The sequence below is a fragment of the Paenibacillus sp. OAS669 genome, assembly GCF_014873645.1.
GTDB classification, from domain to species: domain Bacteria; phylum Bacillota; class Bacilli; order Paenibacillales; family NBRC-103111; genus Paenibacillus_S; species Paenibacillus_S vulneris.
On record NZ_JADBDR010000025.1, the window covers coordinates 1 to 57,671 of the forward strand.

The 57,671-nt window shown below is 50.2% G+C and carries 59 protein-coding genes, 1 tRNA gene, 1 rRNA gene and 1 riboswitch (1 of these 62 running past the window's edge); of the genes, 59 read left to right on the top strand and 2 right to left on the bottom strand.

Features of this window, described 5'->3' with window-relative positions:
• Positions 1-94 (top strand): 5S ribosomal RNA (gene rrf, locus GGC63_RS32315); the annotation flags it as partial.
• A gap of 164 nt (positions 95-258) precedes the next feature.
• Positions 259-744, top strand: coding sequence for a hypothetical protein (locus GGC63_RS32320; protein WP_192705786.1), 486 nt, complete (start codon positions 259-261; stop codon positions 742-744).
• A 14-nt stretch (positions 745-758) separates the two neighbouring features.
• Here the strand turns inward: GGC63_RS32320 and GGC63_RS32325 are convergent, their stop codons facing one another.
• Positions 759-1,127: a hypothetical protein gene (locus GGC63_RS32325; protein ID WP_192705787.1), complete on the bottom strand. Its 369-nt coding sequence runs from the start codon at positions 1,125-1,127 to the stop codon at positions 759-761.
• A gap of 328 nt (positions 1,128-1,455) precedes the next feature.
• Here GGC63_RS32325 and GGC63_RS32330 point away from each other — a divergent pair, with 328 nt between their 5' ends.
• From GGC63_RS32330 to rsmI, 10 genes are all read left to right on the top strand, one after another.
• Positions 1,456-1,656 (top strand): sigma factor G inhibitor Gin, encoded by a 201-nt coding sequence (locus GGC63_RS32330; protein ID WP_079914897.1) that lies wholly within the window; start codon positions 1,456-1,458, stop codon positions 1,654-1,656.
• A 127-nt stretch (positions 1,657-1,783) separates the two neighbouring features.
• Positions 1,784-3,241, top strand: coding sequence for an aminotransferase class I/II-fold pyridoxal phosphate-dependent enzyme (locus GGC63_RS32335; RefSeq protein ID WP_192705788.1), 1,458 nt, complete (start codon positions 1,784-1,786; stop codon positions 3,239-3,241).
• Positions 3,242-3,446: 205 nt separating this feature from the next.
• A complete protein-coding gene (tmk, locus tag GGC63_RS32340; RefSeq protein WP_192705789.1) occupies positions 3,447-4,094 on the top strand; it encodes a dTMP kinase in 648 nt (215 codons plus the stop codon).
• A gap of 275 nt (positions 4,095-4,369) precedes the next feature.
• Positions 4,370-4,699 (top strand): cyclic-di-AMP receptor, encoded by a 330-nt coding sequence (locus GGC63_RS32345; RefSeq protein WP_079914900.1) that lies wholly within the window; start codon positions 4,370-4,372, stop codon positions 4,697-4,699.
• 21 nt (positions 4,700-4,720) lie between these two features.
• Positions 4,721-5,167 carry a YaaR family protein gene (locus GGC63_RS32350; RefSeq protein ID WP_079914901.1) on the top strand — a complete coding sequence of 149 codons (447 nt, stop codon included), beginning with the start codon at positions 4,721-4,723 and terminating at the stop codon, positions 5,165-5,167.
• Between the two features lie 73 nt (positions 5,168-5,240).
• Positions 5,241-6,218, top strand: coding sequence for a DNA polymerase III subunit delta' (holB, locus tag GGC63_RS32355; protein WP_192705790.1), 978 nt, complete (start codon positions 5,241-5,243; stop codon positions 6,216-6,218).
• Positions 6,219-6,220: 2 nt separating this feature from the next.
• The gene (locus GGC63_RS32360; protein WP_079914903.1) at positions 6,221-7,027 is read left to right on the top strand and encodes a stage 0 sporulation family protein; all 807 of its coding nucleotides are present in this window, start codon (positions 6,221-6,223) and stop codon (positions 7,025-7,027) included.
• Positions 7,028-7,055: 28 nt separating this feature from the next.
• Positions 7,056-7,406, top strand: a complete 351-nt coding sequence (gene yabA / locus GGC63_RS32365) for a DNA replication initiation control protein YabA (protein ID WP_079914904.1) — start codon at positions 7,056-7,058, stop codon at positions 7,404-7,406.
• Positions 7,407-7,469: 63 nt separating this feature from the next.
• Complete coding sequence (locus tag GGC63_RS32370) at positions 7,470-8,240, top strand: tRNA1(Val) (adenine(37)-N6)-methyltransferase (RefSeq protein ID WP_079914905.1); 771 nt, start codon at positions 7,470-7,472, stop codon at positions 8,238-8,240.
• Between the two features lie 12 nt (positions 8,241-8,252).
• On the top strand, positions 8,253-9,128 hold the full coding sequence (gene rsmI / locus GGC63_RS32375) for a 16S rRNA (cytidine(1402)-2'-O)-methyltransferase (RefSeq protein ID WP_192705791.1): 876 nt from the start codon (positions 8,253-8,255) through the stop codon (positions 9,126-9,128).
• A 315-nt stretch (positions 9,129-9,443) separates the two neighbouring features.
• On the opposite strand, the gene GGC63_RS32380 is transcribed toward rsmI, so the two are convergent.
• On the bottom strand, positions 9,444-9,698 hold the full coding sequence (locus GGC63_RS32380; RefSeq protein WP_010501678.1) for an AbrB/MazE/SpoVT family DNA-binding domain-containing protein: 255 nt from the start codon (positions 9,696-9,698) through the stop codon (positions 9,444-9,446).
• Between the two features lie 360 nt (positions 9,699-10,058).
• Between GGC63_RS32380 and GGC63_RS32385 the strand changes: the two genes are divergently transcribed.
• The 47 genes from GGC63_RS32385 to folK all read left to right on the top strand — a co-directional run.
• On the top strand, positions 10,059-11,345 hold the full coding sequence (locus GGC63_RS32385; protein ID WP_192705792.1) for an HD domain-containing protein: 1,287 nt from the start codon (positions 10,059-10,061) through the stop codon (positions 11,343-11,345).
• A gap of 63 nt (positions 11,346-11,408) precedes the next feature.
• Positions 11,409-12,176: a TatD family hydrolase gene (locus GGC63_RS32390; protein ID WP_079914908.1), complete on the top strand. Its 768-nt coding sequence runs from the start codon at positions 11,409-11,411 to the stop codon at positions 12,174-12,176.
• 224 nt (positions 12,177-12,400) lie between these two features.
• A riboswitch (cyclic di-AMP (ydaO/yuaA leader) is annotated at positions 12,401-12,596 on the top strand.
• A 414-nt stretch (positions 12,597-13,010) separates the two neighbouring features.
• Positions 13,011-14,150 carry a ubiquitin-like domain-containing protein gene (locus GGC63_RS32395; RefSeq protein WP_318781157.1) on the top strand — a complete coding sequence of 380 codons (1,140 nt, stop codon included), beginning with the start codon at positions 13,011-13,013 and terminating at the stop codon, positions 14,148-14,150.
• A 192-nt stretch (positions 14,151-14,342) separates the two neighbouring features.
• Positions 14,343-14,894 carry a ribonuclease M5 gene (gene rnmV / locus GGC63_RS32400; protein ID WP_192705793.1) on the top strand — a complete coding sequence of 184 codons (552 nt, stop codon included), beginning with the start codon at positions 14,343-14,345 and terminating at the stop codon, positions 14,892-14,894.
• A complete protein-coding gene (gene rsmA / locus GGC63_RS32405) occupies positions 14,891-15,805 on the top strand; it encodes a 16S rRNA (adenine(1518)-N(6)/adenine(1519)-N(6))-dimethyltransferase RsmA (protein ID WP_192705794.1) in 915 nt (304 codons plus the stop codon). Before rnmV ends, rsmA begins: the two co-directional genes overlap by 4 nt.
• Positions 15,806-15,887: 82 nt before the next feature.
• Positions 15,888-16,763 (top strand): sporulation peptidase YabG, encoded by an 876-nt coding sequence (gene yabG, locus GGC63_RS32410; protein WP_192705795.1) that lies wholly within the window; start codon positions 15,888-15,890, stop codon positions 16,761-16,763.
• Between the two features lie 185 nt (positions 16,764-16,948).
• Positions 16,949-17,221 (top strand): biofilm formation stimulator Veg, encoded by a 273-nt coding sequence (veg, locus tag GGC63_RS32415; RefSeq protein WP_028551901.1) that lies wholly within the window; start codon positions 16,949-16,951, stop codon positions 17,219-17,221.
• 137 nt (positions 17,222-17,358) lie between these two features.
• Positions 17,359-17,547 carry a small, acid-soluble spore protein, alpha/beta type gene (locus tag GGC63_RS32420; protein WP_192705796.1) on the top strand — a complete coding sequence of 63 codons (189 nt, stop codon included), beginning with the start codon at positions 17,359-17,361 and terminating at the stop codon, positions 17,545-17,547.
• A 110-nt stretch (positions 17,548-17,657) separates the two neighbouring features.
• Positions 17,658-18,512 (top strand): 4-(cytidine 5'-diphospho)-2-C-methyl-D-erythritol kinase, encoded by an 855-nt coding sequence (gene ispE, locus GGC63_RS32425; RefSeq protein WP_192705797.1) that lies wholly within the window; start codon positions 17,658-17,660, stop codon positions 18,510-18,512.
• Positions 18,513-18,742: 230 nt separating this feature from the next.
• Positions 18,743-19,570, top strand: coding sequence for a pur operon repressor (gene purR, locus GGC63_RS32430; protein ID WP_079914915.1), 828 nt, complete (start codon positions 18,743-18,745; stop codon positions 19,568-19,570).
• 5 nt (positions 19,571-19,575) lie between these two features.
• Positions 19,576-19,965, top strand: coding sequence for a RidA family protein (locus GGC63_RS32435; RefSeq protein WP_079914916.1), 390 nt, complete (start codon positions 19,576-19,578; stop codon positions 19,963-19,965).
• A gap of 119 nt (positions 19,966-20,084) precedes the next feature.
• On the top strand, positions 20,085-20,369 hold the full coding sequence (spoVG, locus tag GGC63_RS32440) for a septation regulator SpoVG (RefSeq protein ID WP_028551906.1): 285 nt from the start codon (positions 20,085-20,087) through the stop codon (positions 20,367-20,369).
• 259 nt (positions 20,370-20,628) lie between these two features.
• Positions 20,629-22,032: a bifunctional UDP-N-acetylglucosamine diphosphorylase/glucosamine-1-phosphate N-acetyltransferase GlmU gene (gene glmU / locus GGC63_RS32445; RefSeq protein WP_318781158.1), complete on the top strand. Its 1,404-nt coding sequence runs from the start codon at positions 20,629-20,631 to the stop codon at positions 22,030-22,032.
• Between the two features lie 76 nt (positions 22,033-22,108).
• Positions 22,109-22,750, top strand: a complete 642-nt coding sequence (locus GGC63_RS32450; protein ID WP_192705798.1) for a 50S ribosomal protein L25 — start codon at positions 22,109-22,111, stop codon at positions 22,748-22,750.
• Positions 22,751-22,905: 155 nt separating this feature from the next.
• A complete protein-coding gene (gene pth, locus GGC63_RS32455; protein ID WP_192705817.1) occupies positions 22,906-23,466 on the top strand; it encodes an aminoacyl-tRNA hydrolase in 561 nt (186 codons plus the stop codon).
• 97 nt (positions 23,467-23,563) lie between these two features.
• Positions 23,564-23,794, top strand: coding sequence for an anti-sigma-F factor Fin family protein (locus GGC63_RS32460; protein ID WP_079914919.1), 231 nt, complete (start codon positions 23,564-23,566; stop codon positions 23,792-23,794).
• A gap of 337 nt (positions 23,795-24,131) precedes the next feature.
• A complete protein-coding gene (gene mfd, locus GGC63_RS32465) occupies positions 24,132-27,653 on the top strand; it encodes a transcription-repair coupling factor (protein ID WP_192705799.1) in 3,522 nt (1,173 codons plus the stop codon).
• A complete protein-coding gene (locus GGC63_RS32470; protein ID WP_192705800.1) occupies positions 27,640-28,722 on the top strand; it encodes a peptidylprolyl isomerase in 1,083 nt (360 codons plus the stop codon). Before mfd ends, GGC63_RS32470 begins: the two co-directional genes overlap by 14 nt.
• A 237-nt stretch (positions 28,723-28,959) precedes the next feature.
• Positions 28,960-29,502, top strand: a complete 543-nt coding sequence (gene spoVT, locus GGC63_RS32475; protein ID WP_079914922.1) for a stage V sporulation protein T — start codon at positions 28,960-28,962, stop codon at positions 29,500-29,502.
• A gap of 207 nt (positions 29,503-29,709) precedes the next feature.
• Positions 29,710-31,380: an oligosaccharide flippase family protein gene (locus tag GGC63_RS32480; RefSeq protein ID WP_192705801.1), complete on the top strand. Its 1,671-nt coding sequence runs from the start codon at positions 29,710-29,712 to the stop codon at positions 31,378-31,380.
• A 119-nt stretch (positions 31,381-31,499) separates the two neighbouring features.
• On the top strand, positions 31,500-32,978 hold the full coding sequence (mazG, locus tag GGC63_RS32485; protein WP_192705802.1) for a nucleoside triphosphate pyrophosphohydrolase: 1,479 nt from the start codon (positions 31,500-31,502) through the stop codon (positions 32,976-32,978).
• A 79-nt stretch (positions 32,979-33,057) separates the two neighbouring features.
• Positions 33,058-33,330: an HU family DNA-binding protein gene (locus GGC63_RS32490; RefSeq protein ID WP_028551916.1), complete on the top strand. Its 273-nt coding sequence runs from the start codon at positions 33,058-33,060 to the stop codon at positions 33,328-33,330.
• Positions 33,330-33,599: an RNA-binding S4 domain-containing protein gene (locus GGC63_RS32495; RefSeq protein WP_079914924.1), complete on the top strand. Its 270-nt coding sequence runs from the start codon at positions 33,330-33,332 to the stop codon at positions 33,597-33,599. The genes GGC63_RS32490 and GGC63_RS32495 overlap by 1 nt, the downstream gene beginning before the upstream one ends.
• A gap of 386 nt (positions 33,600-33,985) precedes the next feature.
• On the top strand, positions 33,986-34,270 hold the full coding sequence (gene yabP / locus GGC63_RS32500; RefSeq protein ID WP_079914925.1) for a sporulation protein YabP: 285 nt from the start codon (positions 33,986-33,988) through the stop codon (positions 34,268-34,270).
• Positions 34,267-34,836, top strand: a complete 570-nt coding sequence (gene yabQ, locus GGC63_RS32505; RefSeq protein ID WP_079914926.1) for a spore cortex biosynthesis protein YabQ — start codon at positions 34,267-34,269, stop codon at positions 34,834-34,836. Before yabP ends, yabQ begins: the two co-directional genes overlap by 4 nt.
• A gap of 22 nt (positions 34,837-34,858) precedes the next feature.
• A complete protein-coding gene (locus GGC63_RS32510; protein WP_079914927.1) occupies positions 34,859-35,197 on the top strand; it encodes an FtsB family cell division protein in 339 nt (112 codons plus the stop codon).
• Between the two features lie 214 nt (positions 35,198-35,411).
• Complete coding sequence (locus GGC63_RS32515; RefSeq protein WP_079914928.1) at positions 35,412-35,936, top strand: S1 domain-containing RNA-binding protein; 525 nt, start codon at positions 35,412-35,414, stop codon at positions 35,934-35,936.
• Between the two features lie 238 nt (positions 35,937-36,174).
• Positions 36,175-36,248 (top strand) — tRNA-Met (locus GGC63_RS32520).
• 644 nt (positions 36,249-36,892) lie between these two features.
• Complete coding sequence (gene spoIIE, locus GGC63_RS32525) at positions 36,893-39,337, top strand: stage II sporulation protein E (protein ID WP_225948656.1); 2,445 nt, start codon at positions 36,893-36,895, stop codon at positions 39,335-39,337.
• A 142-nt stretch (positions 39,338-39,479) separates the two neighbouring features.
• Positions 39,480-40,253, top strand: coding sequence for a vWA domain-containing protein (locus GGC63_RS32530; RefSeq protein WP_192705804.1), 774 nt, complete (start codon positions 39,480-39,482; stop codon positions 40,251-40,253).
• Positions 40,237-41,148 (top strand): protein kinase domain-containing protein, encoded by a 912-nt coding sequence (locus GGC63_RS32535; protein ID WP_192705805.1) that lies wholly within the window; start codon positions 40,237-40,239, stop codon positions 41,146-41,148. Before GGC63_RS32530 ends, GGC63_RS32535 begins: the two co-directional genes overlap by 17 nt.
• A gap of 35 nt (positions 41,149-41,183) precedes the next feature.
• A complete protein-coding gene (gene tilS / locus GGC63_RS32540) occupies positions 41,184-42,620 on the top strand; it encodes a tRNA lysidine(34) synthetase TilS (protein WP_225948663.1) in 1,437 nt (478 codons plus the stop codon).
• Positions 42,621-42,659: 39 nt separating this feature from the next.
• On the top strand, positions 42,660-43,199 hold the full coding sequence (hpt, locus tag GGC63_RS32545) for a hypoxanthine phosphoribosyltransferase (RefSeq protein WP_079914932.1): 540 nt from the start codon (positions 42,660-42,662) through the stop codon (positions 43,197-43,199).
• 70 nt (positions 43,200-43,269) lie between these two features.
• Complete coding sequence (gene ftsH, locus GGC63_RS32550) at positions 43,270-45,213, top strand: ATP-dependent zinc metalloprotease FtsH (RefSeq protein ID WP_079914933.1); 1,944 nt, start codon at positions 43,270-43,272, stop codon at positions 45,211-45,213.
• A 402-nt stretch (positions 45,214-45,615) separates the two neighbouring features.
• Positions 45,616-46,554, top strand: coding sequence for a quinolinate synthase NadA (nadA, locus tag GGC63_RS32555; RefSeq protein ID WP_079914934.1), 939 nt, complete (start codon positions 45,616-45,618; stop codon positions 46,552-46,554).
• 94 nt (positions 46,555-46,648) lie between these two features.
• Positions 46,649-48,262, top strand: a complete 1,614-nt coding sequence (gene nadB / locus GGC63_RS32560; protein WP_079914935.1) for an L-aspartate oxidase — start codon at positions 46,649-46,651, stop codon at positions 48,260-48,262.
• Positions 48,255-49,124, top strand: coding sequence for a carboxylating nicotinate-nucleotide diphosphorylase (nadC, locus tag GGC63_RS32565; RefSeq protein WP_192705819.1), 870 nt, complete (start codon positions 48,255-48,257; stop codon positions 49,122-49,124). The genes nadB and nadC overlap by 8 nt, the downstream gene beginning before the upstream one ends.
• Positions 49,121-49,885 carry a type III pantothenate kinase gene (locus GGC63_RS32570; protein ID WP_192705806.1) on the top strand — a complete coding sequence of 255 codons (765 nt, stop codon included), beginning with the start codon at positions 49,121-49,123 and terminating at the stop codon, positions 49,883-49,885. Before nadC ends, GGC63_RS32570 begins: the two co-directional genes overlap by 4 nt.
• Before the next feature lie 53 nt (positions 49,886-49,938).
• Positions 49,939-50,808 (top strand): Hsp33 family molecular chaperone HslO, encoded by an 870-nt coding sequence (gene hslO, locus GGC63_RS32575; RefSeq protein ID WP_192705807.1) that lies wholly within the window; start codon positions 49,939-49,941, stop codon positions 50,806-50,808.
• A 74-nt stretch (positions 50,809-50,882) separates the two neighbouring features.
• A complete protein-coding gene (locus tag GGC63_RS32580; RefSeq protein WP_192705808.1) occupies positions 50,883-51,815 on the top strand; it encodes a peptidyl-prolyl cis-trans isomerase in 933 nt (310 codons plus the stop codon).
• Between the two features lie 138 nt (positions 51,816-51,953).
• The gene (gene cysK / locus GGC63_RS32585) at positions 51,954-52,892 is read left to right on the top strand and encodes a cysteine synthase A (RefSeq protein WP_079914940.1); all 939 of its coding nucleotides are present in this window, start codon (positions 51,954-51,956) and stop codon (positions 52,890-52,892) included.
• 112 nt (positions 52,893-53,004) lie between these two features.
• Complete coding sequence (locus tag GGC63_RS32590) at positions 53,005-54,561, top strand: anthranilate synthase component I family protein (protein ID WP_225948657.1); 1,557 nt, start codon at positions 53,005-53,007, stop codon at positions 54,559-54,561.
• On the top strand, positions 54,558-55,139 hold the full coding sequence (gene pabA, locus GGC63_RS32595) for an aminodeoxychorismate/anthranilate synthase component II (protein ID WP_192705810.1): 582 nt from the start codon (positions 54,558-54,560) through the stop codon (positions 55,137-55,139). Before GGC63_RS32590 ends, pabA begins: the two co-directional genes overlap by 4 nt.
• Entirely contained in the window at positions 55,136-56,014 is an 879-nt protein-coding gene (pabC, locus tag GGC63_RS32600; RefSeq protein ID WP_192705811.1) for an aminodeoxychorismate lyase, read from the top strand. Before pabA ends, pabC begins: the two co-directional genes overlap by 4 nt.
• Positions 56,015-56,026: 12 nt before the next feature.
• The gene (folP, locus tag GGC63_RS32605; protein WP_192705812.1) at positions 56,027-56,896 is read left to right on the top strand and encodes a dihydropteroate synthase; all 870 of its coding nucleotides are present in this window, start codon (positions 56,027-56,029) and stop codon (positions 56,894-56,896) included.
• An 8-nt stretch (positions 56,897-56,904) separates the two neighbouring features.
• A complete protein-coding gene (gene folB / locus GGC63_RS32610; RefSeq protein ID WP_192705820.1) occupies positions 56,905-57,267 on the top strand; it encodes a dihydroneopterin aldolase in 363 nt (120 codons plus the stop codon).
• Positions 57,268-57,271: 4 nt separating this feature from the next.
• Positions 57,272-57,671, top strand: partial view of a 2-amino-4-hydroxy-6-hydroxymethyldihydropteridine diphosphokinase gene (gene folK / locus GGC63_RS32615; RefSeq protein WP_192705821.1) — the 5' portion only. The gene runs 107 nt beyond the window's last position; only the first 400 of its 507 coding nucleotides appear in the window; the start codon lies at positions 57,272-57,274; its stop codon lies off the right edge, out of view.

Here is a 57,671-nt window from a genome sequence, read left to right on the forward strand (position 1 = left end):
ACCACGCGTACCCATACCGAACACGAACGTTAAGCCTTCCAGCGTCGATGGTACTTGGACCGAAGGGTCCTGGGAGAGTAGAACGTCGCCAAGCACAAATTGAAACAGTCTTTCTGGATATAGGTCCGGAAAGACTGTTTTTTGCTTTTCCGTCCGAAAGCATGGTGGGTTATGGGGCGAATAGAACCGATGACGGGGACTGATAATAACTCGTGAAGCTGGTGCCGTCCTTCACTTTGAGCTTATCGGAGGAATACAATGAGACATTATGCGTTAGTACTGTGTATTGGTTTCCTTATTATGCTGATCGCTTTTCCGGCCGCAGCGGACGCTAATTCCGAAGTAATGCCGACGGAGTACAGACAGGATCTAAGACAAGCCCCCGCTATGGACGGGGAGGTTACTCCTCAAGGCTATCGCTCGGGCCGGGGGTCGTTTTCCAGGGTAAGAACTCCTGCAGGCAGGGGCACTACGACCACTCCGAACCGTAATCCTGCGAATGTTACTACCAATCCGCGGACTAACCCCCCGACTACAGGGACTCCTGCCCGAGGAGGATGGGGAAGTTTATTCGGCGGCTTCGCGGCAGGGGCCTTAATCGGGAGCTTATTTAATCCGTTTGGATTTATGGGCTTCGGTCCGGGAGCAGGAACACCGTTTTCCTTTATTGGGCTGATTTTTTGGGCTGTTGTGATTTATTTGGTTTATCGGTTGTTTACAAGATCCCGTAGGAACGAATCCTGATTTAGGGAACGATTTTATTGAGCGTAGCAGGATGTGTCCTGGTCGTTAATTTTCAAATATCCGTTCTCCATGTGGTGTCTCAATTGAAAGATGAGTACAAATCTGGGAAGAAGGATCCAGACGTGTACGAACATTGCATGGAGAATCAAATCCAAGGATACCCAAGGGAAAAAGCAACCGCAAATGACAACGGTAACCCATAGCAGGTGAGCGGTCAGATTACGCATGCGGTATAGAGCAAAGTAGCTTAATGGAACGTACCCCAGCCAGGGAATCCGATAAAGAAGTCCCCACTGATGCAGTGGGCGTTTTTCCTTAAAGGTAAAGTATACGTAAATGATGAACGTATGCAAAAGAGGAATCAGTACTGTGCTAATAATCATTGGAAGAGGATTCCATCGTATCAAATCCCAAAGCAATAAAAGACCGGGAATGCACCAGTAAGCTATAAGTAACCAAGGCTTATACCGAATTCGTTGAAGCAGCCGGTAATGATAAACGGTTGATTCCTTTGATAATCGTTGTTCCATCACTTGATCTCACTCGTCCATTTTCATAGATTCTTTTTTGCAAATACTATATCGGTTATTTTAGCTTGAAATATAAGCGTTTGGAACCATGTACTAGCTTTTTTCATAAAAATAGATCATCCGCGTTTACTTTAAGAGAAACAGGACATACTGGTAGAAAAGAAGAATAGAGGTGAGTTGTGTGGGAGACGCTTTACATGAACCTACGGTGGCCCATAACTGCATCATCTGCGGACAATTAAAGGAAGACGGCATTATGATTATATCCGAATTCATCTGCGAAGACTGCGAGCATGAAATGATCTCAACCGACGTCAGGGATGCCAAATATCCTTTTTTTATCCATCAAATGAGGCAAATCTTTTATAAGAAAAATGCATAGGTTGTCTATGAAACATGAATTCGGCTCTGATGAACGGAATTTTTCCCGTTGGTGAGAGTCTTTTTGTTTGTTACAATAAAGGGTATATCAACTTTAACTTTTATATGCAAACAGGGAGATTCACAACATGGATAAACAGAGCGCTCCTTTATTCGAGCGATTGGTACAGCATTCTCAAGGGAAGCATGTCAGCCTGCATGTTCCCGGTCATAAATCAGGACAAGGCTTGGATGAAGAAGCCAGAGCTTATTACGAATCTATTATGTGTCTGGACGTAACGGAAATTACCGGGCTGGACGATCTTCATCATCCGGAGGAAGCGATTCGGGAGGCGCAGCAGCTGGCTGCCGAGTGCTTTGGTGCGGAGGAAACTTTTTTTCTAGTAAACGGAAGCACGGTGGGCAATTTGGCCATGATCCTAAGCGTATGCCGCAGAGGAGATTTGCTGCTGGTTCAGCGTGATGCCCATAAATCGGTGATACACGGCCTTATGCTTGCGGGCGCAAGGGCTGTGTTCTTGAATCCTGAGATCGATCCGGCAACAGGGCTCACATTAGGGATTCGCCAGGAGGATGTCCGTCTAGCCTTGCAAAAATATCCCGAAGCGCGTGGGCTTCTTATTACTCGGCCAAGCTATTACGGCACGGCTATTCCTCTAGAAGGGATCGTACAGCTTCTGCATGAATACGACAAGCCTCTGCTCGTGGATGAGGCGCATGGAGCGCATTTCGGATTTCATCCGGCCCTTCCGAAGTCGGCTTTGTCCTGCGGGGCGGATGTTGTGGTACAGTCTACGCATAAGCTGCTGACCGCTATGACGATGGGAGCGATGCTTCACGTGCAGGGGGATCGGATCGACCGGAAGGAAGTAAAGCGCTACTTAACGATGCTTCAAAGCTCAAGCCCTTCCTATCCTCTCATGGCGAGCCTGGACCTAAGCCGCAGACAAATGCATGTACAAGGCATGGAGCTGCTGGAGCAGGGGATTCGTATTGTCGATCAGGTGATGGAGCTGATGAAGGATAATGAACGGTTTGTGCTGCTTCAGCCGGAGCACGATAACGAGATCGTCCGCGATCCGTTCAAACTGATCGTCAAGGACGCGACGGGCTCTTTAAGCGGCTTTGAACTGAAGGATGCCCTGGAAGAGCGCGGATGTTTTGTCGAGCTGGCAGACCCGCAGGCGGTTTTGCTTGTCCTGAGCCTGGCGTCCACGCAAGAGGGTGCGCATAGGCTGGCGCAGTCTTTTGAAGAAATTGCCGAATCCAGTCCGCCTGTTAACCAACAAGGGAACGCCAGGCTTACCGCAACCTATTCTGCGATGTCCGGCTTATCGGAGCCGGTATCCTTCGATGAATCGGTGTATCGCCAAAAAGGGACGGCGCAAGTGCCTTTGGAGGATGCCATAGGCTTGAGATCTGCAGAGATGATGGTTCCCTATCCTCCTGGAATTCCGGTTCTATGCCCCGGCGAAATGATTTCTTCCGAAGTGGTTCGCTATTTGAAGCAATTGGTTCAGATGGGGGCCCGTATTCATGGATTAATCGACGGCGAAGAGCCGATGTTGTCCGTATTGATATCTTAACTAAATAACCCCACTCGGGAACTTGTCTTCCATGCTGAATCAAGTGTTTTGCTGGGAGTCCCCGCTATGTTATGTCTTTCATCCGGAAGTTAGGAAAACAAGCTAGGTATTGCAAGCCAAACAGTATATAATCATAATATCCTTAAGGGTATGCTGAGCCTGCAATCGGGCAATAGTGACCTATTATATGATTGGAGATAACCGAATGCAAAAAGGGTATTTTATAACTGTGGAAGGCGGCGAAGGGGCAGGCAAAACCTCCGTTATCGAACTCATGACTCAATATTTATCCACGCTGGGCCTGGAGAGCGTCTCTTCACGGGAACCTGGCGGGATCGACATAGCGGAGCAGATAAGAGCGATTATATTAGATAAAAGCAATACGAAGATGGAAGGGAGAACGGAAGCCCTCCTCTATGCAGCCGCGAGAAGACAGCATTTTGTTGAGAAAATTCAACCGTCCCTGGCTCAGGGGAAGGTTTTCATATGCGATCGGTTTATTGACAGCAGCTTGGCATATCAAGGCCATGCCAGAGGTTTGGGAATGGATGAGGTGCTTACGATCAATCAGTTTGCGATTGAGAATGTATTCCCCGACCTGACGATCTATCTGGATGTAAACCCTGAGGAAGGGTTACGGCGCATTCATGCCCGGAGCGACCGGGAAATCAATCGGCTTGATCTGGAATCATTAGCGTTTCACCAGAAGGTTCGCGAAGGATATTTGATCTTGGCAGACCGATTCCCCGACCGTATCGTACGCATTGACGCTAACGGCGGCATAGACGAGGTTTATGAAAGCGTGAAGGGCTGTCTGGACAGCCGCTTCAAGAAAAACAGCGGAGCCGGTTAATTCCGGCATGACGCAATCTTGCAGTCGATTTCGCACACCGCCCGTTATCGTGACATATACTGCCATAGATCGGGTAGAAGGCTGCTTTGGGAATGGCGATGAGAAGTCTAATTACGGTTCCCAAAACAGCTTTCCGAAGAGAAAAGCAGGAATCGAATGAACCGGTGTCAAATTAATAAGATATGAACTAATGTATCATTCGACATCATTCTAAGTCATCCATTGCTGCAAGGGTCAACCGAGTCATTTGTAAAAATGTAAAGGAGGGCAATGCCATGAAATTAGTTGTTGCCGTAGTACAGGATAAGGATAGCAATCGGCTTTCGAATGCTCTGATCAAGGAAGGCTTCCGGGCTACCAAGCTGGCAAGTACGGGCGGGTTTCTACGGGCCGGGAATACGACCTTTATGATCGGTATCGAAGACGATCGTGTGAATGAAGTGATGCAGGTCATCAAATCGAACTGCAAAATTCGTGAACAGATCGTTACTCCTGTATCTCCTATGGGAGGAACGACCGACTCCTACATTCCGTTCCCGGTCGAGGTTCAGGTTGGCGGAGCTGCGGTATTCGTGCTTCCAGTTGAACGGTTTGAGCATTTCTAAATCGGAGAGGCAGGTTGCACTGTGAAAATAAATCCGGGCTGGCGCCCTTTCGGTAAAGAAATTCAACGAAACGAGACCTCAACGCCCCAACAGCTGCAGCAGAAATCGTTCTCAGATATGATGCACCAGCACGACGAAAGGGCATCGCAGGAGCAGCTTCAGCGTATTTTGCAGCAGATTCATCTGCAAGGGGAACGCTTATCGAGATCGATGACGGTCCGGGAATTGCGTCAGTATAAGCTTCTCGTGAAGCAGTATTTGGAGGAGACGGCACGCCGCGGGGTACAGCTGCGCGATACGCGCGGCTGGGACCGGCGGGGGCGCTCCAAGCGGTACAAGCTTTTGGAGGAGATAGACGAAAAGCTTCTGGCCCTGGCGGACGAGCTGTTAGAAAGTGAGCAGGGAAGAATTGATCTGCTGCATCAAATAGGCGAAATTCGCGGCATGCTAATCAATCTTGCTTTTTAGGCTTTGTAAGAATCAGACAATGCAAGGTCAACACTGACCTCTATATAATAGGAAAGGATAGTACAGGAGCACAATGTCTTTCCAATCCATACCCGGGCAAGAACGTGTCAAACGGATATTGCAGAACAGTTTACGTACGGATAAAGTATCCCATGCTTATATATTTACTGGTCCTTCCGGAACCGGCCGCAAGCAGATGGCGCTTGCTTTTGCACAAGCTCTGTACTGCCAGGTGCTGCCGGACGATGCCTGCGGAGAATGTCTCGACTGCCGTAAGGTGGAGCATGGCAACCATCCGGACCTGCATTGGGTCCGCCCAGATGGGGCTTCTATCAAGATTGAGCAAATTCGGGAGCTTCAGAAGCAGTTCTCCTATCGTGCATCCGCTTCCGGGCTAAAGATGTACATTCTGGAAGACGCCGATAAGATGACGGTTCAGGCTGCCAACAGTCTGCTGAAGTTCCTAGAAGAGCCGACCTCCCGTGTCGTCGCCATTCTGATTACAGATAATGGACAAGCCCTGCTTCCGACGATCCGGTCCCGGGCGCAGTGGGTTCCCTTTGCTCCTATGAGCCGCGATCGTATGATAGCCGTGCTTCAAGAGGAGGGGCATCCCTCGGTTCTGATTCAAGCGGCGGTTCGGCTGGCTGCAGGTCCCGATGCGGCGAGAGAGCTAATTCAAGGAAATGGGTTTGCAGAAATAAGAAATCTAGTGATACAATTAACAAAGGAAAGTATGTCCCGACTGCCTACGGCGCTTTTGACGGCTCAGCAAAAGCTGGCTAAGTCCGAGCTGACGGAGCAGCTTCCTGTATTCATGGATCTGCTGATTTTATGGCTGAAAGATATGGTGCAGTTAAACATCGGCAATCGGTCCGGGCTCGTATATGCCGATCAAACCGATTGGATGGCAGGATTGGCCTTATCTTACGATATGAAGCATTGGGTGCGGTGTTTGGAGCAAGCAGTCGAGCAGCAGAAAAGACTCCGCTTTCATGCAAACCCGCAGCTGGTGTTGGAAAAAATGTTAATGCAGCTGAAGGGGGTGTAAATTTGTACTCGGTTGTTGGTGTCCGCTTCAAGAAAGCGGGAAAAATCTATTATTTCGACCCGATCGATTTACCGGTGGATAAAGAGAGTGCGGTTATTGTTGAAACGGCTCGAGGGATTGAGTACGGAAAAGTAGTTATCGGGAGACGGACGGTTCAGGAATCCGATGTCGTTCTTCCATTAAAGAAAGTCATTCGCATAGCGGATCAAACTGACGCACAGCTTGTGGAGGACAATAAGAACGCGGCGAAAAACGCATTTGCGCTTTGTCAGGATAAAATAAGGGATCATCAGCTCAAAATGAAGCTGGTTGACGTTGAATATACATTTGATCGCAACAAAATCATTTTTTATTTTACAGCCGAAGGAAGAGTCGATTTCCGGGAGCTGGTGAAAGATTTGGCCGGAGTCTTCCGGACCCGCATCGAGCTTAGGCAAATCGGCGTTCGAGACGAAGCCAAAATGCTGGGCGGTATCGGTCCTTGCGGGCGCATTCTTTGCTGCTCATCCTTCCTGGGGGACTTTGAGCCGGTATCCATCAAGATGGCAAAAGACCAAAATTTATCGTTAAATCCGACAAAAATTTCCGGGCTTTGCGGCCGGTTAATGTGTTGTTTGAAATATGAGCACGATAACTATGAAAGTGGTAAAGAGGATATGCCGCGCGTAGGAAGCGAAGTCATTTCCTCCCTGGGCAACGGCCGTGTCGTATCGCTAAATATTAACGAGCGTACCGTAAAAGTGCAGATTTATGAGCTCGGTAAAGTCATGGAGCTATCCTTTGACGATGTAGTGGAGCAGCAGCTTTAACGGTTGTTAGCTTTCTTGAGGTGAATGTGTGGATAAAAGAGACGTTTTTGTTCAAATTGAGCAAATCGAAGAACAGATGGGTGCTATCTACTCCGAGCTGGGGCTGATGAAAAAGCAAATTATCGAGCTCCTCGAGGAAAACAAACGCTTGAGCATAGAAAATCAGCAGCTGCGCAAGCTGCTAAAGAAGGATGCGGAGCCGCCTGTTGAAGTACCCCATATTCATGTCACCGCCGCACAGGCCAAGGAGCTTACAGGTGAGGGGTACGACAATCTGGCCCGCCTGTACCACGAAGGCTTCCACATCTGTAATGTCTACTACGGTCATTTGCGTACGGAAGGCGATTGTTTGTTTTGCTTATCGTTTTTAAATAAATAAAAAAACCGCCGTAGGGAGCAAGCTTCTCTACGGTTTTTTTCAAGAAAGAGGAAGCGTGCGCTGATGGAAAAGGTACCTTTGCAGCCTAGTGAAAGACTAGACGATTTATTAACGAATGATCTGAAAATCATTCAAAGCGATGAAGTGTTCAGCTTCTCGATGGATGCGGTGTTGTTAGGCAGATTTAGCTATGTTCCGCCGAGGGGAAGGATGGTCGACCTCTGTACGGGGAACGGAGTCATTCCCTTGCTGCTGTCGACGCGCACGAAGGCTTCGATCGTTGGCGTAGAGATTCAGGAGCGGCTCGCGAATATGGCGGAGCGCAACGTCCAGCTGAATGATTTGGATCACCAGATTCAGATTATTCACGGGGATTTGCGCACGATTCATCAGCAGCTGGGGAACGGGACCTTCGATGTAGTGACCGTGAACCCTCCATATCTTCCCGTTCCGAATGGGGAACAAAATGGGAATGAGCATGTGGCGGCTGCACGGCATGAGGTGTTCTGTACGCTTGAGGATGTCGTCAGAACCAGCAGCAGGCTGGTACGGAGCGGAGGCCGCGTAGCGATGGTGCACAGGCCCAGCCGGTTAGTTGAAATTTTTTGCACGATGCGTCAGTATAAATTGGAGCCCAAAAGAATCCGGTATGTACACCCGCGTGCAGGCGAAGAAGCGAATATGGTGTTGATTGAGGCGCTCAGAGACGGGAAGCCGGAGCTTAGGACGCTGCCGCCGCTGATCGTATATAAAAATAAAACGGACTATTGTGACGAGCTGATGGAGATATATTACGGCAAGCGTGACGAGCTCATCCAGCCGACCGTTACATAGCGAGGGACTAACGTGGACATTCAGAAAAGCTATCAGCAGGATAATGGAGCAGGGAAGCTGTATCTGGTCGGAACACCGATCGGCAACCTGGAGGATATGACGTTTCGTGCGGTGCGCATTTTAAAGGAAGTGCAGTGGATCGCCGCAGAGGATACGAGACAGACACGCAAGCTGCTAACCCATTTTGATATCGCAACACGGCTTGTAAGCTACCACGAGCATAATAAGCATGCAAGCGGGCCCGAGCTGATTCGTCTTTTGCAAACAGGCGAAGACATTGCGCTTGTCAGTGATGCAGGGCTGCCTGCCATTTGCGATCCGGGAGCGGATCTGGTTCGACAAGCTATCGACGCAGGAATAGCGGTTATACCCATTCCAGGCGCCAACGCGGCCTTATCGGCCTTGATCGTATCGGGGCTATCGACGGAACGTTTCACCTTTCTGGGCTTTTTACCGAGAGACAGAAAGCCGCTGCAGCAGGAGCTTGAATCGCTTAAGCAAAGGAACGAAACGATGCTGTTCTATGAATCCCCTCATCGCATAATGAAGACGCTGGAAGCGATGCTGGAGGTATGGGATCCGGAACGGCAAATGTGCCTGATGCGGGAGCTGACCAAGAAATACGAGGAAGCGGCAAGAGGGACGATCCGAGAATGCTATGAGCTGCTGCAAGAGCATCCTCCTCAAGGAGAATACTGCATCGTCGTACAGGGCAGCACCGATGCGGAGAATGAAGCTTCGGACGCCTGGTGGGAAGGCTTCAGCCCGGAAGAGCACGTCGAGCATTATACGACTCAAGGGCTTGACCGCAAGGAAGCGATAAAACGCGCGGCTGCGGACAGACAGATGCCGAAGCGGGAGCTGTACAATTATTTGCACCAAAAGTAGATCGCGAATGCGGAAGCGGCGAAATCAGCCGGTCGGCTCATTGCCGGATCGGCTGATTTTTTATTGCCTTACGCAGGCCGTACAAGCCCGTCGATGATGTGCCGGTGCTTTCCCGCCGCCAAACTGCAGAAATGGAGGCTTGGCGGAACTTTTGTGACATGTTCTTTCTATTATAATAGGTGACGCTAGCACAAATAAAAACGGAAAAAAAATCCCCAATCTCATGAAATTTCATGGATTGGGGAATAGAGGAGATATGAAAAAGGTTAGAATTACCTTAGTAAGAAGTGCTATCCTTATTATAACCTATTTTTCTTATTTTGTCACAGGTATTGGCATTTCCGATAAACATTCGTGACAAACAATTTTACCTTTGAAATAAGAGACGTTTTCTGCATTGCCACAGAAAATACAGGCCGGCTCATATTTCTTCAGCATGATGCGCTCACCGTCGACATAGATTTCCAAAGCGTCTTTTTCGCCGATGCCCAATGTTCTGCGAAGCTCGATAGGGATAACAACACGTCCCAGCTCGTCAACCTTTCTAACAATACCAGTAGATTTCATCATATATAAAAGTCCCCTCTCGAATTAGATAAATCGTCATTATTCGACAATATTCTTAAGATTTATGATACCAACCATTCCCAAAATAGTCAACTAGAAAATTGCATTTTTTGCCGTTAAAATATGGTAGTATATCCTTCTACTTCAATATAAAACAGAGTGGCTGCTGAAAAACCTTGCAAATATGCACCTTTTCTATAGACACCAAACATAGTATTATGAATATATTCCATACTAAAGAAAAATTTAGAAGACATATTCTGTTCACATTTGGAAGTTTCATACGACAAAGTTCGACAAAATCATCATTTTCCTGCTCATTCCGTGTCGAAAATACAAGAAGCTTTAGGGAGGTTACGCATCATGTCGAGTCCTTTACAGGAAGAAAAGGTATTCAAAGACCCGGTACATAAATACATCTACGTGCAGGACCAAACGATTTGGGATCTGATTAACACCAAAGAATTTCAACGCCTCCGTCGTATACGACAGCTCGGCACTTGCTTCCTGACGTTTCACGGTGCCGAGCACAGCCGATTTTCCCATTCCCTCGGGGTTTACGAAATCACGCGCAAAATCATATCGCAATTCGAACGAAACGGCTATGAGGATTGGCCGCGGGAGGAGCGGCTGCTCTCCTTGTGCGCTGCCCTTCTGCACGATGTCGGACACGGCCCCTTTTCCCACTCGATTGAAAAAACGTTCGGGACCCATCACGAGGAATGGTCCTGCCGGATCGTTCTTGGAGATACCGAAGTGAACAAAGTGCTTAAGCGCGTATCCCCCACTTTTCCACAAAGGGTGGCCGGGGTTATCGCCAAAACGTACAAGCAGGAAATCGTCGTCAGCCTCGTCTCGAGCCAACTGGATGCAGATCGGATGGACTACTTGCTCCGCGACGCTTATTATACCGGTGTCAATTACGGGACGTTCGACCTGGAACGCATTCTGCGGGTGATGAGACCGTTTCAAGGCCACATTGTCGTGAAAGAGAGCGGCATGCATGCTGTCGAGGATTACTTGATGTCCCGGTACCAGATGTATTGGCAGGTATACTTTCATCCTGTTACACGCAGCGCGGAGGTTATTCTGCATAAAATTTTTGAAAGAGCGAAACAGTTATATGAAGAAAACTATTCCTTCTCATTTATGCTGCCGCCGCTCTTAAGCCTGTTCCGGGGGACATTGTCCATACAAGAGTTCCATTTGCTCGATGAAGCCTTTATGCAGACGGTGCTGATGCAGTGGACCAACGAGCAGGATGCCATTCTGGTTGACTTGTGCTCTCGCTTCCTTAACCGCAAGCTGTTTAAGTATGTCATGCTGGAGAGGATCGACGCGCTTCAAATAGAGCGGCTGCGCGATACGATGCGGGCTCTGAATCTGGATCCGTCCTTCTACCTCGAAATTGATTTCCCGTCGGATCTTTCGTATGATGTGTATCGGCCGGGAGTCCATGACGAAAAATTGCCGATTTTGCTGCTGGACCAAAAGCATACGTTGAAGGAAATTTCGCGCAAGTCGGAAATTGTCCGGTCCATCAGCGGCATTCATATGGGGAAATATCATCTGTATTTCCCGGAGGAGCTCTTATCCGCTGATCCGGGCTCCATTCATCCGGAGCACCGCAAGCTGCTTGGCATGGAATAAAAGCTCGTCTATCGAATCGCAAGGACCAAATTGAACTTACATATGAAGGAGTTAATTGCCGCTATGCTGATAGACACGCACACCCATTTGAACGCCCCTCAATTCGATGACGATCGACATGAGGTTATCCAACGGGCATTAGAAAGCGGAATCAGTCGAATCATCAATGTCGGATTTAATCGCGAAACGATCCCTACCTCGATTGCGCTTGCCGAGCAATATGACTTTATTTATTCAACCGTCGGATGGCATCCCCAAGATGCCAAAGATATGATGCCGGGCGATCTGGAATGGATCGAAGAGCTGTGCAAGCACGAGAAGGTGGTCGCCATCGGAGAGATAGGCTTGGATTATTATTGGGATACCTCTCCCAAGGATGTACAGGATCGAGTATTTCGGGAACAAATCCGTCTGGCCCGCAAGCTGGGTATGCCTATCGTGATCCATAACCGGGACGCACACCAAGACATTATCCGGGTTCTTCGAGAAGAGAAGGCTTCGGAGGTCGGCGGCGTCATGCATTGCTTCTCCGGCAGCTGGGAGACGGCCAAGATGTGCCTCGATATGAACTTTTACATCTCCTTCGGCGGCCCTGTCACATTCAAAAACGCCAAGCAGCCCAAAGAGGTGCTGGAGAAAGTTCCGCTGGACCGTTTATTGGTTGAAACCGACGCGCCCTATTTGACTCCGCACCCCTATCGAGGGAAAAGAAATGAAACCGCATATGTGAAATTAGTCGCAGAAACCGCTGCACAAATCAAGGGGTTAACCCTGGAGGAGCTGGCTCACGCGACTACGAAAAATGCAGTTACATTGTTCGGATTACGGTGAAATAAAAGGGGGGTTGGGACAGCCCTATTTTCGTCGAAAACGTGAAAACGAGAGAAAAACATTCAAAAAAATAAGTCAAGTCGAGAAATACATGGGTTATGTTCGTGAAATCAATTAAAAAAATCGGAATTGAACAAAAACGGACCTTTTTTGCCGAGTTTGTATACTTTACAACTTTATATCCGACAGCGTAAACTCAATATTAACTTAATACGATTACCAATTTTCCATTATCGCTGAGTTTCCGTAAGGGAAACGGGGGAACCGCAAAAGGCCAGTCTTGATTTGAAAATAAGGCTAAGGTCACATTTTCTGGGGTGAGTCTTGGATGGGTAGATGTTTGTTTACCCGGATCCAAGTAGGGCGACTCTCAAGTCCGAATCCGTCAGCTAACCTCGTAAGCGTTAAGAGAGAGGTATGATTGTCGTGTGCTTTATTTCATTACTGATGAAATAACCTAAAGTCACGGGAAGAGTCCTCTTTCCGTGACTTTTTTTGTTCTCCCGTCATTGTGATAACTATCCGACAACATAATCATTACCTACAGCCAAGAGGAGGTGCTGGCCGCACGCAGGAGAAACGATATGGATTGCTAGTTGCAGCCCTTAGTTGACCGCACAGGAGAAGCTTAATCGGGCAGAACAAGTGTTCGATGAAGTCTTCCGTGCTTCCAGGATGCGTTGGACTCAACGGTCATGGAGGCTGTTCCTGGGGGAAAGAACGTCGTTAGGCGTTGTTCTTTATTAACCAACAGATTGCAAAACTTAACCATAGTCGCGTCAGATCAATCATGCGTAACACTCGACGGCGGGGCTTTGAAGGAGGACCGAACTAGTGGGAGCTATTCAACACGAGCAAACCCATGTAAGACGATCATCCAGCATGTCCTTCGCATTGCGATGGAGGCATGAAAACTTGCGTTTGATATCGATCATAGCACTTATTTCATTCGCGTTGACTTTCATGTTTTTATTAATGTTATACGGTACGGCTACCAAGAAGGTGACCGTAGTCGTGAACGGAGAAGAAACCGTTGTTTACACCAAGCAATGGGATTTGAAGCATTTACTGGATGAGCAAGGCGTCACTGTAGGAGAGCATGATCGTCTCTCTGCAGCGCTGGATTCGAAAGTAAAATCCGGGGACCGGATTACGATCGAGCATGCAAGGCCGATTCAGCTGACGGCTGACGGAGAAACGAAGACGCTGTACACGGTGCAAAAGACGGTGGGCGGCGCATTGAATGATTTACAGGTTCAGGTAGGAGAGCTTGACAAGGTAACCCCTGTCGTGGATGCCGATCTGCCTGACAGCGGTGAGATTCAAATCGTACGGGTAACCAAAGAGGTTGAAGAGGTTCAAGAAAAGATAGCCTATGACGTTGTGAAAAAGAACGACCCTCAATTGGTAAAAGGCAAGGAGCAAGTGGTGCAGGAAGGCCAGGAAGGCCTGGTTGTGAAGAAAAAGGAAAAGATGTACGAAGACGGTAAGCTTGTATCCGAAGAAGTAGTGGACCAAAAGGTTCAATCAGAGAGCGTCAATAAAATTGTCGCGGTAGGCACCAAAAATCCGGTTGTTGTATTATCGGCATCATCGCCAAATCTACAGGAAGTAACAAAAGGCGGAGTTTCCTTCGGCGTCAAGCAGGTCATTAACAATGTGACATTGACCGCTTATTCAGCGGGCGTTGCTTCGACAGGAAAGAGTACAGAGCATCCGCAGTACGGACTTACGTCTACAGGCACGAGAGTAACGGAAGGTCGCACAATTGCAGTGGATCCCAAGGTGGTTCCGCTGGGCTGGTGGGTTTATATTGACGGGCTTGGATTCCGCAGAGCAGAGGATACCGGAAGTGCAGTCAAAGGAAACATTATCGATGTGTATTTTGACAGCAACGATTATGCCAACCGATTTGGCTTGAAGCGCGGGTATACCGTTTATGTGATTGGACCCAAGAAACCAACCGCGGACTAAGGACCTGCAATTGGGGAAGACTCATTATATATATGCTAAAGGAAGAGAAGAGGGCTACCTCTTCTTTTTTATGTGATCAGGGCAAGTTCACGCGGACAGGCTTCGTCATCACTTGAAAGTGGCGGGAACAAAGGCTAGTATAAAGAAAGCTGTATGGATGATCCTGGTATGGGGTGAAGGAAGGTAAGCAAGGTGATCAAAGAAATTATAGTGGTAGAGGGCAAAGACGATACAACTGCCATCAAAAGAGCCGTAGAAGCCGAGACCATAGAAACGGGCGGCTCTGCGATTAATAAAGACGTTATCCGGCGCATCAAGCTGGCTCAGCAGCGCCGCGGCGTCATCATATTGACGGACCCCGACCATGCGGGCGAGCGCATCCGTAAAATCATTACGGCGCAGGTGAAGGGCTGTAAGCATGCTTTTATCACACAGGAAGAAGCGACGGCCAAAGGGGACATCGGGGTAGAGAATGCTTCGGCTGAGGTCATCCGCAAGGCTCTTGCGAACGTGCGAACCGATTATGAGGCTGAAGAGTCGGATATTACTTGGGAGGACTTGATTGACGCCGGCTTGATCGTCCATCCGCAAGCTGCTGCCCGTCGTATGGAAATGGGCAAGCATTTGGGTATCGGGTACTGCAACGGAAAGCAATTTTATAACCGCTGCCGAATGTTTCGAATTTCCCGCGAGGAGTTCGCGGAGGCATGGAAGCAGCTTGAGAAAAAAGAGGGCGAATCATGACAAATATCCATTTCAATATTCAGGAGGACATTGCCTCCCCAAAAAAAACGAAAGAGCTTCTTCAAAGGCATGGCTTTACGCTGAAAAAAAGCTTGGGTCAAAACTTTTTGATCGATCCGAATATATTAAATAAAATCGTTACCGCCGCAGATCTGGATGCTTCCAAAGGAGCGCTGGAGATTGGCCCCGGGATCGGGGCTTTAACCCAGCAGCTGGCCAAAATCGCAGGCGGCGTCGTTGCCGTAGAGATCGATCAGCGACTGCTCCCGCTATTGGAGGAGACCCTGTCGGCCTATCCGCATGCGAGTGTCGTCCATGGCGACGTACTGAAGGTCAATTTGAAGGAATTGTTTGAACAGCATTTCGCGGCATTCTCCAAAGTGAGCGTAGTCGCCAATTTGCCGTACTACATCACGACGCCGATTATTATGAAGCTGCTTGAGGAAAAGCTGCCGCTGGAGAACATTGTTGTTATGATCCAGAAGGAAGTGGCGGAGCGAATGTCGGCCAAGCCGGGAGGCAAGGATTACGGCAGCTTGAGCATTGCGGTGCAGTACTATTGCGAGCCTGAGATTGTTACGATCGTTCCTCATACGGTATTCATTCCTCAACCGAATGTCGATTCGGCCGTCATCAAGCTGAAGGTTCGGAGCGCGCCTCCTGTGACGGTGACGGACGAGTCCTTCTTCTTCGAGGTCGTTCAGGCTTCTTTCGTGCAGCGCCGTAAAACGATCTATAACAACCTGGCTTCGCGGTTCTTTACCAAAGAGACGAAGAGCCAGCTGGAGGCTATTTTGCACGAGGCGGGCATCGAGCCTTCCCGACGGGGAGAAACCTTGTCGATCGAGGAATACGCTCGTCTGAGCGACTGCTTGCTTCGTGCACGCGGGAGCGAAGCATCGGCAACGTGACTGCGGATTTCATGAAAGGATAGGCTTGCTAATCACCAAATGCCTATTGACGCCATAGGATACACGAGGAGGCGATTTGGCCATGAAACAGGGAGACCTCGTTATTCGTAGATCCTATGGCGGTGATATCATATTTAAAATTCAGGATATTATGCAGAATCAGGCTATTCTGCGTGGTGTGGATTACAGGCTGCTGGCCGATGCGCCGCTTTTTGACCTGATCAAGGCGCCGCTGGATCCGTACCAGTACACGATCAATACCACCCGGCCGTCATGGATGGAATCCATGCGTCGGGCAAGAGAGAATCAAACGGAAGGCCCCCAGGCATACGGGGCGGTAGGAGCTGCCGGTAATCCGGCTCCGGTATATTTTGAAATGCCGGGGAAGGTGCTGCATTTGGACGGCGATCCGATGTATTTGCGCAAATGTATGAACCTGTACGGTGAATTAAGAGTCCCCGCAGAGGGATACTATGTACCGGAGCCTCAGATGGCGGATGCCATGTACCGTTTACTGCCCCAGGTAAAGCCGGATATTGTGGTTGTGACCGGCCATGACGGCATTCTGAAGCATCGCAGAAACGGCGACGTGACGCATCTGAACAACTATAAGAACTCCTACCATTTTGTGAATGCAGTCAAAATAGCAAGGCAGTATGAGAAAAATAAGGATACCTTAACGGTCATCGCAGGCGCTTGCCAATCCCATTTTGAGGCGATCATGCAGGCCGGAGCTAATTATGCCAGCTCACCGGCCCGGGTGCTGATTCATGCATTAGATCCGCTCTGTGTGGCGGTTAAGGTAGCCTATACGCCAATAAGGGACACGGTCAATATAGTGGATGTCATAGGACTGACTCACAGCGGACTGGAAGGGCTTGGCGGTGTGGAGTCTCGGGGCAGCTACCGTAGAGGCGTTCCCACTATGCAAAAAATGACTCCTAAAGAAGCGCCATAAGGCGCTTTTTTGTTTTTATATGACAATTTTGTGAACGGTAATGAGGGGGATTCCTCCAAAAAGTCGCTGGAATAAGGAAAATCCCCGTTGACAACCGCTCGACATGGCTGATATAATATTTGTTCTAATTTGACATACTACCTCTATTGGGTTATAATTAACAAGGAAAGAGGTGGTAGTGGTCAATGGCAAAAAACGCGCTATTGGAGATCAAACGCAGTTTGGAACCTCATGTCGGACAGAAAATCATGTTAAGAGCAAACGGCGGTCGCCGTAAAACGATCGAACGCTCCGGTGTATTGGAGGAAACCTACCCTTCCGTTTTTATTGTGAAGCTTGATCAGGAACAGAACGCTTTTAAGCGCGTTTCCTATAGCTACGCAGATATACTGACTGAGTCAGTTGAGGTCATGGTTTGTAACGATGATGGACAAGTACGTATCACTATACAGCAATAAAGGGGTTACTTGAACGGCATGCTCTAACAAACAGAGTGTGCCGTTTTTGGTAAGTGAGCCTTCGTCTATCCGGACTGCATGAATAAGCGGCGGCCGGGCATACTACGGTTATCTTACCTGAAAAGGAGTGTTCGCGTATGGCACGCAGAAGAAATGGAGTCATGTCGGAACAATTCAAATACGAGCTCGCCAAAGACCTGGGATTTCACGACACGATACAACGTGAGGGCTGGGGAGGTATACGTACCAAAGATGCGGGCAACATGGTAAAGAGAGCGATTCAGATTGCCGAGCAATCGATTTCGAAGCAGCCGCCGAGAGGTTAAATAACGGTTCTAACGGAAGCTGGAGCACGCGAAGCGCTGCTTTAGCTTTTTTTTGTTTCTTTTTTGTTATAGTATTAGGGAATAGACTAGAGCTGCAAAGAAGGTGTCCTATGAAAGTATTTGAAAAAGCGCCGGCCAAAATCAATTTGTCGTTGGACGTCCTGCGGAAGCGGGAAGACGGTTACCACGAGGTAGAGATGGTGATGACGATGGTGGACCTTGCAGACCGGATTGAAATGCAGGAGCTTCCACGTGATACGATTATCATCTCCAGTCAAGCGGGGTATATCCCTCTGGATGAAAAGAACTTGGCCTTTCAGGCAGCCAAGCTCATCAAGGACCGTTATGATGTGAAGCAGGGTGTTTACATACATTTGGATAAAAAAATACCGGTAGCTGCAGGCCTTGCGGGCGGTAGCAGCGACGCGGCGGCTACGCTGCGGGGACTCAACCGGTTATGGAAGCTTAACATTCCTTCGGAGGAGCTTCAGCGCTTGGGAGCGGAGCTGGGCTCCGATGTGCCCTTCTGCGTTACAGGGGGTACAGCGATTGCGCGAGGACGCGGCGAGAAGCTGGAACCGATCGAGTCTCCTCCCCAGTGCTGGGTTGTTTTGGCCAAGCCCCCTATCAATGTATCCACTTCGGAGATTTATGGCAAATTGAAAGCCAATGCAATTCAATCGCATCCTTCCACGGAACGGATTGTCCAAGCGATTCGGAATAAAAGGTTCGATCTGTTATGCGAAAGCCTCGGCAATGTGCTGGAGGAAGTGACACTGGATTTATACCCGGAGGTTCGCCAGCTGAAGGATTGCATGATGCGGCTTGGGGCGGACGGAGTCCTGATGTCGGGCAGCGGGCCGACTGTATTCGGATTAGTATCCAAAGAAGCCAAAGTCCCAAGGATTTATAACGGCCTTCGCGGCTTTTGCAAGGATGTTTATGCCGTCCGTATTTTAACATGATCGGTTTGTGTTAGTTATATGTAAGAATAATTTGCATCGATCTCTTGAATAAATACGGATAAAAATGATATATTCACTATATATTATTCGGATTTTTGTGTATTTTCATGAAAGATCTTACAGTGCTGGCGGTTCATCGTACATAAGCACGAAGAAGAACGTATGTTACCTCTGGCCGGGGTCTCTTCATAGGGGGGCTGGCAGAGGGCTATCTCAAAGGGGGCATTCAGATGAAAAAGTTAAAAAGAAGCGCAAGGTTGGTCGAGATGACCCAATACTTGCTTTTCCGCCCCCATACCCTGATTCCTTTAACGACATTCGCGGACAGATATAATTCGGCTAAATCTTCGATAAGCGAAGACTTGGCAATCATTAAAGAGGTGTTTGAGGAAGAAGGGCTTGGCGAGCTGATGACGCTGGCCGGAGCAGCCGGTGGCGTCAAGTTTATTCCGAAGGTGACCAAGGCGGCCTCGTTGCAGTTTATTCAAGGCATCTGCCGTCAGCTGGAGCAGCCGGAGCGAATATTGCCGGGCGGTTATATGTATATGTCCGATATTATGGGACAGCCGATGATATTGAACGAAGTAGGGAAAATGTTTGCGACGGCCTTTGCCGGGAATGAAATCGATGTCGTCATGACGGTAGAAACCAAGGGGATTCCGCTGGCTTATGCTACGGCATCGTTCTTGAATTTGCCTGTTGTCATCGTGCGCCGCGATAACAAGGTGACGGAGGGCTCCGCCGTCAGCATCAATTATGTTTCGGGCTCGAACAAGCGGATTCAGACGATGTCGCTTTCCCGCAGAGCCTTGAAGGAAGAATCCAAGGTGCTCATCATCGATGACTTCATGAGAGTGGGCGGAACAGTGCACGGGATGATGGACCTGTTGAAGGAATTTAATGCTACGGTCAAAGGTGTAGGCGTTTTCGTGGAATCCGGAGAAGTGGAGGAGCATTTGGTGGAGGATTACATTTCTCTCGCCAAGCTGTCTGCCGTTGATCCGAAGACAAGACAAATCACCGTAGAACCGGGAAACTATTTCAGTGACGGAGAGTGAATACAATGACATTAAAAACCATTGCAACGACAGAGGCCCCAGCGGCCATCGGACCTTATTCGCAAGCCATTCAATTCGGCAGCCTGCTGTTTACTTCCGGACAGATTCCGTTGAATACGGACGGGCAAGTGGTGAGCCAGGATATTGAAGAGCAAACGCACCAGGTATTCCGGAATTTGCAGGCGGTGTTATCCGCAGGCGGCTCCTCCTTCAGCCAGGTGATTAAAGCAACGGTGTTCATCAAGGACATGAACCAGTTTGCCAAGGTCAACGAGATCTACGCATCGTACTTCGGTGACCATAAACCGGCCCGCTCTACGGTCGAAGTAGCCCGTTTGCCAAAGGATGTCCTTGTCGAAATTGAACTGATAGCGACGACCAGTGTCGAAATTTAATAAATTAATCAAATATTTATAAAATTATACATTTTTGATTAAAAAAAAGAAGGATTTTGCCCTAAAATGTGGAATTTTATATCCCAAGTCTCCTAGATGGAAAAAGGTGGTGAACACTAATGCAGATTACAGACGTTAGACTCCGTCGGGTTAATTCCGAGGGAAGAATGAAAGCCATTGCTTCCATTACCATCGACAACGAATTTGTGGTTCACGACATTCGTGTGATTGACGGTAACAACGGCATGTTCGTCGCAATGCCAAGTAAGCGCACACCAGACGGGGAGTTCAGGGATATTGCACATCCGATCTCTTCCACAACTCGTGAGAAAATTCAAGCCGCTGTTTTGGCTGAATACGATCGAGCAGCAACGGAGGAAGAAGTAATCGTTGAAGGGGCATAATTCAGCTGAGAGAGGGCCGAGAGAGGCTCTCTTTTCTTTTTGCATGAATTCAGATATATTGAGTTGAGGGGCCACGTTCATGAATATGTTTGGCCGGGATGGTCCCAAGCGGGAACGTCCTTTCGAAGGTTTTTTTAGTGAGAAATCGCAGTCTCCTCTTGAAGGAGCCTCTCTTTGACTTGTTTTCATAAGTATAGTTGGTTAGCATGGAAGTAGAAGTTTCATAGACATAATAGGGATAACAAAGGAGTGGACTGGATTGAACGTGATGGGGATTGTCCTGGCGGCAGGACAAGGCAAACGTATGAAATCGAAGCTGTACAAAGTGCTTCACCCGGTATGCGGGAAGCCGATGGTAGGCCATGTTGTTACCGTGCTGGAGCAGCTGCAAACACAAAGAACGGTTGTCGTGGTAGGCCATGGAGCTGAATCCGTTAAGGCATACCTTGGAGACCGCGCCGAATATGCGCTGCAGGAGAAGCAGCTGGGTACGGGACATGCCGTGCTGCAGGCTAAGGAATTGCTAGGAAACGAGGACGGGTTAACCGTCGTGCTATATGGCGATACGCCGCTTGTAACCACAGAGTCCGTACAGGAAATGATCCGTGTCCACCAAGAGAAGGGCGCTGCCGCAACGGTGATGACGGCTATCTTTGACAATCCGTTCGGACTGGGGCGCATTATCCGCGACGCTCAGGGGCGTGTTTCCCGAATCGTGGAGCAGAAGGACTGCAATGCGGAGGAACGGGAAATTAAGGAGATTAACTCCGGAATGTACTGCTTCACTAACCGAAAGCTGTTTGATGCTCTTTCCAAGGTGAAGAATGATAATGCGCAGCAGGAGTATTACTTGACGGACGTCATCGGGATTCTGGTGAATGAAGGAGATATCGTAGAGGCTTACTGTACGCCGGATGCAATGGAGACGCTCGGCGTAAATGACCGGGTGGCGCTGTCGGAGGCGGAACAGCTGATGAAGGCAAGGATCAACCGCGGTCATATGCTCAATGGGGTTACGCTTATCGATCCGGCGAATACGTATATTGAAGCTGATGTGCAAATCGGTTCGGATACGGTCATTTTGCCCGGAAGCGTGCTGAAAGGGAACACCGTGATCGGTGAGGATTGCGTCATCGGCCCTCAAGCGGATATTACGGATTGCAAGCTCGGCAATCAGATCCAAGTGAAGCATTCGGTTCTTTCCGAAGCTGAGGTCGGCGACGGCACGGCCATCGGTCCGTTCGCTTATTTGCGTCCGGGCTCCAAGCTGGGCTCCAACGTGAAGATCGGAGATTTCGTGGAAATCAAAAACGCGAAGCTGGACGATGATGTGAAAGTATCCCACTTGAGCTATATCGGCGATGCGGTCGTCGGCAAGAACGTCAACTTTGGCTGCGGAGCGATTACGGTCAACTACGACGGCTTCAATAAACAGCTTACCGAAGTAGAGGAAGATGCGTTTATCGGCAGCAACGTCAATTTGATCGCCCCGGTCAAAATTGGAAAGGGTGCCTATGTCGTGGCCGGATCGACCATTACGCATAATGTCGAAGCGAATGATTTGGCGATTGCCAGAGAACGTCAGGTGAATAAATCCGGCTATGCCGAGAAGCTGCGCAATAAATTTCGCGCGAAGAAACAGCAATTGAAGAACGACAAGTGATTGGTTTTTTCCTTATTTGGGTAAAGTAAGAATAGGCAGGCTATTTCCTGGACCCAAATGAAGGAGGATTCACCCAATGGAAGCTACATTGAAAGCGGAAGTCCGCGGTACCAATACCAAATCAGAACGTAAAGGTCTGCGGGCAAAAGGAAAAATTCCGGCGGTTGTGTACGGAAGCAAGGTGACCAATACGCCTATCGCTGTAGATGAAAAAGAGCTGCTGGCACTGCTGCGCTCCAATCCTCACGCCATCATTCAGATGGAGCTGCCGGATTCGGGCAAGCAGCCCGTGATGATCAACGAGGTTCAGCGAGATGCCATTTTGAAAAATGTGCTTCACGTTGATTTTCACCAAATTAACATGGACGAACCGGTTACGACAACCGTGCGGCTCGACTTTACCGGAGAGCCTGTCGGCGTAAACATGGGCGGTATTCTGCAAATTCAGCATCATGAGATTGAAATTCGCTGCTTGCCAACTCATATCCCTGCTTCGATTGAAGTCGATATTAGCGGGCTGGAGATCGGCGGCAGCATGCTGATATCGGATCTGAAGGTGGACCCGTCGATTGAGATCAAGTCCATCGCCAACGATGTATTGGTTACCGTGCTGGCTCCTCAGAAGGAGGATCTTCCTGCCGATACGGAGGAAGAAGCAGAGCAAAAGGCGGAGGCCAAGGCCGAGGCGGCTCAGAACCATGCGCAGGAAACGGTGTAACGTTAGTTTGGTGGGGAGTTCTCCCTTGTTTGCGGAGCGTGTCGAACGCGTGTTCGATGCGCTCCTTTGTCACGTTTGGCGTCTTCCTGCTAAGCAGACAGCTTCTACAACATCACTTGGTTACATCAGCTGGAGTGGGAAGGGGAGCAATGAAAATGAAATGGTTTGTCGGATTGGGCAACCCGGGCAAGCAGTATGAAACGACCCGGCATAATATCGGTTTTATGGCATTGGACCGTTTTGCAGACAAGCATGGGATTACAATAACCCAAAATAAATGCAAAGGGCTGCTGGGAGAAGGTCATGTCAACGGAACGAAGGTGTATTTGCTGAAACCGATGACGTATATGAATTTATCGGGGGAATCGATAAGAGCATTCCTTGATTTCTATAAGGCATCTATAGACGATTTGGTCGTTATTTACGATGACCTGGACACGAGCTATGGACAAATCCGGCTTCGCTACCAAGGAAGCGCTGGAGGCCATAACGGCATCAAATCCACCATTCAGCATCTCGGCACTCAATCGTTTAACCGGATCCGGATGGGGATCAGCCGCCCGGCCCCGGGGTACAACATTGCAGACTATGTGCTGTCGGCATTTTCCAAGGAGGAATTCAAGACCATGCCGCAGGTGCTGGATACGACGTGCGAGGCCATGGAATATGCGCTGGACAATCCGTTCGAGAAAACCATGGCAAAGTTCAACGGCTAATCTATGCCAGAGCGAGGTCTAATTTATTGATCGGGTGAGTGTCGGCTAAAATCCCCCTTTTTGGGTCATAATGTAATCAAAAAGGAGGGATTGCGTCATGGCTATCCGATACGTCTGCCGGCACTGCCGGACAATGATAGGAGAACTGGAGCAGCGTCAGGTAAGTGAAGAGCTGCTGGGCTTCCATTTCTTGACCCCCGAAGAGCGTCAGAGTATAATATCGTATAACCCGAACGGAGATATGACCGTCAACGTGGTTTGCGATTATTGCAAGGAAGCGCTGGACAACAATCCGGAGCTGTCGCTTGTGGCAAGTCCGCTTCAATGACAAGGGCGGCTGCGGCATTCGAGTATACGTGCCTGGGCTAGTTGAAGTCTGGGTTCTTTTTCGAGTACTTGAGTTACGGGCTTCTTAAGCGGGCCTCCCCGCCATATGATTTAGATGGAAGCCTTGCGTGACATCCATCCCTATTGGAGCTTTATTAGGTATGTGAACATGGATAGTGAATAATAAAAAGGGGCGTCACCCTGATATGGTGTCGCTCCTTGTACCCGTTGGCGGGAAACAGGAGAGCCACTCGGCCGTTGGCGAAGCAGCCGCGGCTGACTTCTAGAGGGCGATAGATGAAAGAGGTTTTGTTGATGGGTGAGAGGGGGTACGTTTTTTGCAAGCTTTAATCCAGGCGTTCTCTGCGGACCCGGATTTGCAGAGTATTGTTTCGGGCATTCAATCGGGGATGAGAGAGCAATTAATATCCGGGTTGTCCGGATCTTCCAGACAGGTTATGCTGGCTGCGTTATACCAGGAGCTTCAGCAGCCGTTGTTTATCGTAACGCACAACATGTTTTCGGCACAGAAAATATTCGAGGATTTGGTGGAATGCCTGCCGAGCGATAAGGTGCTGCTGTTCCCGGCTCAAGAGCTGCTGGCCGCAGAAATGGCAGTTGCCAGTCCTGAAATGCTGGCTCAGCGGATCGATGCGCTGACCCGGCTATCCGAAGGTTTCCGAGGCGCCGTCGTTGTGCCGTATGCAGGTATGAGGCGGATTCTTCCGCATAAGGAGATGTTTGCCGAAGCCAGGATTCCCGTTCAGGTGGGCCAGACTTTGGATTTGGATGCGTTTGTAGCAGAGATGGTGCATCTCGGGTATGAACGCGTAGAGCGTGTGGAAAGCAAAGGCGAGATGAGCGTTCGAGGCGGGATCATTGACTTTTATCCGCTGTCGGCCGTGAATCCGTACCGAATTGAGCTGTTCGATGTGGAAGTGGATTCGATCCGCACCTTCGACATAGCCGATCAGCGCTCTATGGATAAAATAAATGACTTGGTGATAACCCCCTGCCGCGAAATTATCGCCGAAGGAAAACGGTTACAAAGCGCGGCGCAGCAAGCCTATGAGCTGCTTCAGGCACAGATGGAGAAAATGGCCGACCGCAACGCCAAGGACCGCCTGCTTGAGGGCGTAGGGCATGATATTGAACAAATGCGGGAAGGGCAATATTTTCCTGGCCTTTTCAAATACATTTCTCTGCTGTTCCCGGAACGTCAAACGCTGCTCGATTATATGCCGAAGGATTCGGTGCTCTTGATCGACGAGCCGGCAAGGCTTCTGGAGACAGCCAAGCAGCTGGAGCGGGATGAAGCCGAGTGGATGACAATGTCTCTGCAGGACGGCAAAAGCATCCCGGCGCTAACGCTGTCCAAACCTTATGAAACGTTGCTGCAGCGCAAGCCTTATCCGATGCTGTACATGTCTTTGTTCCTGAGGCAGGTTCCGCAAACCCAACCGCAAAACATCGTAAACTTCATGTGCCGCGTCATGCAAAATTTTCATGGGCAGATGAATGTGCTCAAATCCGAAATGGAGCGCTGGAAAAAGTCGGGCGCGAAGGTGCTGATTCTGGCTAACGGAGAAGAGCGGGTAGAACGCGTGCGCCGTGTCCTGGCAGATTACCACATTGAAGAACCCGCGATTTTGAACGGCAACCTGCAGACCGGCTTCGAGCTGCCGAATATTCATCTGGTGGTCATTACCGAAGGGGAAATGTTCACTCAGAAGCAGCGCAAGGCGAGAAAAGTAGAGAAGAAAATGGCGAATGCCGAGCGGATCAAGAGCTATCAGGAGCTCAAGGTAGGCGATTATGTCGTTCACGTCAACCATGGGATCGGGAAGTTCGTAGGCATCGGCACGCTGGAAGTCGGCGGCATTCATAAGGATTATTTGCATATTTTATATGCCGGGGGAGATAAGCTTTCTGTCCCTATCGATCAGATCGATCATATTCAGAAATATGTAGGGTCCGAGGAAAAGGAGCCTAAGGTTTACAAGCTGGGCGGAGCGGATTGGAACCGTGTGAAAAGCAAGGTGCGTTCCTCTGTTCAAGATATTGCCGATGACCTGATTAAGCTGTATGCGGACCGCCAGGCGACGACAGGGTACGGCTTTAACCCGGACACGACGTACCAGCAGGAATTCGAAGGCATGTTTCCTTACGAGGAAACGAGCGATCAGCTGCGGGCTATCAGCGAAATCAAGGCGGATATGGAGAAGCCCCGTCCGATGGACCGGCTGCTGTGCGGCGATGTGGGTTACGGCAAGACCGAGGTTGCAATCCGGGCCGCGTTTAAAGCGGCGATTGACGGTAAGCAGGTAGCTGTTCTTGTGCCGACCACGATTTTGGCCCAGCAGCATTATGAAACGTTCCGTGAGAGATTCTCCGGATATCCGTTCAACATTCAGGTGCTGAGCCGCTTCCGGTCGAAGAAGGAGCAATCCGATACGATGAAGGGCGTGAAGGCCGGTACGGTGGATGTCGTTATCGGAACCCACCGGCTGCTGTCCGCGGATGTGAAGTTCAAGGACTTGGGTCTTCTCATCGTTGACGAGGAGCAGCGGTTCGGCGTATCCCATAAGGAGAAGCTGAAAAAACTAAAAACCAATGTGGATGTTCTGACGCTCACGGCGACGCCGATCCCGCGCACGCTGCACATGTCCATGCTGGGAGTACGGGATTTGTCGGTTATCGAAACGCCGCCTGAAAACCGCTTCCCTGTGCAGACTTATGTCGTCGAGCACAGCAATGCACTCGTGAGGGAAGCCGTGGAGCGGGAGCTTGCCCGGGAAGGTCAAGTCTACTATTTATACAATCGGGTTCAAGGCATCAATCAAATGGCCGAACAGATTTCCATGCTCGTTCCCGACGCGAGAGTAACGGTAGCACACGGTCAGATGTCGGAGCAGGAGCTGGAGAAGACGATCCTCGACTTTTTGGACGGGGAGTACGACGTTCTGGTTAGCACAAGCATTATCGAGACCGGGGTGGACATCCCTAACGTGAATACGCTGATCGTTCATGACGCTGATAAAATGGGCTTATCCCAGCTGTATCAGCTCCGTGGGCGCGTCGGCCGTTCGAATCGGATCGCTTATGCGTATTTCACCTATCAAAGGGATAAGTTGCTGACCGAAGTAGCCGAGAAAAGGCTGCAGGCGATAAAAGAGTTTACAGAACTTGGATCAGGGTTTAAAATTGCGATGAGGGATTTGGCCATTCGCGGTGCAGGTAACCTGTTGGGCGCCGAGCAGCATGGATTCATTGCTTCGGTCGGCTTTGACTTGTACTCGCAAATGCTCGCCGAAGAAATTGCCAAGAGAAAGCACGAGATTACTGGGGAAGAGCCAGAGGTTCAAAAGCCTTGGACAACCCAGCTCGATATTCAGCTCGACGCTTACATTCCCGGAGATTACATTTACGACAGCGTACAAAAAATCGAAATCTATAAAAAAGTGGCTGCCATTAAGACGTTGGAGGAAGCTGCAGAGCTGCACGACGAACTTGTAGACCGATTCGGCGATCTGCCTCAGGCGGTTCTCAATCTGCTGGCTGTTGCGAGATTGAAGGTATATGGTTCGATGTATGCGATCGAAACGATTTCGCAAAAGGGAGTGGATTACGACATCAAAATTCATGCCGACCAAACCGGCAATTTGGATGGTCAAAAGCTGCTTGCGGTAACAAGTGAGTTTGAAGGCAGGATCAAGCCCGTTTCCGGTCCGCAAATTCATTTCCAACTGAAAGGCAAGGGATTAAAGCCAGAAGAATCCATCGATTTGCTGGAAAGGTTTCTGGTACAATATAAGCGTGCGCTGAAATCGAAGGGAGAACTACAGGATGTTGCAAAATAAATGGAAGACGGCCAAGAAAGGGCTTATCGCTCTGCTGGCTGTTACGACAATCATTGCGGCCGCAGGCTGCGGTAAGAAGACCGATACAGAAAATGCAGGAAATGCAGGCACTGCAAGCAAAGACGCTAATGAGGTTATCGTAACGTATAAAGATGGCGGTAAAGTGACACGCGGTGAATTTGATACGTTCATCGACACGAACCTGTTGTTCTATAAAGAGTACGCGCAATTTAAAGAAGAGCCTGCGTTCCAGCAGGACATGATGAAGCAGCTGGTTACATTCAAGGTATTGTCCGCGCGTGCGGATGATAAAGCCAAGGCTGAAGCGGCTACGAAGTCGAAGCAGCAGCTGGACCAGATCAAAACCTTCTTGGGTATGCAGGAAGGCGGCATGGAGAAACAGCTGAAGGATAACAATATTACGGAGAAGGATCTGGAATCGTTTGTTGACCGCAGCTTCCAAGCCATTGCCGCTATGGAAAGCAAAGTGACGGATGATGAAGTCAAGGCGGAATATGACAAACGGATTGCCGCGGATAAAAATGTGTATGATGTGGCGACGGTAAGACATATTCTAATCGGGCTTACAGATCCGGCTACGGGCAAGGAAACCCGTTCGAAGGAAGATGCATTGAAACGTGCGAAGGAAGTTGAGGACAAGCTGAAAAACGGCGGCGATTTCGATGCGCTGGCCAAAGAATATTCAGATGATCCGGGCTCCAAGGATAACGGAGGCAAATACGAAGATGCTCCGATCTCCCAATGGGTCCCTGAATTTAAAAAAGCAGCTGCCGAGCTTCCGCTGAACCAAATCAGTGATCCAGTGGAAAGCAGCTTTGGTTATCACGTGATGAAGGTGGAATCGCGCAAAACCAAGACGTTCGATGATGTGAAGGGCGATTTGCGCTCTGAGCTTGCCGAGCCTCATATTTATGATTTTGTGGAGAAAGAGCTGCCTGCTATGATAGAGACGAACAAGCTTCCGACTCCAACGCCTGCTCCGACTCCGACACCACAGCCTTCTGGGGCGCCGCAGCCATCTGCGACTCCGGCAGCACCGGCCAAGTAAGATATTACCAGGGTACCCGCAAGGGTGCCCTGTTTTTATTTCTCAAATATGGACATAATGAAAACAACGGCGTCACGGATATGGGGTTCGCGAACGGGCGCTAACTACTTAGCAACAGATGTATAAGCTTCTGGGAATCGAAGAATACTATGGTTACTAATTGAATTCCCTCCATTTGTATACACCGTGCTATCCAGTCGAATCTAACTCTTCAAGGAAAGCGAGGCATCTAGAAATATGAAAGCAACTGGAATCGTTCGTCGTATTGACGATTTAGGAAGAGTGGTTATCCCTAAAGAAATTCGCCGCACACTAAGGATTCGCGAGGGAGACCCGTTGGAGATTTTCGTGGATCGCGACGGGGAAGTTATCTTAAAAAAGTATTCTCCTATCGGAGAATTGGGCGATTTCGCCAAGGAATATGCGGAGTCTTTATTTGAGAGCACGAATCATATTACGATGATATCCGACCGGGACACCATTATCGCAGTGGCCGGAGGATCGAAGAAGGACTACTTGGAGAAGCAAATCGGTCCCTTGGTGGAAACGTGCATGGAAAACCGCAAGTCGTCGATGGAGAGCGGAACGGGTCAATACGAGATATGCAAGGATATAACGGAAACGTACTCCTCCTATGTCATCGCCCCGATTGTGGCCGGCGGAGACCCTATCGGCTCCGTTATCCTTGTAAGCAAGGACGAGAATGTGAAGATGGGGCAAATGGAAACGAAAATGGCGGAGACCGCCGCCGGATTTTTGGCTAAACAGATGGAGCAATAGGTGATTCACGCATGCGCAGTTCATAAGCTTCCTGACAAGCGGATCCTTTATGGGAGACGAAAGTTGGGAAGCTTTTCGCTGTTAGAGCGGAGGTACGGAGCCCGTAATGCGAATGGACAGCCCTTTCGTTACAACAGACGATATTATATAATGATGAAATTAACAGGGCTGTACATAAGGAGCCGGGATGGGGAATGAACGAACCGGATGAAAGAAGAACCGAATAACGCAGGCGGCCTGAAGGCAACCGCCGGACCTTCCTTACTGCGGGGGGCAGCTGTGCTGGGCATCGCCGCTATCGTGTCGAAGCTGATCGGGACGATGCAGAAAATTCCGCTGCAAAATATAGCGGGCGACGGCGTATTCGGCATTTATAACGCTGTGTATCCGCTCTATATATTAATATTGTTTTTGGCTACGGCCGGATTTCCGCTGGTCGTATCCAAATTTGTGTCCGAACAGGCCGTTGCCGGGCGGCATCGGGAGGCGCGCCGCGTACTCAAGGTAGCGTCTTCGGTGCTGGCCGTCACGGGCATGCTGTTCTTCGCATTATTGTACTGGGGAGCCGATTGGATTGCTGCCCTGATGGGAGCGGAACAGACGAGCCCGGCGATCCGCAGCGTCTCGTTTGCCCTTTTGTTTGTGCCGGTGATGTCGGCCTTGCGCGGCTATTATCAGGGCTACCAAAATATGATGCCGACGGCGGTTTCCCAAGTCGCTGAGCAGACGGCACGGGTAGCTGTGATGTTCCTGCTGCTGCTCCTGTTCGTCCATTGGCAGTATGGGCCGGAGCTGATTGCTGCGGGGGCCACCTTCGGTTCCGTCGCCGGCGCGGTAGCCGGGCTCATCGTCATGCTGTGGTTTTGGAGGAAGGCCGATCCCTCTTGCGAGCGGCAGGAATCGCTGCCAGGCGCAGACGACGGCTATGCGCCGGAGAGCAATGGGAGATTGGTTCGGCGTCTGCTTGCCTACGCGATTCCGATTTGCCTCGGTACCATCGCCATGCCGATATTGACGCTGGTCGATTCTTTTACGGTTCCGCGGCTACTGAAGCTAGGCGGAGTGGATGAGTCGGAGGCGCTGCTCCGCTTCGGGCTGTACAATCACGGGCTTCCGCTAGTACAGCTTGTCGCCATGATTGCTTCCTCGATGTCGGCGGCGCTCGTCCCGTCCATCGCCGAAGCCCGGTGGCGGGGCGACAAGGAGGCGCTGCAAAGCCGCACGCGGATGTCGATCCGGCTGACGTGGCTGATCGGGATGGCTTCGTCCTTCGGCTTGGCCGTCCTGGCGGAGCCGATCAACGTCATGCTGTTTAAGAGCCCCGAAGGCTCGTGGACGATGTTGATCCTCGCCTTCACGGCCTTATTCAGCACGCTGAACATCGTGGCGTCCAGCGTGCTGCAGGGCTTCGGCGCCGTCGCCGCTCCGGCGCTGTATCTGCTCGCCGCGGCGGCGGTCAAGACCGCGGGCAACATCGCCCTCGTGCCCCTCTGGGGCATCGATGGCGCTGCCGCCGCGGCTGTGGCCGCCTACGCGCTCGCAGGCTTGCTCGCGCTGGCGCACGCGCTCTCCGCCGCCGGCGTCAAGCCGGCCCTAGGCCGCGCGGTCATCAAACCGGTGCTGTGCACCGGCTTGATGATTGCGGCCGTGCTGGCCGTGACGCACGGGCTGCCCGCGCTGCTGGGCGCGCTCCGCCTGAGCCTGCCCCCGCGGGGCATGGCTACGGCGGTCGCGCTCGCAGGCGTCGCGGCCGGAGCGCTCGTCTACGCGCTCGCGCTTCTGCGCCTCGGCGTCATTACCGCCGCCGAGCTGGAATCGGTTCCGAAGCTGGGCGGCAAGGCGCTCAAGCTTCTGCGCAAATGCAGGCTGCTGCGATAAATAAGCCGGCCGTCCTCGTTGCACGGACCGCGGAAGAGTCCCGGCAGCGCATGATTCACAAGGCATATCCGGCTCACGCCGATAACAGATATGAACAATTGAAGGAGGCGAATGCCGACATGAAACCGCACATTACGGTAGTCGGACTAGGGTCGGGCGACGAAGATCAATTGACGCTCGGCGTTTGGAAGAAGCTGAAGCAGGCCGATCGGATCTACCTTCGCACCGATCAGCACCCGATGGTGAAGCTGCTGAGGGAGAACGACATCGCATTCGAGTCGTTCGACAAGCTCTATGAAAGCCGGGATACGTTCGAGCAAGTCTATGAGGCCATTGCGGACGAGCTGCTGCGCAAGGTGAAGGAGGCCGGCGAGCTCCTGTATGCCGTTCCCGGGCATCCGATGGTAGCGGAGATGACCGTCCAGCTGCTGAAGGCACGCTGTCCGGAAGCCGGTATCGAGCTTACGCTTCTTGGGGGAGAGAGCTTCCTGGATCAGGCTTTTATCCGTCTCGGCTTCGATCCGATCGAAGGCTTTCAGCTGCTTAATGGAACCGAGCTGTCGGTTCATGCCCTCAATCCGCAGCTCCACACGATAATCGGCCAGGTCTACGATACGTACTCTGCCTCCGATGTGAAGCTGACCCTGATGGAGCTGTACCCGGATGATTGGGAGGTTGTCGTCGGCCATGCCCTGGGCGTACCGGGAGAAGAGGCCATTCACCGCATTCCTCTTTACGAGCTGGACCATTTGCAGGATTACGGCAACTTGTCGCTGATCTGGATCCCGCGTTCGGATGAGGACCGGCTGCGCAACCGTACCTTTGCCCGCCTGCACGAGATTGTCGAAATATTGAGAAGCCCCGAAGGGTGTCCATGGGACCGTGAGCAGACGCACCAGTCGCTGCGCAAAAACCTGATCGAAGAAGCGTACGAGGTGCTCGAGACGTTCGATGAGGACGATCCGGACCATATGGCGGAAGAGCTTGGCGACCTGATGCTGCAAATTATGCTTCATTCCCAGATCGAAGCGGAGGAAGGCGGGTTTACCGTATGGGATGTCATTGCGGGGCTCAATGAGAAGCTGATTCGACGGCATCCTCATGTATTCGGAGAAATGAAGGCCGAGGATGCAGACGAGGCGTTAAGCAACTGGCAGCAGATCAAGCAGGAGGAGAAGCGCCGTAAGGGCATAGATCCGGATGAGCTTCCTATTCTATCCGGCGTTCCTCGCGAATTGCCGGGACTCATGAAAGCCTACAAGCTGCAGAAGAAGGCGGCGGCCGTCGGCTTTGACTGGCCGGAGCTGGGCGATGTGTTGAAAGTTGTCGAATCTGAGCTGGTCGAATTGCAGGAAGCTATCAGCTCCTTGTCGAAGAAAGAACAGCAGGAAGAACTCGGCGATCTGCTGTTCTCGATTGTAAATTTGGCCCGTTTCCTGAAGATCGAGCCCGAAGAAGCCATGTCTGACGCCAATCGCAAATTTTTTGACCGTTTTGGCTATATCGAGCGGCAGCTGCGTTTAAAGGGTAAATCTTTTGACCAAACTGATTTACAAGAGATGGAATCTTTGTGGCAGGAAGCAAAAAAAGTTTTATAAATCGACAACGGCTAGCAGGAATTTCCTGATGAACAAAGAATACATAGCATTAGTGTTATTTTGAGGAGGAAATGTATCCATGAACAAAACAGACTTGATTAACAACATCGCTGAGAAAAGCGGCATGACCAAGAAGGACGTTGAAACCGTTCTGAACAACTTCCTGGGCGAAGTAACCGAAGCTCTTTCCACCGGCGACAAAGTACAACTTATCGGCTTTGGCACCTTCGAAACTCGCAAGCGTTCCGGACGTACGGGCCGCAACCCGCAAACCGGTAAAGAAATCAACATTCCTGAATCCGTAGTTCCGGCTTTCAAAGCAGGTAACAAGCTTAAAGAAGCGGTAAAATAATGCGCCTTGATAAATTTCTCAAGGTGTCCAGGCTGATCAAGCGTCGTACGGTCGCCAAGGACGTGTCCGATCAAGGACGTGTTTGGATCAATGGAAAGGACGCCAAGCCAAGCAGTGCGGTTAAGGTCGGCGACGAGCTGAAAATTCAGTTCGGCCAGAAAATCGTAACCGTGCGTGTAGAACAGCTATCCGAATCGACCCGTAAGGAAGATGCGGCTGCTATGTACACGCTGCTTAGCGAGGAAGCTCGTAAAACCGAATTATGGTAACGCTAAAGAGACTGAATCCTTCAGTCTCTTTTTTGACCCCCTAATAGAGTTAGATGATGTCTATTTGGCGGTGAATCAGCTTCCAATTCCGGGCCTCACTTTGTGGGGTTATTTTGGTTCTATTTCGGGACATCCCTCCATATTTTTAAGTAAACAAGCTTTGCTCGTGAATGCTTGATGATTCCATGTTTCATAAGGCGGAGGGCAGTGTAACGAACCGGAGAGTTTACGTGTCGCCTTTGAAAACGGGTTGTACCAGAAAAAATCTTATGATCAAGGAACCCGTTTTCAACAGCGACCGGAGGTCGTTACACTGGCCCGCAGCCTGGCCGAAACATGTAATCCTTTGTTCATTCACGAGCAAAGCTGCCAGGAGGGATCGTATCATGGCAATCGAGCCGGGAAAAGTAAAACGCCAAGAAATCAAGATGCTCAACCGTAAGCTGCTTGAAGTATCCGGCGTCATGAATGTAGAGAGCTTTGATAGTGAGGAATTTTTGCTGGAAACCGAGTTTGGCTATCTTATGATTAAGGGGCAGAACCTGCATATCAAAAACTTGAGTTTGGAGCAGGGATTGGTTGCGATTGAAGGTTTGGTGAACGAGCTGGCCTATTTGGACACAAACTCCCAAGGTAAGCCCAAGGGATTTTTCGGTAAGCTGTTTAAGTGACCCTTCAGGTTCAATTCGTCACGATGGGTATGATGCTTCTTGGGGGACTTTCGCTAGGCGGACTTTTCGATCTGTATCGGGTGCTGGCCGGCCAGCTTCGAGCGCCCCGGTATGCCTATTACCTCCTTGACATCTTCTTTTGGTGCATCGGGACGCTCCTTATTTTCAAGCTGCTCTACATGAGCAATTTGGGACAAGTGCGGATGTTTATTTTTATCGGCTTGCTTGTTGGGGTGGGGATTTACTTTCTGCTGTTTAGCCGAACGGTGATTCGTGTCATTATGTGGATGATCCGATTGGTTCAGGCAACGATCCGTTTGGGAATACGGCTGTTCCGGGTATTTATTATCATTCCGTCGATTTGGCTATATAGGGCTACTGTCGTGTTTTTAGGATTTTTACTGGCCATAGCTATTTTCCTGTATAAAGTTATGCTACAATTACTCTATCCTATGTGGAAATTGCTGCTATGGCTCGTGAGGCCGCTCGGCAAGTGGTTCCGTATGCCTACATGGGTAAACCAAGCAGGTCGAAGCATTGCGTCATTCTTTCGTCGCTTTTTTTGACCGGATAAGGAGGATTGCACAGTTGACGCGAGCAGTTCCGGCAGTAAGCAAAGAGACAAAACCGAAACCGAATAACAAAGGCTCTTTTCGGAGACGCCGGTTAGTCCTCATTATTTTTGCATGCTTTATGAGCTGGGCTGGTGTAACTCTGTGGAATCAGATCGATAAGCTAAAGGACCGCAGCGAGAAAGTGATTGCTCTGGAGCAGAAGAAGAAGGAAACCGAGCAGGTGAACCAGGACAGCAAGCGGGAGATAGCAAGATTGAACGATCCTGAATATTTGGAACAAAAAATTAGAAAAGAGCTGCACTACGTGAAGCAGGGAGAAACTCTCTTTTATGTCCCGAAGGAACAAAAGTAAACAAGTGTCATAATCCTTCTGTTGACCGTATTGCGGCCAGTACGTTATAATCTGCATTGTCAGGGTTTTTGTTACCATCGTAAGAATGGTCTCGTTATCTTTTTACGGGCTGTATCTTATTGGCAATAAGGCCTACCTCTAAGCGCGGTCGCTCATCTTCGAAAGGCCTCGATAGAGGTTTTCTCAATTATTTAAGGGAGGAACATTTTACTTTATGGCAATTGAAGTGGGCAGCAAGCTGGAAGGAAAAGTAACGGGCATTACTCACTTTGGGGCGTTTGTAGAGCTGCCTGAGGGCGGTACCGGCCTTGTGCACATCTCGGAGATAGCAGACAACTATGTTAAAGATGTTAATGATCATCTGAAGTTGAATGACATGGTTACCGTCAAAGTGATTAATGTGGACAAAGACGGCAAAATCGGGTTATCGATTAAGCAAGCCGTAGATAAACCGGTAGAAACAGCGAGGCCCGCTCGTTTTGAAAGACCTAGTGGCGGTTCCAGTGGCGGCGGCAATTTTGGCGGCGGCGATCGTGGAGATCGTGGACCACGAGGCGGTGGCGGCGGTTTTGGTGGCCGTGGAGGCGACCGTGGTGGCCGTGGGGGTAAACCTCCTGCTGGCAAGTTAACATTCGAAGACAAAGTGTCACGCTTTTTGAAAGATAGCGAAGAACGTATTTCGTCCCTGAAGAAGAATACAGAAGGTAAACGTGGAGGCCGAGGAGCACGACGCGATTAATGATACAAAGTAAGCCGTACGGGCATGTGAATGCTTGTACGGTTTTTTTAACTCTATAAGACTTCACGGAAAAAGATCTGAATCAGCATCGAAGCCAAATCCTCACTTTTGTGGGGTTCATTCGGGGCTCCCCGCAAAGTACTTGAATCAGCATCGAAGCTAAAACCCCACTTTGTGGGGTCTAACACCAGCTATCTTGACAAACGCTGCGGCGGTAGTATATAATTCTGATTGTTGTGGCGGTGTAGCTCAGCTGGCTAGAGCGTACGGTTCATACCCGTGAGGTCGGGGGTTCGATCCCCTTCGCCGCTATAGAAGATACAAGAAGACACCCTTTCCGAAATCCGATTTCGGGAAGGGTGTTTTTCGTTGTCATGTAGCATTTTGTGGCTCATCCAAAATACCTGAACCAGCTTCGATGCCAATGCCTGCTTTGCGAAGCTATTTTTTTTCAGCAATTTCGTTATTTGCTCCGTGCTCTGGCAGAATTCGTGTCATTCCATGGCAAGTGGTGAGACGTTTCGGGCGAATCTTGCCCATTTGACCGTTTTGTGCTCAGAGGAATGATAAGTTGTGGAATAATATCCCAGTTCATGTCGGCCGATGAATCACGTTTCAGTAGTTTTGTCGTATCGTTAACGGGCCCCCGGTGAATCGACACCATGTAACGGCAATAGAGGAGGCTTGACCAGTTATAAGACGAACGCTTGTTTGGGTACGTGATAAATTCCATACCCTGCCATAGTCCTTCACGGCTGTCTATATAAGGGCTGGCGCCGACTCGGCCCTGCTTCTTTTTTTTGTCGGAAAAAACTTTTGCTCTACCAACTCATTCTGACAAACTTTATAGTAGACTGCCCATATACTAGAACCACTAAATAGTCTATGGGTGGTGTTCAGGAAATATGCAAAGAAAATTAAATGCCGGTCAAGTTGGAATCGTTTGGAGTCGTTGGATGCAATCAGGGAAAAGCCGTATTACCAGCATCGTCGTGGAAAATCGCTTGGTTCAATCCGTCGTTGCCAAAAAATGGTCCATTCTTCTTTTGTTTATGGCATTTTTATTGGGAAGGGCAATGATCCTGGATCAGCTGGCGCCGTTCGCCGTAGCCTTCTTTGCGGTTATGTATTTCTTGCGAAGGGAGCTGCTGTTCTGGACGGGGACCTTCCTGCTGGCCGGCAGCATCTTCTCGGCTGCTCCTGCACACGCAGGCTATATTGCTGCACAGATGCTCGTCTTTCTTCTCATCCAAAAAGGGGTCGAGAGGTTTGAACGATCCGATATTTCTTATGCACCGGTCATTGTATTTTTCTCCACCTTCTTCGTCCAGCTCTTTGCCAGCTTGGTCAATACGCAGCTGAGCGGTTATGCGTTCTTGATGATTGGAGTGGAGTCGCTGCTCAGCCTCATACTGACGCATATCTTTTTGCAGGCGATTCCGGTGTTTACCTTAACCCGCAAAAATTACAGCTTAAAGAACGAGGAAGTCATATGTCTTATTATTCTTCTCGCTTCCGTGATGACAGGGACTGTGGGCTGGTTGGTGGGGCCGGTTACCGTAGAGCATGTACTGTCACGCTATCTCATATTACTGTTCGCCCTGGTAGGAGGGGCTCCGTTAGGGGCATCCGTCGGGGTCATTACCGGATTAATCCTTAGTCTTGCCAATACCAATGCCATCTACCAGATGAGTCTTCTCGCTTTTGCCGGTATGCTGGCAGGCTTATTGAAGGAGGGAAACAAACTCGCGGTATCGCTCGGCATGCTGCTGGGCTCATCTATTCTCACAATTTATATCGGGAACCAATCGGAAGTGTTGAATTCAACCTGGGAATCGCTGGCTGCCGTTATTTTATTCATCTTAACGCCGAAAGCGGTGATTCAAATGCTGGCCAAATATGTGCCCGGCACTCAGGAAAATTTAAAATCCCAGCATGACTATGCCAAACGGGTGAGAGATGTCACAGCAAGCCGCGTGGAGCAATTCAGCGAGGTGTTCCGCCAGCTGTCGCGCAGCTTCAAGCAAATTACGGCGGATGTGCAGCCGCTTCAGAAGGAGGAGGAGGTCGGGCATTTTATGAATTCGGTCGCTGAGCAGTCCTGCAAGGGCTGCTGGAAGCGAAGCCAATGCTGGGATGATAAATTTTATCAAACCTATAAATTTATGACCGATATGATGACGGAGGTGGAGGTCAGGGGGCCGCTCGCAAGAAAGCATATTTTGCCTCAATGGAAAAAGCACTGCATTAAGCCGGATCAAGTGCTTGAGGTGATGAAGCATCAGTACAGCCTGTACAAGAACGATCAGCATTGGAAAAAACAGATCATGGAGAGCCGCCAGCTGGTGGCGGAGCAGCTATCTGGGGTCTCGCAGGTGATGGAGGACTTGGCCAAGGAAATCAAACGGGAGGGCCAGGAGCTGTTCATGCAGGAGGAACAGATTCGCAGCGCATTGGAGGAGCTGGGGCTATCCATCCACAGCATCGACATTATAAGTCTGGACGAAGGGAACGTGGAAATCGAAATTATCCATCAATACACGAAAGGATTTGATGAATGCCGCAAAATCATAGCGCCATTGCTTTCTGAAATATTAGGAGAGCATATTGCCGTCAAGAATGAACAGGCGCTTGAACGCAAGGAGGGGTACAGCACTGTAGTGTTCGGCTCGGCTAAGGAATATGAAGTCGAGACCGGTATTGCCGGCGCCGCCAAGAACGGCGATTTGCTGTCGGGAGACAGCTTCAGCGCCGTAGAGCTCGGCAACGGGAAGTTTGCCGTCGCTTTAAGCGACGGCATGGGGAATGGTGAACGGGCCCGGGCAGAGAGCAGCGCGGCACTCAGCATATTGCAGCAGCTGCTGCAATCGGGCATGGAGGAGAAGCTTGCGATCAAATCCGTCAATTCCGTTCTGATGCTGCGCTCGTCTGATGAAATGTATGCGACAGTGGATGTTGCACTGATCGATTTATATAATGCGAATACGACCTTCTTGAAGATTGGTTCGACGCCAAGCTTTATTAAACGCGGCTCGGAGGTATTCCCCATTTCGGCAAACAATTTGCCGGTAGGGATCGTGAACGACATTGATGTCGATCTGGTAAGCCTGCCGCTGCAGCCGGGGGATATTCTGATTATGATGACCGATGGGATTTACGATGCGCCGGGCCATGCTGTCAATAAGGAGCTTTGGATGAAGCGGGTGCTGTCGGAAATCCATACTGATGTTCCGCAGGAGTTTGCGGATATTTTGCTCGAGCGGGTCGTCCGCTACCATCACGGCAATATATATGACGATATGACCGTCGTTGTCGCCCGCGTGGAGAAATACCAGCCGGAATGGGCAACGTTCCGCTGGCCCGGGCTGCAGCGGATTGAACGCCCCAAGACGGTCAGTTAACCTATGGACAGGCGCTTTCTTCTCTGACTGAGAGGAAGTGCCTTTTTGTCGCGGCCTGTCGACTTCTCCCTTAAGTTTAGGAATCTCGCAAAATGGAAAAACTAGAGATCATACTATTCGTTATAGGGAGGAAGAGGCATTTATGAAGCAAATTATTTTAATAACGGACGGCTGCTCCAACGTGGGCGTCAGTCCTGTCATTGCCGCCGCACACGCCAAGGCGGAAGGGATTATCGTCAATGTTATCGGTTTGATCGATTCTAGTGAAATCGGGGAGCATGGCATAGAGGAAATCAACGAGACGGCCAGCGCGGGAGGCGGGCTCAGCCGTATAGTGAACGCATCCGAGCTCTCGCAAACGGTTCAAATGATGACGCGTAAAACGGTCGTGCAAACCATTCAGCAGGTGGTTGGCAAAGAGCTTCAGCATATTTTGGGAGACTCCAAGATTGAAAGTCTTCCTCCGGACAAGCGGTCGCAGGTCGTGCAGGTCATGGATGAGCTGTCCGAATCGTCTTCCTTGCAGGTAGCGCTGCTCATCGATACGAGTGCCAGCATGAAGCCCAAGCTGCAGGCGGTGAAAGAAGCGATCTATGATTTGCAGCTAAGCATTCAGGCGCGCAAAGGGGATAGCGAAATGGCCGTCTTTCATTTTCCGGCATCGGTTTCCGGCGAGGATGAGGTCGAAATGGACCTCGGCTGGACGCGGGACCTTGCAAATCTGAACCGTTTGTTTTATAAATTAAACATGAAGGGTACGACCCCGACCGGGCCTGCGCTTCTCAAGGTCATCCAGTTCATGACAGGAGCCGGGGAAGGGCTGCACCGGGATCAAACCATCGGGCGCGAGGAGCCGTCCGGAACAGCGAGCAAGCATAAAGGCGAGGATGGGATTCTGAGTGACTACGTCGTTTGAGCCGTTCGCGGCTTCCGGAACGGTCGTTATCGGCAAGTGGAATAAGCGGCAATACCGGATCGAGCGCCTGCTGGGCGCAGGGGCCAACGGCAAGGTATATCTGGTCAGGCGGGGCAAACTGCATTACGCGATGAAGACCGGCTTTGACGCTGTGGATCACCAGTCGGAGGTCAACGCGCTGAAGGCATTGTCGCGGTCGAATACATCGTTTCGGCAATATTTGCTCGACGTGGATGATTATCAACGGGACGGCCAGGATATTCCGTTCTATGTCATGCCTTATTTCAAGGGATCATCCATCGGCGATTTTATGAAGCATAACGGCCGGGATTGGATTTATCTGATAGGCTTGAACCTGCTGCGCAAATTGGTAGAGCTGCATAAGGAAGATTACATATTCGGCGATATCAAGATGGAGAACCTTATCGTCTCGGGATACGGTGACGTTGATTTGATCGATTTTGGCGGAGTTACCGCCAAGGGGAATGCCGTCAAGCAGTTTACAGAGGTGTATGACCGCGGATTCTGGGGAGCTGGAAGCCGCACTGCGGATGAGGCATACGATTTGTTTGCCTTTGCGGTGCTCCTGATCAGCAGCACCGATGCCGAGCGCCGGCTTGCGGGAATCAAGCAGGTGCTGCCGCAAAACCGGAATGCGGACATGCTGCTCGACATGCTGCAATCGAACAAAGCCTTAAGCCAGGCTGCCCCAGTGCTGCGCAAGATGCTGCTCGGGAAATATTCGACATCGAAGCAGGCTTTGGCGGATTGGCGGAGGCAGAGCTACCCGAGACCGGCCAAATCTCCGCGTTCTACAGGGGGAACCTGGCTCAAGGTTTGCTTCGCGGCTTCGCTCGTGGTCTTCGGCTTGACGGTTTATATGTATTGGTCGTGAGGAAGCATAACGGCCGTATGAAAGGATTTATGGCGATGGATCTGGTATCAAGGATTGAGAGGCAATTGAAAGACGAACAGCTGCTTTGCCGAGGGGACAGTATCGTTGCTGCGGTATCAGGGGGACCTGATTCCATAGCCATGCTGCATGTCCTTTTTTTGCTGTCCGAACGATGGGAGTGGCGATTAACGGTAGCGCATGTCAATCATCAATTCAGGGTGGAGGAATCCGCAAGGGAAGCGGAGTTCGTCAAGGACTTTTCCGACAGGCTTGGCCTTCCGTGTGAAGTTGCCGTCATCAACGTTCCCCAGTATATTCAGGATAGCGGGATGAACGCGCAGGCGGCCGCCCGCGAGCTGAGGTACCGTTTCCTGCAGGAAACGGCCGCCAGGTTCGGCGCGGGGAAGATTGCTCTCGCCCATCATGCGGATGATCAGGCGGAGACCATGCTGATGCGGCTGCTCCGCGGTACGGGACCCTCCGGCCTGGCAGGAATCCCCATTCGGCGGACCGAACGGAATGTGGAACTTGTGCGCCCGTTGCTCCGTATATATAAATCAGAGCTGCTGGACTACTGCCATCATCATCAGCTTACTTATTTTATGGATAGCAGCAATCTGAGCACGAAGTATCTTCGGAACGAAATCCGTTTAGAGCTGCTGCCGATGCTTCAGCAAAGATATAATGATCAGCTGCCGCAGGCGCTCAATCGGCTGTCAGTTACAATGGCTGCAGAAGATGATTTTCTGGATCAGCAGGCATCCGCCATATTTGAACAAAATGTGGCCGTAGAAAGCGATTTCGCACAATGGTCAAGAAATTGGTTTGCCGGGGTACATGTTGCTTTACAAAGGCGATTGATTAAACTAATATTAAATTATCTTTCTTTTGAGGCCGATTCCCTTGATTTTACCAAGCTGGAGCAGATGAGGGAGCTAATCGTCAAGGAAGAGCCTTCCAACCAACGTATCGATATAGGACATAATCTGACGCTAACAAGGGAATATGACCGTATCCAATTACATACTTATGTGGTACCGCCTAAGCCCTACCTGTACACGTTACAGCCCCCTCAAGGTAGCTTGACCATTTCCGAAACGGGAGCGGTTATCGAATGCTCTTTGTTGGAGGAGGCGGGGAAGTACGAGCGCAATACCAGGGACAGAGCCTCGGAGTGGTTCGATGCAGATTTGCTGGCATTTCCGCTGACGGTACGCAGCCGCTCTGACGGGGACAGAATGAACCTGTTCGGACTAAACGGGTCGAAAAAAGTAAAAGATATTTTCATCGACGCCAAGATTCCGCCGAGTCTCAGAGCCAGAATACCTGTCATCGAGGATGCGGAGCACCGCATTATATGGCTGCCGGGGATTAGAAGATCCTCGTGGGCTCCGGTAACCGGGAATACGAAAGCATGGCTTCACTTGAAACTTTGCATGGAGGAAGGTTTTTTGTCCACTATGTTAAGATAGCATTACAAGATCATTTTATTCCAAGTAGGAGGTTCTCTCTTGCAAAACGACATTCAAGAAGTACTTTACAGCGAGCAACTGATTCAGGACAAAGTAAAGGAGATGGGCCAACAAATAAGCCGCGATTTCGAAGGACGCAATCCGCTAGTCATTTGTGTACTGAAGGGTGCGTTTATTTTTATGGCGGATTTGGTTAAACAGATTACAGTGCCCTTGGAAATTGATTTCATGGCGGTTTCCAGCTACGGTCAATCGACCAAATCGTCCGGGGTCGTCAAAATTATTAAGGATCTCGACGTTCCTGTAGAAGGACGGCACATTATTATTGTCGAAGACATTATTGATAGCGGATTGACCTTGAGCTATTTGATCGACGTATTGGAGCGCCGCAACGCTCTTTCCATTACGGTGGCCGCACTTTTCGATAAGCCTGGGCGTAGAACTGTGGAATTGGACGCAGACTATAAAGGGTTCGTTATTCCTGACGCGTTCGTTGTTGGATATGGTTTGGACTACGCGGAGAAGTACCGCAATTTGCCGTATGTCGGCATACTGAAGCCCGAGGTTTACTCCCATTAGCATTTCTTGTGATGCCAAGACTTGCTGTGGTACAATATACAAAGTTGCCGTTTTTGAGAGGAGGTAGGGGATGAATCGAATTATTCGCAATACAGGCTTTTATTTGCTCATTTTTTTGGTCACTGTCGGTATCGTTCACTTTATCAGCACACAGAATGACCAGAAAGACGTAATCAGCTACGATAAGCTCCGACAGGCCTTAATCAGCAAAAATGTGGAATCGGTCAGTTTGAGATATGACGGACAAACATACTTGGTTCGCGGTAAATATAAAACTCCAGAGTCGCCGGATAAGAAGAATTTCGAAACCCGGGCGCCTTACGACCAAGAAACCGTTACTTTGATCGAGAAGAGCGACGTGCCTAACATCGTCATCGAGAAAATGGAAGGGGACAATGTCTGGATCAGTTTCCTTACCTCCATTATTCCGTTTGTCATTATTTTCATCCTGTTCTTCTTCCTGTTGAATCAGGCGCAGGGTGGCGGCGGTAAGGTGATGAATTTCGGAAAAAGCCGCGCGAGGCTTTATAATGAAGAGAAGAAGCGCGTGACCTTTGAGGATGTAGCGGGGGCAGACGAAGAAAAGCAAGAGCTTGTGGAAGTAGTCGAATTTTTGAAGGATCCTCGCAAGTTTGCTGCCGTAGGAGCCAGAATTCCTAAAGGGGTTCTGTTGAATGGTCCTCCGGGAACGGGTAAAACTTTGCTGGCGCGAGCGGTTGCCGGTGAAGCAGGAGTTCCGTTCTTCAGCATAAGCGGTTCCGATTTCGTAGAAATGTTCGTCGGTGTGGGTGCATCCCGTGTCCGCGATTTGTTCGAAAACGCTAAGAAAAATGCACCTTGTATTATATTTATAGACGAGATTGACGCTGTAGGCCGTCAGCGCGGCGCCGGTTTGGGCGGCGGTCATGACGAGCGGGAGCAGACTCTCAACCAGCTCCTCGTGGAGATGGACGGATTCGGAGCGAATGAAGGGATTATTATCGTCGCGGCTACCAACCGGCCGGATATTCTAGACCCTGCGCTGCTTCGTCCGGGACGCTTTGACCGTCAAATTACGGTGGATCGTCCGGATGTCAAGGGCCGTGAAGCGGTACTCAAGGTACATGCTCGCAACAAGCCTTTGAATAAAGATGTTAAACTGGATGTGCTGGCGAGATACACAACAGGCTTTACAGGCGCTGACCTGGAGAACCTGCTCAATGAGGCTGCATTGATCGCGGCCCGCCGCAACCGGAAAGATATCTCTATGGAAGAGCTGGATGAAGCGTTCGACCGCGTTATTGTCGGTACGCAGAAGAAAGCTCGCGTCATCAGCGAACGCGAGAAGCGCATGGTGGCTTTCCACGAAGCCGGGCACACAATTATCGGCTACCATTTGGAGAATGCCGATATGGTCCACAAGGTTACGATTATTCCTCGCGGTCGTGCAGGCGGCTATGTCATGATGCTGCCTAAGGAAGGCGAAGACCGGATGATGAATACCAAGAACGAGCTTCTTGATAAAGTTACCGGTTTGCTGGGCGGACGCGTATCCGAGGAGCTGTTTATCGGCGAGATCGGTACTGGCGCGTACAGCGACTTCCAACGGGCAACCGGCATTGTACGCAAGATGATTATGGAATACGGCATGAGCGATAAGCTGGGTCCTATGCAGTTTGGTAATGTTCAGGGGCAAGTGTTCCTGGGCCGTGATTTCGGGCATGAGCAAAACTACAGTGATGCGATTGCCTATGAAATCGACCAAGAGATGCAGACGATCATCCGCAGCTGCTATGCCAGAGCAAAAGAAACGCTTGAGAAGTACGCGGATCAGGTTCGCCTGATTGCCGAAACCTTGCTCGAGAAGGAAACCCTCGAGAAAGAACAAATCAAGCAGCTCATCGAGAACGGCAGGCTGGATGATGCCGGCTCTGAAGTGAAGGTGAACATTGTCGGTCAACAGCAAACGGCAGATGCCAACAAGCTGGACTTCGACAAAGGTACTTCCGATGAGGAAGATAAAGAGAACAAATAAAGAGACACAGAACCGGAAGGCGAATGCCTTTCGGTTTTTTTGCGCCGTAGCTGTCTAGACACCACTTTCCCGTTAACAGATAAACAACTTGTTTACGAAACGGGGGGTTGCTGAAGCGAAGCTTAAGGTCTCAACTTTATGGAAGTACATCAGCGAGACAATGCACCCATTTTCACTGTCTTTATTTAGCCTTAACATAGAAACTGGACACTAGAGACCAAAGCACGGAACAACACCGTCATCTGCTGAATGAATTCGGGTATTTTGTTGTTATTTGAGCATTGACACCACCGGGGATGTTGTGTAAATTAGTTGTAAATCTTCAAACAATATGTGAACATTTTCACGACTTAGTTGTTAAATAAAAAGGGGCATAGGGACGGAAAGGATGGTAATGCGACGATGGAAGCATTAGCTCTGGAGCGCAAGGAAGAACAGAAAAGGGAGCTTAAGGAACGAATTGCTCAATTGAAGAAGGAACGCAACGCTATTATTCTTGCTCATTATTACCAACGTGATGAAATTCAAGAAATTGCTGATTTTCGCGGCGATTCTTTTTTGCTGGCCCAAAAGGCGGCATCGACCGACGCTGACGTTATTGTATTTTGCGGCGTTCATTTTATGGGCGAAAGCGCAAAAATACTGGCTCCGAACAAAACTGTTCTGATACCGGATGAGAGAGCGGGCTGTCCGATGGCCGATATGGTCAATGTGGATGGACTCCGTGCACTGAAGAAGCAGCATCCGAATGCCAAAGTGGTAGCTTACATTAACACTTCGGCAGATGTGAAATCCGAAACCGATATTTGCTGTACCTCGGCTAATGCTATCAAAGTCATTAACTCCGTCGACTCCGATGAGATCATCTGGGTGCCTGATAAAAACCTGGGTGATTACGTTTCCAAATTTACGGACAAAAAAGTCATTATTTGGGAAGGATATTGCAACACTCATGACATGTTAACCGTCAAAGATGTAGAGGAAATGAAAGCTCTCCATCCGAATGCCCAATTTGTGGTTCATCCGGAATGCCGCCCTGAAGTGGTGAAGCTGGGTGATTTTGTAGGCAGTACGACAGCCATTATCAAGTACTGTAAGGAATCTGACTGCCAAGAATTTATTGTTGGCACGGAAGACGGTACAGGATATCAGCTTCGCTTGGATAGTCCGAATAAGAAGTTCCATTTCGCAACAAAATATTTGGTTTGTCCGAATATGAAAGTCAACAATTTAAAAAAGGTTGCCAAATGTTTGGAGACGATGCAGCCGCAAATTTATGTACCGCCGCACATCGCAGAACAAGCCAAGGCGTCCCTGGAGCGCATGCTACAAGTGAAGTAGCATGCGCTACTCTCTTGTTTGTGTCAGTATGCATAAGCTCTATTTCCTTTGAAGCTTTTAACCATTTTTGGGCATTAAAGAAGGAGAGCGTATCATGATTCCACGTTATTTAGTCGACTTTCAACTGGACGAGCTGCCTCAAGTACATACAGATGTCATCGTTATCGGTGCGGGTATCGCCGGGCTTTTTACCGCTATTAAAGCCAGTCAGCATTTTAAAGTGCTGATGGTCACCAAAAAGTCGCTGTTGGACAGCAATACACGCTATGCTCAGGGGGGAATCGCCGCCGTAATTTCCGACGAGGACTCCCCCGAATACCACCACCAGGATACGCTGAACGCCGGGGCCGGGTTGTGCTCCTCAGCCGCGGTCAACGTCTTGGTGCATGAAGGCCCTGCCGGAGTTCAAGACCTGATTCAGATGGGGACGCAGTTCGATCTGGAGGATGGAGTGTTTGCCCTGACCAAGGAAGGGGCGCACAGCCAACGCCGGATTTTGCACGCTCATGGAGACGCAACGGGTGCGGAAATCGTCCGCGCCTTATCGGAAAAGACGAAGCAGCATCCGAATATCGAGCTGTGGGATGATCATTTTGTTATTGATCTGATTACGCAAGACGGGGAATGCTATGGAGCATTGGTTCAAAAGCCGGACGGGCAAAAAGTATTTGTACGTGCTAACGCAACCATCCTGTGTACTGGAGGAGCCGGGCAGTTGTTCCGCTATACAACGAACCCGGATATTGCGACTGCCGACGGAATCGCTATCGCGTATCGTGCCGGGGCTCTCATTCAGGATATGGAATTTGTTCAATTCCATCCGACAGCGTTATGCTACCCGGGCGCTCCAAGGTTCTTGGTTTCTGAAGCGGTACGCGGCGAAGGGGCTATATTAAGAAACATTAACGGCGAACGCTTTATGGAGAAGTACGATCCTCAGCTGGAGCTGGCCCCCAGGGACATTGTAGCGCGAGCGATTGTCAACGAAATGGAGCAGACGAAGTCGACCTTCGTTTATATTGATTTTACCCATGAGTCGGAAGAAACGGTGAAGCACCGGTTCCCGACGATTTATGAGTTTTGCTTGAATTACGGCCTGGACTTGTCCTCCGACTGGATTCCGGTCGCTCCTGCCGCTCACTATATGATGGGCGGGGTCAAAACCGATCTGTACGGCGAAACCGAGGTTGCAAGGCTGTTTGCTTGCGGTGAGGTTTCCTCTACAGGAGTTCACGGGGCCAACCGGCTGGCGAGCAATTCCTTGTCGGAGGCAATTGTGTTCGGGCGCAGAATCATAGAAAGAATTCATCAGCTTTCCCCTGTCGGATCCGTTCCGTCCATTTCGTCCGAGTCCAATCGGACAGAGCATGCCAAGCAGCCGATTGTGGAAAGAAGGCTTAAGCTGCAAAAGGTCATGCTGCGCTATGTAGGTCTCAAAAGAAATGCGGCAGGGCTGGAGAAGGGCTACGAGGAGCTAAAAAGGCAGATTTCGATCTATGATACCTGCTTGTCGAAGCGCGAGGATTATGAATTCGCCAATCTTCTTACCTGTGCGCTTCTTACGACGCAGGCCGCTTTGATTAGAGAGGAAAGCCGAGGGGGACACTATCGGGAGGATTTCCCTGAAAAAGATGACCTCCACTGGAGAAAGCATACGGTGTTCCATCGCGAGCACGGCATTACGGAGGGACGTATTGACGATGTATGAGCTGCAAATGGATTTAGTGAAGAAAAGCTTGAAAATGTGGCTGGAAGAGGATATCGGTATGGGCGACGTAACGACCATGTCGACCATTCCTCCCGGTCAGCAATCCAAAGGGATTATTCATCTTAAGGATAACGGGGTTATCGCAGGCCTGCCGATTGCTGAAGCCGTATTCTCCCTTGTCGACGAACAGCTTCGTTTTGAGTCCAAGGTGCAAGAGGGACAAGCTGTCAGCTACGGAACTGTATTGGCCGAGGTGACAGGAAGCACCCGCAGCATTCTGCTGGGCGAGCGGCTGGCATTGAATCTGATGCAGCGCATGTCAGGCATTGCGACTCGGACGAGACAATACGTAGACGCCCTGCAAGGATTGCCGGTCCGACTTGTGGATACGAGGAAGACGACGCCCGGTCACCGTCTGCTCGAGAAATATGCGGTGCGTATCGGCGGCGGTCATAACCACAGATTTGGCTTGTACGATGCGGTCATGATTAAAGATAATCATATTAAAGGCGCAGGCGGGATTAAGGAAGCGGTTCAGGCCGCACGTTCCCAGATTCCGCATACGATGAAGATCGAAGTGGAAGTCGAAAGCATGGAGCAGCTGGAGGAGGCTTTGAGCGCGAAGCCGGATATCATTATGCTGGACAACATGAAAACGGACCAAATGCGTGAAGCGGTTGTACGCATGAAATCCCAGGCTCCGCATATTCTTGTAGAGGCATCAGGATCTGTAAACCTAGACACTATACATGCCATTGCTTCTACGGGGGTAGACGTCATTTCCGTCGGTCGATTAACCTATTCGGTGCAAGCCTTGGATATCAGCCTGGATTTGAATGAGCGGAAAGGGGGAGCATCATGATACTGGCGGTGGATGTAGGGAATACGAACATCGTATTAGGCCTTTATGAAGGGGACCAGCTGCTGCATCATTGGCGATTAAGCACTAACCGCTCCAGCACGACCGACGAATACGGAATGATGATTTACAATTTGTTTCAGCATTCGGGGCTTGAGCTGGATCAGATCGAGGGCATTATTATTTCCTCCGTCGTTCCGCCGCTCATGTTTGTTCTCGAACAGTTATGTTCAAAATATTTAAAGAAAACCCCGCTTATCGTCGGACCGGGTATCAAGACAGGACTTAACGTTCGTTACGAGAATCCGCGCGAAGTCGGAGCGGACCGGATCGCGAACGCAGTCGCTGCTATCGAACTTTACGGCGCGCCATGCATCGTTGTTGATTTTGGTACGGCAACAACCTTTGATTATATTGATGCATCCGGCCAGTATATTGGGGGAGCAGTCGCACCGGGTGTCGGCATTTCCACCGAAGCCCTGTATCAGCGTGCGGCAAAGCTGCCGCGGATTGAACTTGTGAAGCCCAAATCGGTCGTCGGACGCAACACCGTCGCTTCGATGCAGGCAGGTATCATTTACGGCTTTGCCGGGCAGGTGGACGGAATTGTGGGACGTATTCGCGAGGAGCATAACGCCCAGGCGAAGGTTATCGCTACAGGAGAAATGGCCGAGCTTATAGCGAGCGAGTCCCGTACTATAGAGAAGGTGAATCCGCTTCTGACGCTTCAGGGGCTGCAGATGATCTATCGGCGTAACCAATAGGAATTGGATGAACGCATCCTAATCAAACCAACCAGCATAGAAAGGGAACCTCAATGCGTGATTATTTAATTCGAGCAACGGCGATGGGCGGCAAGGTAAGAGCCTTTGCTGTATGCTCTACCGGAATAGTAGATGAGATTAGCAAACGCCACCAAATGACTCCAACCACAACGGCGGCGCTGGGAAGAACGATGTCGGCAGGCCTGATGATGGGGGCTATGCTGAAGGGTGAGGAGAAGCTCACCATCATGATTAAAGGCGGGGGCCCCATCGGTCAGATCGTAGTGGACGCCAATGCCAAGGGAGAAGTACGCGGCTATGTAGCCAACCCACAGGCGGATCTCCCCCTTAACACGGTAGGTAAACTTGATGTAGCAGGTGTGGTCGGCACCGAGGGCTACATTAGTGTTGTGAAAGACCTGGGGCTGAAAAAGCCATATAGCGGGAGCGTTCCTTTGATCTCCGGAGAGCTTGCCGAAGATTTTACGTACTACTTTGCCACATCGGAGCAAACGCCTTCGGCGGTTGGTTTAGGGGTGCTGGTAGGCGTAGATTATGCCGTTACTTCTGCAGGAGGCTTTGTGATCCAGCTTCTGCCCGGATTGAAGGAGGATGAAATCTCGATCATCGAGCAGCTGCTTTCGAAAGTTGAGCCTGTATCCGCCCTACTTGAACAAGGGCTGGATCTGGAGCAGATTTTGCAGCGTATTGTTCCTGATGTTGAGGTGTTGGAGGAAATGGACGTATATTTCCGCTGCCAATGCTCTCGGGAACGCGTGGAGCAAACCTTGATCTCATTAGGACGTGACGAACTGGAGCAGATCCTGGAAGAGGACGGGAAATCCGAGGTCGTCTGTCATTTCTGTAACGAACACTACACCTTTGACGAAGAGGATTTAAAATCTATCATCAATCAGCTTTAACCGGACGATATAAAGGTTGAGACAACCTATTGGAATACCAATAAAGCAATAGTGACCATACGAGGGGATTAGGAATGCGAAACATTAAGATACTGTGGGGAGTCGTAGCGGTTTTGTTCATTGCCGTTGTCATCCTTTCCTCCGTATTGTCTGCCGATCTAATCAACCAACGACATGTCGACATGAGCCCGGATCAGACGAAGCAGAACCCGTCAGTAAAAGTCATCGCAACTATCGGAGATAAGACCATTACCAGCATGGAATTGGAACAACAGCTGCTGCAAAAGCATGGCCGGGAATTGTTGAATCAAATGGTGGATCATGAAGTCATTCGCATGGAAGGCAAGGCATTGGGCTTGTTTGTGGAGGAAAGCGAAATCCAGAAGGAACTAAAACGCATGCAGCAAGGCTATGATAATGAAGGACAGTTCTATGAATCGATGAAGGTCCAGCTGGGACTGACGCCAGAGGCTCTTAAAGCCGATATTTACGACAAGCTGCTTCAGGAGAAGATCATTACGAAGGATATTATTGTTTCGGATGAACAGGTCAATGCCTATATCCAGTCCCATCCCGAAGAATTTAAAGCAGCGGCCCAGCTTCGTTTGCAGCAGATCGTCGTAAGCAGCAAGGATCAGGCGGCCAAAGTAGCGGCTGACGTAAACAAGGGGATTGAATTTGCCCAGATTGCCAAAGACCGGAGCTTGGATGATGCGACCCGCGATAACGGCGGGGATCTGGGATGGGTGGAGGAAGACGACCCTTTTATCGCCCCGGCCATTATGAAAGCGGCTAAACAGCTTAAGCCAGGCGAGGTAAGCAAACCGATCGACTTGAACGGGCAGCTTTATATTATCAAATTGAAGGATCGGAAGGAGCAGCCTAAGGAGAGCAAAGAGACGATCATGGAAAGTGTACGCAAAGAGCTCGCTCTTCGTGCAGCGCCACCGCTTAAGGACGCGATAAAAAAGCTGCGGGAAAAATATAAAGTACAGGTTATGATGTAGCTGGGGCAAATCCTTGCTGGTAAACACATCCACAAAATGATATTGACAACCTAAGCTCCGGTTGATAAGATATTATTATAATACCTACCAATTTACTCGGATATTATACATCATATCTATTTTAGGAGGAACGTCAGGATGGCAAAACTAGTTCAGAACATAACACAATTAATCGGTGGAACCCCGTTAGTCAAACTGAATCGCGTTGTGCCGGAAGGCAGCGCAGAAGTGTATGTTAAGCTGGAGTATCAAAATCCGGGTGCGAGCGTAAAGGACCGTATCGCCATCAGCATGGTGGAAGTAGCCGAGCAAGAGGGCAAGCTGAAGCCGGGTGATACCATCATTGAGCCGACAAGCGGTAATACGGGAATCGGCCTGGCCATGGTAGCTGCAGCTAAGGGTTACAAAGCCATTCTGGTGATGCCTGAAACGATGAGTATAGAGCGCCGCAACCTGCTTCGTGCATACGGTGCTCAATTGGTACTGACTCCTGGAGCGGAAGGCATGAAAGGCGCTATCAAGCGCGCGGAAGAGCTGCTGGCCGAGAATCCGACTTATTTCATGCCGCAGCAATTTAAAAACCAAGCGAACGTGAAAATCCACCGTGAAACAACAGGTCCGGAAATCGTGGAAGCCATCCAATCCCACGACGGTAAGCTGGATGCATTCGTGGCCGGTATCGGAACCGGCGGTACCATTACGGGTGCGGGAAGCGTGTTGAAAGAGAATTTCCCTAACATTAAAATTTATGCAGTTGAACCAAGTGCATCTCCGGTATTGTCCGGCGGTAAACCAGGTCCTCATAAAATCCAGGGAATCGGTGCAGGCTTCGTTCCTGATATCCTGAACACTTCGGTGTACGATGAGGTCATTCCTGTCGAGAATGACGACGCATTCGAGACCTCCCGCCGTGTGGCCAAAGAAGAAGGGATCCTTGGCGGTATTTCTTCCGGTGCGGCTATCTTTGCAGCATTAAAAGTTGCCAAAGAATTGGGTCCGGGCAAACGGGTTGTCGCTATCCTTCCAAGTAACGGTGAAAGATATCTCAGTACGCCATTGTATCAATTCGAAGACTAATAACGAAAAAGCAAAGGCCCTTCCTGTCGAGAGGGGCTTTTTTTCGTTTGCAATATCAAGTATACTTAGTCCAAAACTTATGAATGAGAAGCAAGGAGGGGCGTCCGTTACGATGATAACCTACGAACAATGGCGGCAATGGGCGGGCCGCTATACGATGCTTCCCTACGTACGGCGTTACCCCTTGGAGGAAGATCGGTTGATTTCTTGGGAAACGGCCTGGGAGCAAGCGTCGCCGGGTTCCTTTGTACTGGAGAGCGGAAAGGGAGGAAGGTATACCTTTCTAGGGTTAAAGCCTGTATCTGCCATCCGTGGCAAAGGAATGCGAACCGTCGTTCATCATGAAGACGGCACCGTGACCGAGGGAGAAGGAGCGCCTCTTGAAGCGGTAAAGCAATGGATGGCTGAATATCGCTCACCTGCTGTTCGCGGTCAAGGGCTGCCCAAATTTCTGGGAGGCTGCGTCGGCTATTGGGGCTATGATGTCGCCCGTTCTATCGAGAGGCTCCCGGAGACAGCCTCGGACGACCTGCCGGTGCCGGATTATGCTTTTGCCAGATTCGACCGGATTTGGATTATCGACCATGAGGAGCAAGTGCTGTATTGTGCCGTTCACAAGATGAGCACGGAAGAGGCTGACGCCTTGGCCGAGCTTTACCGTGAAGCGGAAGCGGACGCAGACCAGATGAAGCGCCAATGGGATCTCGTTGCAGCCGCGAATCGAACGGAGAAGTATAGGGCCCTCCGTGAAGGCATGATGGAACGTATACATCAAGACCTGCTTCATATCGACGTCGACTCCATTGAAGGCATTCAGGCGGATTTCCCAAGAGAAGCCTACATTCAGGCGGTTCAACAGATTCAGCGCTATATCGGGGCTGGAGATGTGTTTCAGGTCAATTTGTCTGTCAGACAGCATAAACGGCTGCATGCTTCGCCTGAGGCAATCTATGAATGGCTGAGGGTCGTTAATCCGTCTCCTTACATGGGACTGCTGCGGTTCGGGGACTTTCACATTGTATCGGGATCGCCGGAGCTGCTGGTTCAGCTTGAAGAGGATACCGTGAGGACCCGGCCTATCGCCGGAACCCGGCCGAGAGGGAAGGATGCCGAGGAAGACCGGCGCCTGGCGGATGAATTGATCCATCATGAGAAGGAACGTGCGGAGCACATTATGCTGGTCGATTTGGAGCGCAATGATCTGGGGAAAATATCTACCTACGGTACGGTAAAGGTCAAAGACTTCATGGTCATCGAATATTATTCCCACGTCATGCATATCGTCTCGCAGGTAGAAGGGAAGCTGGCGCCGGGCAAAGAAGCTTACGATGTCATTGCGGCGGCATTCCCCGGCGGAACGATTACAGGGGCTCCCAAGGTTCGCACGATGGAAATAATCGAAGAGCTTGAACCTGTACGCAGAGGCCCGTATACAGGGTCTATCGGATGGATTGACTACAATGGCGATATGGAATTTAATATTATTATACGGACTTTGGTCATGGCGGAAGGGATAGGCTACGTGCAAGCCGGAGCCGGCATTGTGATAGACTCCGTCCCAGAGAAGGAATATACCGAATCCATCAACAAGGCTAAAGCGATGTGGAAAGCAATTCAATATAGCGAATGGAATGAAAAAAATGGAAGCGCGGGGGGTATAAAGCTGTGATCCTAGTCATTGATAATTACGATTCGTTTACTTATAATTTGGTGCAATACTTGGGCGAGCTCGGTCAACAGGTAGAGGTTCGCCGCAATGACGAAATCGACTTGGCCGGTATCGAGGCTCTGAAGCCGGACCATATTCTGATATCTCCGGGGCCGTGCACTCCGAACGAAGCGGGAATCAGCCTGTCGCTGATCGAGCATTTTAAAGGGAAAATTCCGATTCTTGGCGTATGTCTCGGACATCAATCGATCGGCCAAGTATTTGGCGGTGAGGTCGTTCGGGCCGAGCGGCTCATGCATGGCAAGACCTCCCCGATCCTGCATGACGGGAAAACCCTTTTCAAGGATATCCCATCACCTTTCACGGCCACCCGATACCATTCCCTGATCGTCAAGAGAGAGACGCTGCCCGATTGCCTGGAAATCAGTGCAGAGACGGAGGAAGGCGAGATTATGGGGCTCCGCCATAAGGAATATCCTATTGAAGGCGTACAATTCCATCCCGAATCTATCATTACCGATCACGGATTGCGTCTTCTGCGCAACTTTTTGAATGAAACGGCAGTGAAGCAGGCGTGAACATCTATGTCAACGGAAGCTTAATAGCGGAAGAACAGGCCGTGGTCTCAGTATACGATCACGGTTTTCTTTACGGCATAGGACTCTTTGAAACGCTCCGTACGTATAACGGGCAGCCTTTCTTGCTCAAGGAACACCAGGATCGGTTGATTGCAGGCTGCGAACAGCTGGGCATGGATTATCAGCCGGGGACCGGAGAGTGGGAGGGAATTATCGAATCGCTCCTTAAAGCGAACGGGTTAGAGGATGCCTACTTCCGCTTTACGGTAACGGCGGGGGAAGATATTTTGGGGCTTCCCGCCGGGGAATACTGCAAACCCAATTTGATTGTGTACGTCAAAGGATTGCCGGCTCGGGACGAGAAGCTGTATCGAGAGGGGAAGCCGCTGCAGCTGCTAACCTTGCCTCGAAACACGCCAGAAGGAAGCGTAAGATTCAAATCCCTTCATTATATGAATAATATATTAGCCAAGCGTGAAATGAAGCGGTACCTATGGGCAGGCGGAGCCGAAGGCTTGCAGACCGACAAGCAGGGCTTTCTTGCCGAAGGGATCGTAAGCAATCTGTTTTTCGTCAAAGACGGTCAGCTGCATACTCCAACGCTTGATACGGGAATATTGCCGGGCATAACGAGAGCTTTTGTTATGGATCTGGCCAAACAGCTCGGTATAGCAGTGGAAGAAGGCTGGTACCGATGGGGAGATTTACAGCTGGCGGATGAAGCTTTTATTACGAATTCCATTCAGGAGATCGTTCCGGCGACGACACTGTATGATCCGGAGGGCCATTCCCGCATGGTAGGTAGCGGTACGTCCGGTCCGGTGACGAGGAGGCTCGTAGAGCTGTACGGGCAACACACAATAATACGGAAATGACGGTGAACGCTCATGTCGAAATCAGTCAATGAGCAGCAGCCTTACATAGACTGCCGCGGAATAGCTTTGGATGTATATCACGAAACAGTCATTATGGGAATTTTGAATGTTACTCCGGATTCTTTCTCGGATGGGGGGAAGTTTACCGATCTTTCCACCGCTGTCGACCATGCTAAACAGATGGTGGCCGACGGAGCCGGGATTATTGATATTGGAGGAGAGTCGACCCGCCCGGGCGCGGCGTTTGTTACATTAGAGCAAGAGCTGGAGCGGGTTATTCCTGCCATCCGGGCTTTGAAGGAAGCCGGCATTCAGGTGCCCCTGTCGGTGGATACCTACAAGACAGAGGTGGCAAGACAAGCGCTGGAGGCGGGGGCCCATCTATTGAACGATATTTGGGGACTGAAGAAGGACCTCCATATGGCGAAGCTTGCCGCCGAATACGGGTGTCCCATCGTGATTATGCATAATCGCGTGAAGGCGGAGTATGATAATTTCATTCCCGATGTGATCGGGGATTTGCTGGAAAGCGTCGGGATAGCCCACGATGCAGGCGTGAAAGACCATCAGATTATTTTGGACCCGGGAATCGGGTTTGCCAAATCCTACGAGCAAAATTTGCAGCTGATGAACGAGCTTCATCAAATTGCCGCAATAGGCTATCCCGTCCTGCTTGGAACCTCCCGCAAAACGATGATCCGCACCGCTTTGCAGCTTCCTGCGAACGACGTAGTGGAAGGAACTGCGGCTACGGTAGCCATGGGGATTGCACAAGGCTGTCGAATTATGCGGGTTCATGATGTCAAATCCATGAAGCGCGTCGCTGTCATGGCAGACACTATTATCAAGCACCGTCTTCCAATCAAGAGCGATGAGAAATGAGGTAAATGATGGATAAAATCATATTGAGCGGCATGCAATTTTATGGGTATCACGGCGTGTTTCCCGAGGAAAATAAGCTGGGTCAGCGGTATCACGTCGATGTAGAAATGCATATGTCCTTGGACAAACCGGGAGCTACGGATCATCTCGAGGACACCATCAACTACGCGGAAGCATATGAGCTCATTAAGAACATCGTGGAGAAGCGAATTTTCAAGCTGATTGAAGCTTTAGCCGAGCAGGTTGCATCTGAGCTTCTACAAACTTATACTAGTATAAATGCAATTACTGTACGCGTCAGGAAGCCGCATCCGCCGGTTGCAATGGTGTTCGATGGCGTTACAGTTGAAATTCATAGAAAGCGGGCATAAGTTCATGGGCTCACAGCCTTCACATTGCGTATACATTGCGCTTGGCTCCAATATGGGGGACAGAGAACGTTTGCTGCTTAAGGCGATTCGCCTGCTGGCAGAACACGAAACGATAGAGGTTAGCGGCTGTTCCGGTATTTACGAAACGGAGCCTGTAGGCTACGTAGACCAGGCGGCTTTTCTTAACATGGTCATTGAAATCAGGACGTCCCTGGAGGCGAAAGAGCTGCTAGGCGTTATGCAGCATATTGAACAAAGCCTCGGGCGTACGCGGGAGCTCCGTTGGGGACCGAGAACGATCGATTTGGATATGCTGCTGTACGATGATTTACGCCAGGACGATCCGACGCTTATCCTTCCCCATCCAAGAATGCTGGAACGAGCCTTTGTCCTTGTGCCGTTGG

Excerpts from the sequence above, each read along its gene's own strand:
- holB (WP_192705790.1), top strand. The coding sequence starts at position 5,241 with ATGTCTTTCCAATCCATACCCGGGCAAGAACGTGTCAAACGGATATTG.
- purR (WP_079914915.1), top strand. The coding sequence starts at position 18,743 with ATGAAAAAGTTAAAAAGAAGCGCAAGGTTGGTCGAGATGACCCAATAC.
- nadB (WP_079914935.1), top strand. The coding sequence starts at position 46,649 with ATGATTCCACGTTATTTAGTCGACTTTCAACTGGACGAGCTGCCTCAA.
- folP (WP_192705812.1), top strand. The coding sequence starts at position 56,027 with ATGTCGAAATCAGTCAATGAGCAGCAGCCTTACATAGACTGCCGCGGA.
- nadA (WP_079914934.1), top strand. The coding sequence starts at position 45,616 with ATGGAAGCATTAGCTCTGGAGCGCAAGGAAGAACAGAAAAGGGAGCTT.
- spoIIE (WP_225948656.1), top strand. The coding sequence starts at position 36,893 with ATGCAATCAGGGAAAAGCCGTATTACCAGCATCGTCGTGGAAAATCGC.
- GGC63_RS32590 (WP_225948657.1), top strand. The coding sequence starts at position 53,005 with ATGATAACCTACGAACAATGGCGGCAATGGGCGGGCCGCTATACGATG.
- GGC63_RS32460 (WP_079914919.1), top strand. The coding sequence starts at position 23,564 with ATGGCTATCCGATACGTCTGCCGGCACTGCCGGACAATGATAGGAGAA.
- yabG (WP_192705795.1), top strand. The coding sequence starts at position 15,888 with ATGAAACAGGGAGACCTCGTTATTCGTAGATCCTATGGCGGTGATATC.
- GGC63_RS32380 (WP_010501678.1), bottom strand. The coding sequence starts at position 9,698 with ATGATGAAATCTACTGGTATTGTTAGAAAGGTTGACGAGCTGGGACGT.
- GGC63_RS32370 (WP_079914905.1), top strand. The coding sequence starts at position 7,470 with ATGGAAAAGGTACCTTTGCAGCCTAGTGAAAGACTAGACGATTTATTA.
- GGC63_RS32345 (WP_079914900.1), top strand. The coding sequence starts at position 4,370 with ATGAAATTAGTTGTTGCCGTAGTACAGGATAAGGATAGCAATCGGCTT.
- GGC63_RS32490 (WP_028551916.1), top strand. The coding sequence starts at position 33,058 with ATGAACAAAACAGACTTGATTAACAACATCGCTGAGAAAAGCGGCATG.
- mazG (WP_192705802.1), top strand. The coding sequence starts at position 31,500 with ATGAAACCGCACATTACGGTAGTCGGACTAGGGTCGGGCGACGAAGAT.
- GGC63_RS32580 (WP_192705808.1), top strand. The coding sequence starts at position 50,883 with ATGCGAAACATTAAGATACTGTGGGGAGTCGTAGCGGTTTTGTTCATT.
- GGC63_RS32515 (WP_079914928.1), top strand. The coding sequence starts at position 35,412 with ATGGCAATTGAAGTGGGCAGCAAGCTGGAAGGAAAAGTAACGGGCATT.
- GGC63_RS32335 (WP_192705788.1), top strand. The coding sequence starts at position 1,784 with ATGGATAAACAGAGCGCTCCTTTATTCGAGCGATTGGTACAGCATTCT.
- pth (WP_192705817.1), top strand. The coding sequence starts at position 22,906 with ATGAAATGGTTTGTCGGATTGGGCAACCCGGGCAAGCAGTATGAAACG.
- GGC63_RS32530 (WP_192705804.1), top strand. The coding sequence starts at position 39,480 with ATGAAGCAAATTATTTTAATAACGGACGGCTGCTCCAACGTGGGCGTC.
- tilS (WP_225948663.1), top strand. The coding sequence starts at position 41,184 with ATGGATCTGGTATCAAGGATTGAGAGGCAATTGAAAGACGAACAGCTG.
- GGC63_RS32390 (WP_079914908.1), top strand. The coding sequence starts at position 11,409 with ATGCTGATAGACACGCACACCCATTTGAACGCCCCTCAATTCGATGAC.
- ispE (WP_192705797.1), top strand. The coding sequence starts at position 17,658 with ATGAAAGTATTTGAAAAAGCGCCGGCCAAAATCAATTTGTCGTTGGAC.
- GGC63_RS32435 (WP_079914916.1), top strand. The coding sequence starts at position 19,576 with ATGACATTAAAAACCATTGCAACGACAGAGGCCCCAGCGGCCATCGGA.
- veg (WP_028551901.1), top strand. The coding sequence starts at position 16,949 with ATGGCAAAAAACGCGCTATTGGAGATCAAACGCAGTTTGGAACCTCAT.
- GGC63_RS32570 (WP_192705806.1), top strand. The coding sequence starts at position 49,121 with ATGATACTGGCGGTGGATGTAGGGAATACGAACATCGTATTAGGCCTT.
- rsmA (WP_192705794.1), top strand. The coding sequence starts at position 14,891 with ATGACAAATATCCATTTCAATATTCAGGAGGACATTGCCTCCCCAAAA.
- GGC63_RS32325 (WP_192705787.1), bottom strand. The coding sequence starts at position 1,127 with ATGATTATTAGCACAGTACTGATTCCTCTTTTGCATACGTTCATCATT.
- GGC63_RS32385 (WP_192705792.1), top strand. The coding sequence starts at position 10,059 with ATGTCGAGTCCTTTACAGGAAGAAAAGGTATTCAAAGACCCGGTACAT.
- GGC63_RS32320 (WP_192705786.1), top strand. The coding sequence starts at position 259 with ATGAGACATTATGCGTTAGTACTGTGTATTGGTTTCCTTATTATGCTG.
- ftsH (WP_079914933.1), top strand. The coding sequence starts at position 43,270 with ATGAATCGAATTATTCGCAATACAGGCTTTTATTTGCTCATTTTTTTG.
- GGC63_RS32450 (WP_192705798.1), top strand. The coding sequence starts at position 22,109 with ATGGAAGCTACATTGAAAGCGGAAGTCCGCGGTACCAATACCAAATCA.
- GGC63_RS32420 (WP_192705796.1), top strand. The coding sequence starts at position 17,359 with ATGGCACGCAGAAGAAATGGAGTCATGTCGGAACAATTCAAATACGAG.
- yabP (WP_079914925.1), top strand. The coding sequence starts at position 33,986 with ATGGCAATCGAGCCGGGAAAAGTAAAACGCCAAGAAATCAAGATGCTC.
- GGC63_RS32470 (WP_192705800.1), top strand. The coding sequence starts at position 27,640 with ATGTTGCAAAATAAATGGAAGACGGCCAAGAAAGGGCTTATCGCTCTG.
- GGC63_RS32495 (WP_079914924.1), top strand. The coding sequence starts at position 33,330 with ATGCGCCTTGATAAATTTCTCAAGGTGTCCAGGCTGATCAAGCGTCGT.
- folB (WP_192705820.1), top strand. The coding sequence starts at position 56,905 with ATGGATAAAATCATATTGAGCGGCATGCAATTTTATGGGTATCACGGC.
- nadC (WP_192705819.1), top strand. The coding sequence starts at position 48,255 with ATGTATGAGCTGCAAATGGATTTAGTGAAGAAAAGCTTGAAAATGTGG.
- spoVG (WP_028551906.1), top strand. The coding sequence starts at position 20,085 with ATGCAGATTACAGACGTTAGACTCCGTCGGGTTAATTCCGAGGGAAGA.
- hslO (WP_192705807.1), top strand. The coding sequence starts at position 49,939 with ATGCGTGATTATTTAATTCGAGCAACGGCGATGGGCGGCAAGGTAAGA.
- cysK (WP_079914940.1), top strand. The coding sequence starts at position 51,954 with ATGGCAAAACTAGTTCAGAACATAACACAATTAATCGGTGGAACCCCG.
- spoVT (WP_079914922.1), top strand. The coding sequence starts at position 28,960 with ATGAAAGCAACTGGAATCGTTCGTCGTATTGACGATTTAGGAAGAGTG.
- GGC63_RS32480 (WP_192705801.1), top strand. The coding sequence starts at position 29,710 with ATGAAAGAAGAACCGAATAACGCAGGCGGCCTGAAGGCAACCGCCGGA.
- tmk (WP_192705789.1), top strand. The coding sequence starts at position 3,447 with ATGCAAAAAGGGTATTTTATAACTGTGGAAGGCGGCGAAGGGGCAGGC.